The sequence below is a fragment of the Kitasatospora sp. NPDC098663 genome, assembly GCF_044760075.1.
In the GTDB taxonomy this organism is placed as follows: Bacteria; Actinomycetota; Actinomycetes; order Streptomycetales; family Streptomycetaceae; genus Kitasatospora.
Genome location: NZ_JBIWAP010000028.1, coordinates 56,697 through 107,564, shown reverse-complemented (window position 1 = coordinate 107,564; position 50,868 = coordinate 56,697). Strand labels below are relative to the sequence as shown.

Annotated in this window: 48 protein-coding genes and 1 pseudogene (1 of these 49 cut by a window edge); 28 read left to right on the top strand and 21 right to left on the bottom strand. The window is 72.9% G+C overall.

Translation table 11 applies throughout. The features are described 5' to 3' along the window. The first annotated feature begins 530 nt into the window (after nt 1-530). Both ACIQVZ_RS27735 and ACIQVZ_RS27730 read left to right on the top strand, forming a co-directional pair. A complete protein-coding gene (locus ACIQVZ_RS27735; protein ID WP_402453500.1) occupies nt 531-1,136 on the top strand; it encodes a DinB family protein in 606 nt (201 codons plus the stop codon). Nucleotides 1,137-1,381: 245 nt separating this feature from the next. After that, nucleotides 1,382-2,335, top strand: coding sequence for a hypothetical protein (locus tag ACIQVZ_RS27730; protein WP_402453499.1), 954 nt, complete (start codon nt 1,382-1,384; stop codon nt 2,333-2,335). Between the two features lie 663 nt (nt 2,336-2,998). Here the strand turns inward: ACIQVZ_RS27730 and ACIQVZ_RS27725 are convergent. Both ACIQVZ_RS27725 and ACIQVZ_RS27720 read right to left on the bottom strand, forming a co-directional pair. Further along, nucleotides 2,999-3,934, bottom strand: coding sequence for a LysR family transcriptional regulator (locus ACIQVZ_RS27725; RefSeq protein ID WP_402453497.1), 936 nt, complete (start codon nt 3,932-3,934; stop codon nt 2,999-3,001). 378 nt (nt 3,935-4,312) lie between these two features. Continuing rightward, nucleotides 4,313-5,119: a hypothetical protein gene (locus ACIQVZ_RS27720; protein WP_402453496.1), complete on the bottom strand. Its 807-nt coding sequence runs from the start codon at nt 5,117-5,119 to the stop codon at nt 4,313-4,315. 222 nt (nt 5,120-5,341) lie between these two features. On the opposite strand from ACIQVZ_RS27720, the gene ACIQVZ_RS27715 reads away from it, so the two are divergent. Next, nucleotides 5,342-5,692, top strand: a complete 351-nt coding sequence (locus ACIQVZ_RS27715; protein ID WP_402453495.1) for a hypothetical protein — start codon at nt 5,342-5,344, stop codon at nt 5,690-5,692. A gap of 85 nt (nt 5,693-5,777) precedes the next feature. Here ACIQVZ_RS27715 and ACIQVZ_RS27710 read toward each other — a convergent pair whose 3' ends face one another. The 4 genes from ACIQVZ_RS27710 to ACIQVZ_RS27695 form a co-directional block, all read right to left on the bottom strand. Then, nucleotides 5,778-6,503, bottom strand: coding sequence for a dienelactone hydrolase family protein (locus ACIQVZ_RS27710; protein ID WP_402453494.1), 726 nt, complete (start codon nt 6,501-6,503; stop codon nt 5,778-5,780). A 153-nt stretch (nt 6,504-6,656) separates the two neighbouring features. Beyond that, nucleotides 6,657-7,187, bottom strand: coding sequence for a hypothetical protein (locus ACIQVZ_RS27705; RefSeq protein WP_402453492.1), 531 nt, complete (start codon nt 7,185-7,187; stop codon nt 6,657-6,659). 165 nt (nt 7,188-7,352) lie between these two features. Next, a complete protein-coding gene (locus ACIQVZ_RS27700) occupies nt 7,353-7,865 on the bottom strand; it encodes a protein phosphatase (protein ID WP_402453491.1) in 513 nt (170 codons plus the stop codon). A 131-nt stretch (nt 7,866-7,996) separates the two neighbouring features. Next, a complete protein-coding gene (locus ACIQVZ_RS27695; protein ID WP_402453489.1) occupies nt 7,997-9,244 on the bottom strand; it encodes an AI-2E family transporter in 1,248 nt (415 codons plus the stop codon). A 426-nt stretch (nt 9,245-9,670) separates the two neighbouring features. Between ACIQVZ_RS27695 and ACIQVZ_RS27690 the strand changes: the two genes are divergently transcribed. Together ACIQVZ_RS27690 and ACIQVZ_RS27685 are read left to right on the top strand one after the other, a co-directional pair. After that, the gene (locus tag ACIQVZ_RS27690; protein ID WP_402453487.1) at nt 9,671-10,093 is read left to right on the top strand and encodes an STAS domain-containing protein; all 423 of its coding nucleotides are present in this window, start codon (nt 9,671-9,673) and stop codon (nt 10,091-10,093) included. Between the two features lie 12 nt (nt 10,094-10,105). Next, on the top strand, nt 10,106-10,612 hold the full coding sequence (locus tag ACIQVZ_RS27685; RefSeq protein WP_402453486.1) for an ATP-binding protein: 507 nt from the start codon (nt 10,106-10,108) through the stop codon (nt 10,610-10,612). Between the two features lie 44 nt (nt 10,613-10,656). Here ACIQVZ_RS27685 and ACIQVZ_RS27680 read toward each other — a convergent pair whose 3' ends face one another. Together ACIQVZ_RS27680 and ACIQVZ_RS27675 are read right to left on the bottom strand one after the other, a co-directional pair. Beyond that, nucleotides 10,657-10,929 carry a hypothetical protein gene (locus ACIQVZ_RS27680; protein ID WP_402453484.1) on the bottom strand — a complete coding sequence of 91 codons (273 nt, stop codon included), beginning with the start codon at nt 10,927-10,929 and terminating at the stop codon, nt 10,657-10,659. Nucleotides 10,930-10,939: 10 nt separating this feature from the next. Next, nucleotides 10,940-11,263 carry a plasmid stabilization protein gene (locus ACIQVZ_RS27675; RefSeq protein WP_402453482.1) on the bottom strand — a complete coding sequence of 108 codons (324 nt, stop codon included), beginning with the start codon at nt 11,261-11,263 and terminating at the stop codon, nt 10,940-10,942. A gap of 297 nt (nt 11,264-11,560) precedes the next feature. Between ACIQVZ_RS27675 and ACIQVZ_RS27670 the strand changes: the two genes are divergently transcribed. From ACIQVZ_RS27670 to ACIQVZ_RS27630, 9 genes are all read left to right on the top strand, one after another. After that, nucleotides 11,561-12,604, top strand: a complete 1,044-nt coding sequence (locus tag ACIQVZ_RS27670; RefSeq protein WP_402453481.1) for a SigB/SigF/SigG family RNA polymerase sigma factor — start codon at nt 11,561-11,563, stop codon at nt 12,602-12,604. 123 nt (nt 12,605-12,727) lie between these two features. After that, nucleotides 12,728-12,886 carry a hypothetical protein gene (locus tag ACIQVZ_RS27665; RefSeq protein ID WP_402453479.1) on the top strand — a complete coding sequence of 53 codons (159 nt, stop codon included), beginning with the start codon at nt 12,728-12,730 and terminating at the stop codon, nt 12,884-12,886. Continuing rightward, nucleotides 12,883-13,245, top strand: a complete 363-nt coding sequence (locus tag ACIQVZ_RS27660) for an STAS domain-containing protein (RefSeq protein ID WP_402453477.1) — start codon at nt 12,883-12,885, stop codon at nt 13,243-13,245. Before ACIQVZ_RS27665 ends, ACIQVZ_RS27660 begins: the two co-directional genes overlap by 4 nt. 190 nt (nt 13,246-13,435) lie before the next feature. Further along, on the top strand, nt 13,436-16,702 hold the full coding sequence (locus ACIQVZ_RS27655) for a HAMP domain-containing protein (protein ID WP_402453476.1): 3,267 nt from the start codon (nt 13,436-13,438) through the stop codon (nt 16,700-16,702). After that, nucleotides 16,699-19,035: a PP2C family protein-serine/threonine phosphatase gene (locus ACIQVZ_RS27650; RefSeq protein ID WP_402453474.1), complete on the top strand. Its 2,337-nt coding sequence runs from the start codon at nt 16,699-16,701 to the stop codon at nt 19,033-19,035. The genes ACIQVZ_RS27655 and ACIQVZ_RS27650 overlap by 4 nt, the downstream gene beginning before the upstream one ends. A 140-nt stretch (nt 19,036-19,175) precedes the next feature. Further along, nucleotides 19,176-19,604 carry a hypothetical protein gene (locus ACIQVZ_RS27645; protein ID WP_350878734.1) on the top strand — a complete coding sequence of 143 codons (429 nt, stop codon included), beginning with the start codon at nt 19,176-19,178 and terminating at the stop codon, nt 19,602-19,604. Nucleotides 19,605-19,721: 117 nt separating this feature from the next. Continuing rightward, on the top strand, nt 19,722-20,147 hold the full coding sequence (locus ACIQVZ_RS27640) for an ATP-binding protein (RefSeq protein WP_402453473.1): 426 nt from the start codon (nt 19,722-19,724) through the stop codon (nt 20,145-20,147). 232 nt (nt 20,148-20,379) lie between these two features. After that, nucleotides 20,380-21,240, top strand: coding sequence for a YhjD/YihY/BrkB family envelope integrity protein (locus ACIQVZ_RS27635; protein ID WP_350878728.1), 861 nt, complete (start codon nt 20,380-20,382; stop codon nt 21,238-21,240). Between the two features lie 121 nt (nt 21,241-21,361). After that, the gene (locus ACIQVZ_RS27630; protein ID WP_350878726.1) at nt 21,362-21,820 is read left to right on the top strand and encodes an SRPBCC family protein; all 459 of its coding nucleotides are present in this window, start codon (nt 21,362-21,364) and stop codon (nt 21,818-21,820) included. A gap of 96 nt (nt 21,821-21,916) precedes the next feature. Here the strand turns inward: ACIQVZ_RS27630 and ACIQVZ_RS27625 are convergent, their stop codons facing one another. After that, nucleotides 21,917-24,061 carry a catalase gene (locus ACIQVZ_RS27625; RefSeq protein WP_402453472.1) on the bottom strand — a complete coding sequence of 715 codons (2,145 nt, stop codon included), beginning with the start codon at nt 24,059-24,061 and terminating at the stop codon, nt 21,917-21,919. A gap of 266 nt (nt 24,062-24,327) precedes the next feature. Between ACIQVZ_RS27625 and ACIQVZ_RS27620 the strand changes: the two genes are divergently transcribed. The 3 genes from ACIQVZ_RS27620 to ACIQVZ_RS27610 all read left to right on the top strand — a co-directional run bounded on the left by ACIQVZ_RS27620 (nt 24,328) and on the right by ACIQVZ_RS27610 (nt 25,611). Beyond that, nucleotides 24,328-24,657, top strand: coding sequence for a helix-turn-helix domain-containing protein (locus ACIQVZ_RS27620; protein ID WP_350878721.1), 330 nt, complete (start codon nt 24,328-24,330; stop codon nt 24,655-24,657). A 155-nt stretch (nt 24,658-24,812) separates the two neighbouring features. Next, a complete protein-coding gene (locus tag ACIQVZ_RS27615) occupies nt 24,813-25,334 on the top strand; it encodes an STAS domain-containing protein (protein WP_402453471.1) in 522 nt (173 codons plus the stop codon). A 40-nt stretch (nt 25,335-25,374) separates the two neighbouring features. Then, nucleotides 25,375-25,611 (top strand): DUF6296 family protein, encoded by a 237-nt coding sequence (locus ACIQVZ_RS27610; RefSeq protein WP_402453469.1) that lies wholly within the window; start codon nt 25,375-25,377, stop codon nt 25,609-25,611. A 239-nt stretch (nt 25,612-25,850) separates the two neighbouring features. Here ACIQVZ_RS27610 and ACIQVZ_RS27605 read toward each other — a convergent pair whose 3' ends face one another. Beyond that, complete coding sequence (locus tag ACIQVZ_RS27605; RefSeq protein ID WP_402453468.1) at nt 25,851-27,338, bottom strand: FAD-dependent monooxygenase; 1,488 nt, start codon at nt 27,336-27,338, stop codon at nt 25,851-25,853. Nucleotides 27,339-27,406: 68 nt separating this feature from the next. Here ACIQVZ_RS27605 and ACIQVZ_RS27600 point away from each other — a divergent pair, with 68 nt between their 5' ends. After that, nucleotides 27,407-28,036, top strand: a complete 630-nt coding sequence (locus ACIQVZ_RS27600) for a TetR family transcriptional regulator (protein WP_402453466.1) — start codon at nt 27,407-27,409, stop codon at nt 28,034-28,036. Nucleotides 28,037-28,156: 120 nt separating this feature from the next. Here ACIQVZ_RS27600 and ACIQVZ_RS27595 read toward each other — a convergent pair whose 3' ends face one another. Continuing rightward, on the bottom strand, nt 28,157-28,372 hold the full coding sequence (locus tag ACIQVZ_RS27595; RefSeq protein WP_402453465.1) for a hypothetical protein: 216 nt from the start codon (nt 28,370-28,372) through the stop codon (nt 28,157-28,159). On the opposite strand from ACIQVZ_RS27595, the gene ACIQVZ_RS27590 reads away from it, so the two are divergent. Further along, complete coding sequence (locus ACIQVZ_RS27590) at nt 28,371-29,609, top strand: SMI1/KNR4 family protein (RefSeq protein ID WP_402453464.1); 1,239 nt, start codon at nt 28,371-28,373, stop codon at nt 29,607-29,609. The genes ACIQVZ_RS27595 and ACIQVZ_RS27590 overlap by 2 nt on opposite strands. A 59-nt stretch (nt 29,610-29,668) precedes the next feature. On the opposite strand, the gene ACIQVZ_RS27585 is transcribed toward ACIQVZ_RS27590, so the two are convergent. Continuing rightward, complete coding sequence (locus ACIQVZ_RS27585) at nt 29,669-30,574, bottom strand: LysR family transcriptional regulator (protein ID WP_402453463.1); 906 nt, start codon at nt 30,572-30,574, stop codon at nt 29,669-29,671. A gap of 138 nt (nt 30,575-30,712) precedes the next feature. Here ACIQVZ_RS27585 and ACIQVZ_RS27580 point away from each other — a divergent pair, with 138 nt between their 5' ends. Further along, on the top strand, nt 30,713-31,534 hold the full coding sequence (locus tag ACIQVZ_RS27580; RefSeq protein WP_402453504.1) for an EamA family transporter: 822 nt from the start codon (nt 30,713-30,715) through the stop codon (nt 31,532-31,534). A 142-nt stretch (nt 31,535-31,676) separates the two neighbouring features. Next, nucleotides 31,677-32,327, top strand: a complete 651-nt coding sequence (locus ACIQVZ_RS27575; RefSeq protein WP_402453462.1) for a dihydrofolate reductase family protein — start codon at nt 31,677-31,679, stop codon at nt 32,325-32,327. A 235-nt stretch (nt 32,328-32,562) separates the two neighbouring features. Here ACIQVZ_RS27575 and ACIQVZ_RS27570 read toward each other — a convergent pair whose 3' ends face one another. Next, nucleotides 32,563-33,123, bottom strand: a complete 561-nt coding sequence (locus tag ACIQVZ_RS27570) for a TetR family transcriptional regulator (protein ID WP_350878703.1) — start codon at nt 33,121-33,123, stop codon at nt 32,563-32,565. Nucleotides 33,124-33,320: 197 nt separating this feature from the next. On the opposite strand from ACIQVZ_RS27570, the gene ACIQVZ_RS27565 reads away from it, so the two are divergent. Beyond that, nucleotides 33,321-36,140: an AAA family ATPase gene (locus ACIQVZ_RS27565; RefSeq protein ID WP_402453503.1), complete on the top strand. Its 2,820-nt coding sequence runs from the start codon at nt 33,321-33,323 to the stop codon at nt 36,138-36,140. A gap of 204 nt (nt 36,141-36,344) precedes the next feature. Here the strand turns inward: ACIQVZ_RS27565 and ACIQVZ_RS27560 are convergent, their stop codons facing one another. Further along, nucleotides 36,345-37,043, bottom strand: a complete 699-nt coding sequence (locus ACIQVZ_RS27560; RefSeq protein ID WP_402453461.1) for a hypothetical protein — start codon at nt 37,041-37,043, stop codon at nt 36,345-36,347. Nucleotides 37,044-37,371: 328 nt separating this feature from the next. Between ACIQVZ_RS27560 and ACIQVZ_RS27555 the strand changes: the two genes are divergently transcribed. Continuing rightward, entirely contained in the window at nt 37,372-38,283 is a 912-nt protein-coding gene (locus tag ACIQVZ_RS27555; RefSeq protein WP_402453459.1) for an alpha/beta hydrolase, read from the top strand. A 16-nt stretch (nt 38,284-38,299) separates the two neighbouring features. On the opposite strand, the gene ACIQVZ_RS27550 is transcribed toward ACIQVZ_RS27555, so the two are convergent. Beyond that, the gene (locus ACIQVZ_RS27550; RefSeq protein ID WP_350878699.1) at nt 38,300-38,863 is read right to left on the bottom strand and encodes a hypothetical protein; all 564 of its coding nucleotides are present in this window, start codon (nt 38,861-38,863) and stop codon (nt 38,300-38,302) included. A 212-nt stretch (nt 38,864-39,075) separates the two neighbouring features. Then, nucleotides 39,076-39,357 (bottom strand): SDR family NAD(P)-dependent oxidoreductase, encoded by a 282-nt coding sequence (locus ACIQVZ_RS27545; RefSeq protein WP_402453502.1) that lies wholly within the window; start codon nt 39,355-39,357, stop codon nt 39,076-39,078. A gap of 34 nt (nt 39,358-39,391) precedes the next feature. Between ACIQVZ_RS27545 and ACIQVZ_RS27540 the strand changes: the two are divergent. Further along, nucleotides 39,392-39,556, top strand: a pseudogene (locus ACIQVZ_RS27540) (pirin family protein); the annotation flags it as partial. Nucleotides 39,557-39,788: 232 nt separating this feature from the next. Continuing rightward, the gene (locus ACIQVZ_RS27535; RefSeq protein WP_350878698.1) at nt 39,789-39,980 is read left to right on the top strand and encodes an HAD hydrolase-like protein; all 192 of its coding nucleotides are present in this window, start codon (nt 39,789-39,791) and stop codon (nt 39,978-39,980) included. Nucleotides 39,981-40,033: 53 nt separating this feature from the next. On the opposite strand, the gene ACIQVZ_RS27530 is transcribed toward ACIQVZ_RS27535, so the two are convergent. From ACIQVZ_RS27530 to ACIQVZ_RS27520, 3 genes are all read right to left on the bottom strand, one after another. After that, nucleotides 40,034-40,747: an SDR family NAD(P)-dependent oxidoreductase gene (locus ACIQVZ_RS27530; RefSeq protein WP_402453456.1), complete on the bottom strand. Its 714-nt coding sequence runs from the start codon at nt 40,745-40,747 to the stop codon at nt 40,034-40,036. Between the two features lie 167 nt (nt 40,748-40,914). Beyond that, nucleotides 40,915-42,360: an NADP-dependent phosphogluconate dehydrogenase gene (gene gndA / locus ACIQVZ_RS27525; protein WP_402453455.1), complete on the bottom strand. Its 1,446-nt coding sequence runs from the start codon at nt 42,358-42,360 to the stop codon at nt 40,915-40,917. Between the two features lie 83 nt (nt 42,361-42,443). Continuing rightward, nucleotides 42,444-42,707 carry a hypothetical protein gene (locus ACIQVZ_RS27520; RefSeq protein ID WP_350878693.1) on the bottom strand — a complete coding sequence of 88 codons (264 nt, stop codon included), beginning with the start codon at nt 42,705-42,707 and terminating at the stop codon, nt 42,444-42,446. A gap of 409 nt (nt 42,708-43,116) precedes the next feature. On the opposite strand from ACIQVZ_RS27520, the gene ACIQVZ_RS27515 reads away from it, so the two are divergent. Further along, nucleotides 43,117-43,686, top strand: coding sequence for a hypothetical protein (locus tag ACIQVZ_RS27515; protein WP_402453453.1), 570 nt, complete (start codon nt 43,117-43,119; stop codon nt 43,684-43,686). A 220-nt stretch (nt 43,687-43,906) separates the two neighbouring features. Here the strand turns inward: ACIQVZ_RS27515 and ACIQVZ_RS27510 are convergent, their stop codons facing one another. After that, complete coding sequence (locus ACIQVZ_RS27510; RefSeq protein WP_350878776.1) at nt 43,907-44,071, bottom strand: cold-shock protein; 165 nt, start codon at nt 44,069-44,071, stop codon at nt 43,907-43,909. Between the two features lie 967 nt (nt 44,072-45,038). Between ACIQVZ_RS27510 and ACIQVZ_RS27505 the strand changes: the two genes are divergently transcribed. Together ACIQVZ_RS27505 and ACIQVZ_RS27500 are read left to right on the top strand one after the other, a co-directional pair. Then, nucleotides 45,039-45,593, top strand: coding sequence for a hypothetical protein (locus ACIQVZ_RS27505; RefSeq protein ID WP_402453452.1), 555 nt, complete (start codon nt 45,039-45,041; stop codon nt 45,591-45,593). A gap of 260 nt (nt 45,594-45,853) precedes the next feature. Further along, a complete protein-coding gene (locus tag ACIQVZ_RS27500; RefSeq protein ID WP_402453450.1) occupies nt 45,854-46,201 on the top strand; it encodes a hypothetical protein in 348 nt (115 codons plus the stop codon). 124 nt (nt 46,202-46,325) lie between these two features. Here the strand turns inward: ACIQVZ_RS27500 and ACIQVZ_RS27495 are convergent, their stop codons facing one another. Further along, nucleotides 46,326-50,868: the 3' portion of a LamG-like jellyroll fold domain-containing protein gene (locus tag ACIQVZ_RS27495; RefSeq protein WP_402453449.1), read on the bottom strand. 2,381 nt of this gene lie beyond the right edge of the window; only the last 4,543 of its 6,924 coding nucleotides appear in the window; its start codon lies beyond the right edge, outside the window; it ends in the stop codon at nt 46,326-46,328.

The following is a 50,868-nucleotide window of genomic DNA, read 5'->3' as shown; positions in this document are numbered from 1 at the left end:
GGGCGTCTGCTCGGGGGGGGAGTGGGGCGGCTTTTCGGGGGGGGCGGGGGGGGGGGGGGCGCGGGGGGGGGGGGGGGGCGGGGGGGGGGGGGGGCGGCCCCCCCCCCCCCCCGACGGCGTACGTGGGAACCAACTTCGGTGCCGGGCTCGTGGTTGTGGCCGCTGTCCGTCGATCCGGCCGTGGTGAGCTTGAGCCTTGATGTTGGGATGATCCTTTCGGCTGCTGGCCTGAACATATGCTCAGACGGTGCAGTCGTTCTCCAACTCCCGTGACCTGTTGACAGCGGCGTTCCCAGCCGATCTCGCCGACGACGTCCAAGCAGTTCTGGCGGTCACGCCTGCGTCCCGCTACCGGCCGGTCGAGCACTGTGACTCCGATCGATAGATTGCGAATCCGAGCTGTAGTTTGCGAGCGGCGGTCCGGTCGCCGGTCGAGTCACGTTGAGTAGCGGTCATGTGCGGTCTCTGGCGGTCGCGGACCATGTACGGGATCTTGAGACCACGATCAGCCCATGGCAGGCTCATGCCGCATGATCGATGAATTCGCGAAGGACAACCTGCACGGGAGACTGCGGCGAGACCGCGAGGCGTTGCTCTGGAAACTTGACGGCTTGTCCGAATACGACGCCCGCCGGCCTCTGACAGCGACCGGGACCAACCTCCTCGGCCTGGTCAAACACGTGGCCACAGTCGAGGCCAGGTACTTCGGCGAGGTCTTCGACCGCCCTTCCCCGGAACCGCTGCCCCGGTGGCAGGAGTCCGACGGCAGCGATCAGTGGGCGACCGAGGACGAGGCTTGCGCTCAGATCATCGGGTTCTACCGGCGCACGTGGGAACACTCGGACGCGACGATCAACGAGCTTCCCCTCGATGCCCCCGGCCACGTGCCTTGGTGGCCGGAGCCCTATTCCAACACGAACCTGTTCGCCATCATGGTCCATGTCCTCGGGGAGTCCATCCGGCATGCCGGGCACGCCGACATCCTGCGCGAGGGCCTTGACGGCCGGACCGGGTTGCGCGCCGAACACGAGAAGCAGATCGACGAGGAAGCCCGCGCATCCTACCGCGCGAAGATCGAGCAAGTCGCCAGGTCGGCCGCACAATCAAGGCTTACTGACCTCGGCGCTTCGGGGTGATTGGCCTGTTACGCGCTCGGCACGCCGCAGGCGCGAACCCCGACCGACCAACCATCAAAGCCAGAGGCGGGTAGGGGTAACGGGGGTGAGGCAGGCTCGTTGAGCACAACATGATCACGAACTCATTGATGGAGCGTTCGCAGCCGGCCGGCCGTGGGCGCGTCGGCGGTGTCGCTCTGGCGTCTTTGGCGCTCGCGTGCCTGTCTTCGGTGACGCCCGCCGTCGCCGTGACGCCGGACTCCGCGGTGGCTGCCGCAGCGCACGGGCGGGAGGTGTTCACCGCCAAAAGGCAGTGGACTGTTCCGAAGGGGGTGCAGGCGTTCACCGTGTACTTGTGGGCCGGTGGTGGCGCGGGCGCGGGGGGCGGTGCTGGCGGTGGTGGCGGCGGCGGCCAGGCGTTCTCCCGCAAGTTCCCCCTCATCGACCAGGACGGCACCCCGGGGGTCAACGGCGGTGCGGGCGGCAGCGGTGCGGGAGGTGGTGGGGGTTCCGGCGGCGAGTTCGTGACCTGCGCCGTCACCCACGCGGTACCCGGCACGGTGTTCACCGCCGAGCCCGGGGAGATCTCCCGTGGCGGGGCTGCGGGCACGGCCGGTATCGGCGGGAGCGGCGGCACCGGAGCATCCGGCGCCCACGGCGGCGCCGGAACGCGGGGCGGGAACGGGAAGAGTGGAGAGGCTTCCTACAACGACGCGGCGCTGGTGAAGCCTGACGGTTACTCCGTGGGCTTCGCGGTCGGCGGGGCCCCGGGCGTCTTCGGGAGCGGTGGCGACGGTGGAGGCGGCTCCAGCGACCCAGTCGGCGGTGCCGGAGGCAGTGCCGGGGCTGGCGGGCACCTGGTGCCCGGCTTCGACGAGCCGGGCTGTACCCGCACCGCCGCCACGGCCGCCCAAGGCGGGGGTGCGGGCATCACAGGTGGCAGCGGTGCCGGCTTCCTCAACGGCCGGGCCCACCCGGGCGGCAAGGGCAGTGACGGCGGCGCGGCCGCCGACGTACCGCAGGTGACCCTGCCCGACGGCAGCGTCTACCAACGCCCCCAAGGTGTCGGCGCCGGCGGCCGTGGCGGCAACGGCGGACACGGTGGCAACGGTGGCGACGACAGCAACACCGGTGCGCGGCCGGGCGGCAACGGCGTGCCCGGCGACGACGCTACCGCGGGCACCGACGGTGGCCCGGGCCTGGTCCTCATCGCCTGGTAGTCACCAACTGAGACCGCACCCGGCCGACCGGGCACCTCCCGCCGCCATCGCGCGCCCACACAGCTCCGCCACCGCACTCCGGACCTGGTCGGAGTAGCAAGGGTGGAGTGAGACAGGCCGGTACCGCGGCTCGCGGGGTGCGCTACCTGGCTGGGTGGACCCCGGCGCGCCACACCCGGCCCCCGACCACATCACCTTGAAGCGCCCAAGTCAGTAGCTGTCCGCAAGGTGGTGGGAGACCGCTCGGTGTGACGATGCGTCACACCCCGATCAGACCCTTGCCAGCGGTCACTACTGCCGGACGGCACCTTGCAAAGTAACCCTCGGAATGGCTCGCAAACTACAAGTCGAAACCCAAGGTCACAGATGGCGGACTCGCAATCTATCCGTTGAAGTCACAAGCACATTTCGGTGGTGGTGCAGGGGCGGCGGGTTTTCATCCCGGGGCACATCTACAACGACGGGTACTGCTGAGGCATGGCCCCTTTGGCTCGCTTGTCCTTTCGCTGGGTCTGGCCTGCGTCCAGCTGAGGCGGGTGGTCGAGCGCCGTGACCACGGTGAACGACACGTCCTGCTACGGCAAGGCCGAGGTCCGTGTGTGGGAGCAAGCCGATCCCAGGCCAGAGGCTGAGGATCAAGCTGACTGCGGGTGCGGTGGCGTTTCAGCGGGGGCGTACCCAGTCCGGTGTCCAGGTGCCCGGGGCGTCGTGGCCCGGCGTGGTGGCGGCGAGGTGGGTGCGGAGGGTGGCGAGGGCTGGGTGGGGGTTGTCGCGGTGCCAGAGGAGTGAGTGGGGGTAGACGGGCGTCGGGTCGGTCACCGGGATGCGGCGCAGGCCGTGGTCTGCGGGCCAGACGAGGCGGGTGTGCTCGCCCATGAAGGTGGCCAGGGCCGGGGTGTCGGCGATGGTGTCGAGGAGCGCGTCGGAGCCGAAGTTGGGGCCGGTCGCCTCGATGGTGAGGCCGAACTCGGCGACGAGGTCGTCGTAGTAGGCGCCCCACTCGGTACCGGGGACGATGCCGGGCATCCAGATCCGGTGCCCGACGAGCTGGGCGACGGTCACCGACCGGGCGCTCGCCAGTGCGTGGGCGGGACCCGTGAGGAGCTGGAGCGGTTCGTCGATCACCCGGACGGACTCGATGTCCTCGGGAAGGGGCCGGCCGGGCGCGACGACGGCGCGGAAGGACGCGTCGATCGCGCCGGAGCGGATGGCGTTGATGGCCGTCTCGATCTCGAACAGCATCATCACGTCGAGGTCGATCTCGGGGTGCGCGCGGTGGAAGCCGCGCATCAGGCCCGACGCCGAGCCGCGAAAGTTGATCACGTCGACGCGCAGCGGACGGCGGCCCGGGCGCACGGACTCGACCGCGCGCTCGGCGGCGCGCAGCAGCTCGCGCGCGTGGGGCAGGAACGCCTGCCCGTCGATGGTGAGCTCGGCCCCGCGTGCGGTGCGGGTGAACAACCGCACGCCGAGGTTGCGCTCCAGCGCGGCGATGCGCTTGGAGACGGCCTGCTGGGTGACGGCCAGCTCGGCGGCGGCCTCCTGGAACTGCCCCGCGTCGGCGGCGGCGACGAAGGTCCGAACGGTGTCGAGGTCCATGGCGGCACCCTATAGGCACAACTGGTGGTTGTGGCTTGATGGTCGTTTGGTTGTTCGATCCCCGGGGATGAGGCGCGCTTTGATGCTTCCGATCGCTGATCGGTTGTGCAGAGGGAGTGGCCGTCGGTCCGCCGAACCGCTGGGTTCGTGCGGGTCACGGTCATGGGAGCTGGCGACAGGGGTGCCCCGTCGAGGTGGCCGCCGGGGCCGATCAGTACAGTCGGCGTCCTTCGTGAGACCTGGGAGGGGTGCATGGACATCAGCACGATACGTGCGGCGGTCGGGCCGGTGTCGGCGTACAGGTGAAAGTGCTCAGCCCGGTACACGTGCAAGTGCTCGCGCTTCGGGACTGGGCGCCGTGCGCGGGGCAGCTCGTCGTCAGGTCGCCCAGGGCAGCCGTATCGCCTCTATCTCGGTGTCGTTCACCAGCGCCTTGATGAGATCCGGCGGCCCGGCGACCTTGGTGGCCCACAGGTCGTAGTCGGTGCACAGGACCCATGAGCGGTCCTCGGCCCAGAGATTGGACGGGCTGAATTCAACCTCCGGATCGTCGTACAGGAGCGCGGCGTCACCGAGACGACCTGCGCGTACCCGGAGATTGTCGAAGTCGATGGCCCCGAGCAGCAGCGGGTTGTAGTAAGCCAGGCAGGAAGTGGCAGGGCCAGCGGGACTGTGCTCGGTGAGGATGGCGATCAGCCGGTTCCAGCTCTCACGGTCCAGGCTCCCCTCGGTGGGCGGATCGATGCCCAGCGGCCAGATGCCCTCCTTGCTGGCCGAGGGAAAACACCGGAACGAGGGCATGAGTCCGTCGGGCACGACGGGATCGCCGATCCGCCGGGCGAATTCCGCCCAGCGCAGCCGCCGCCACCCCGGACCGGGGTGCTTTGTGCGGCCCAAGCCGCCGCCAACCCCCGAGGTGAGGCCTACGGCCTCAAGGTCGATACCGCCGACGATACGGGGCAGAGGGCTCCCATTCGTCAAACGCGCCTGTTGATACTCGTGGTACGCCATCTCGGGCAGTTCCTGTTCGTGCTCGTGCATGGCATTGAGCACCCAGACGGCATCGGGCAGCGCAGGCGGCATGAACCCGGTCAGGCCATCACCGCACAGCTCCAGCAACCAGTCGGTCGCACTGGACGCCACGAACTGCCAAAGGTCTGACAGCGGGTCCGATTCTTCGGGCATGCGTTCATGATCTCAGGTGTGACACGGAACCCCCTACGAGCGGCCGGTCACCATGTCGCCGCTCCTGTCGCGTGGGCACGTTCCCGTGTACCTGGCCGGGCATCGAAAGGTGTACCTCGACCGCCGGAGAGTCCGGATGAGGTGACCGGATCGGGCATCTACGTCTGGGTGGACGCGGGGGCGGTCGGTCATCCGGTGTTGTACATCGGCAGGTCGGGCAGCGTGGCCAGGCGAACGAGGAACGAGAGGACCTGGACCGAGCAGTTCCGGGACGCGCGGCGTCGTGGAAACACCCTGTGGTACTCGGCCGGATGCGGGCTCTCCCCGGTCCTGGCGGCCGCCGCGGATCCGCAGGTGTCCATGTGGGCCCTCGGGATGGAGGACGCGAGCGCTACCGAGACGGCGCTGATCCGCTTGGCCGCGATGACCGGGGGCACGCCGCCCGCCCAGGGAGCCGGCTGGGGCTGGGGCCGTGGAGACCAGGCGGGGAGTGCGGACCCGGTTCACCAGCTGTTGAGCCGCTGGTTCGAGGGCGATCACCTGGTGCGTCAGATCGCAGAACCCGACGTATGACTCGCCTGACTCGCCTGACTTGCCGGGCAGGTCGGGCAGGTCGGGCAGGTCGGGCAGGTCGGGAAGGTCGGGTCCGCCGACCGGGTCACTCCGTTACGGGCAGGCACTCGGTGAGCAGGGCGACGATGTCGCGCCAGGCGCGCTGAGCGTGCCGGGGGTGGTGGCCGACGCCGGGGAGCACGGCGTGGCCGACCGTCGGGTGGTGGAAGGCGTGCAGGGCGCCGCCGTAGACCATGAGGCGCCAGTCGACGCCTGCGGCCTGCATCTCGGCGGCGAACGCGTCCCGTTGCGCGGGCGGCATGATCGGGTCCTCCGATCCGACCCCGGCCCACACCGGGCAGCGGATGCGCGCGGCCTCGCCCGGCCGGCCCGTGGTCAGGGCGTTGACCGTCCCGATCGCGCGCAGGTCGACGCCGTCGCGCCCGAGTTCCAGTGCGATCGCGCCGCCGGTGCCGTAGCCGATGGCGGCGATCCGGTCGGGGTCGGTCCGCGGTTCGGCGAGCAGCACGTCGAGCGCCGCGTGGCCGATGCCCCGCATCCGGTCGGGGTCGGCGAGTAGGGGAGTGATGCGCGCCAGCATCTCCTGCGGGTCGGTGAACCAGCGCCCGCCGTTGATGTCGAAGGCCATTGCCACGTAGCCGAGTTCGGCGAGGGCGTCGGCCCGGCGGCGCTGGAAGTCGTTCAGCCCCGGCCCCTCGGGCCCGACCAGGACCGCGGGTCGGCGGCCGGTACCGGCCGGGAGCGCGAGGTGCCCGATCATCGTGAGGCCGTCGGCCGGGTACTCGACCGTGCGCGTGGTAACCGTCGTCATGGGACCGGACTGTAGTGAGCGTCGAGCCCGGCCGGGCCGGTTTTTCGCCGGTGGCAGAACGGCGCGAGTGCGCATCGGACGATGCGGCGACGGCAGTGGTGGGACCGGCTCGGGAGCCGGTCCCACCACGGACGGCAGTCGCCGGGAGCCGGGTCAGTATCCGGCCGGGGCGTCCTCGATGTCCGAGATGAGCTTGGTGCTCAGGTCGCTCTGCACGGCCAGCCTGGTGTGCGTGGCGTTGGGGCCGGTGCCCCAGGTGAGCGTGACGGTGGTGAAGAGGTGGCCGGCTCCGGAGTCGTGGTACCGCACCTCCCAGTGGGTGGGCACGTCCTGGGCGCGGAGGACGCCGTCGGCGTGGTTGGCCTGCTCCCAGGCGGCCAGTCGCTGCTGGAGGTCCGCCGTGAGGTAGTGGGCGCGCAGGCCGTCCGACAGGTTGTCGGTGCCGTCGGAGACGGCGTCGATGTAGGCGCCGTAGAAGTCGGCGACCCGGTCGACCGCGGAGTCCGGGCTCCCGTCGCGGACCGGGTCCCCCGGCGCCACCCGCTGCCCGCCCGCCTGCTCGGTACTGGTGGTGGAGGTGGGGTGCTGCGGGCCGGCGGCCGTGGCCTGCGGCGCGGCCGCCGCCAGGATCAGGCCGACCGTGGCGGTCGCTGCCAGCAGTCCGCGTCGAACACTCAGCTTCATCGTCAGTCTCCCTCGTCATGCCGATTGGTCGAGCCCTGGGCGGGTCACCTGGCAATACGCGGACCGTCCGGGCCGGGTCGCATCGATCACCTGCTCAACGACGCCCGGGCAGGAAGGGAACGGGTCGCGTGCAACTCTGGCGCGAATCCGACCGTTCGGCGCCGGTCAGGTGTGGGTTTCGAGTCCGGCCAGGAGGTAGGCGACGTCCAATCCCGTGTTGAGGTACTGCTCGAAGGTCCGGTTGTTCAGGGCCCAGGGCGATCGCCTCTGCCGGATGAGGGCGACGGCGGTGACGGCGTCGTGGCCCAGCTCGATCAGGGTCTGAGCGACGACGAGGCCTGAGCGGTTGTAGCCGGAGTGGCAACGCACGAGAACGGTTCGGTCGTTCCGTACAGCCGCAGCGGCAGTGACGGCCAGCTGCCGGACCGAGTGGAGCTGCTCGGCCGTCAGTGGGCGGTCGGGGATCTCACTGATCAGATGGTCCACTCCGGGGCTCGGCCCGTGGCCTGCTCGGGTGAACAGGCTGATGACCAGGTCGAATTCGCTACCGACGACGGCGGTCTGCGCCTCGCCTTCAGGGCCGGCCCAGTAGTGTCCGCCCAACCACAGCCGCGGCCTGACCTCGTTCCACGGCGCCTGCGGTTCGGGGGTGTCGCGGTCCCTCTGGCGCGTCTTCATGAGCGCTCCTCTCCGGGTGGACCAACGACGCGGTCGGACGGACGCGTTCCCTGCTCATTCCGATGTGCCGGCGGCGACCCCGTAGGTGCACGGGGTGCCGAGGTGGCGGCGGTGTGGTGCGGTCCGGCCGGTCACCGGGTGTCGCGGCCGGGGGTGGGGCGGTGCGGGTGTCGGTGTTCGGCGGGGTGGTGGGGCGGTTGACCGTGGGGTGCCGTTGGAGGGTTGGTTCGTGGGCCCGGGCGGCGGGGTGGCGGGCCGTGGTCGCGGAGTTCGCAGATCACCGCCCAGGCGACCGACACCACCGGCACGGCCACCACCGCGCCGAGGACACCGGCCAGTACGGCGCCGCCGATCACCGACAGCGCGATCGCCACCGGGTGGATCCGGACGGACCAGCCCATGACCAGCGGGTGCAGCAGGTGGCCCTCGATCTGGCCGATGACCACGATCAGCCCGAGCACCAGCAGCGCGACCAGCGGGCCGCGGGCCGCCAGGGCGACCAGCGCGGCGACGGCCAGCGCGATGGGGGAGCCGATCAGCGGGACGAGCGCCGCGACGAACTCCAGCACGATCAGCGGCAGTACGAGCGGCACCCGCAGGACGGCCAGTGCGACGCCGACCAGCACCGCGTTGGTCGCCGCCACGATCAGCACACCCCGGGTGTAGCCGGCGAAGGTGCGCCACGCGGCGTGCCCCGCACGGTTCCAGGCGGGTCGTGACCGAGCCGGGAGCTGGTGCTGCGCCCAGCACCACATCCGGTCGCCGGAGTGGAGGAAGAACACCGAGCAGAACACCGCGAGTGCCAGGCCGGTGAGCATTTCGACGACCCGGCTCGCCCCGCTGAGCGCGGTGCTGAGCAGCGCCGAGCGGTGGGCGGTGATGAACTCGCTGAGCTTCGCCCGCAGGTCGGTGATGGTGCCGGCGCGCAGGTGGAAGGGGGCGCCGGTGAGCAGGTGGTCGATCCGTCCGAGGCCGCCGTGCAGTTCGGTGCCCAGCCGGCCCCACTCGCCGGCGACGGTCGTCCCCACCAGGGCCAGAACGCCGCCCACGACCACGATGGCGCACACGAGGGCCAGCAGGACGGCGATCGAGCGGGGCAGTGCCCGTGCCAGCAGGTCGACGAGCGGCCGCAGGACCGAGGTGATGACCAGCGCCAGGAACACGGCGATGACGGGCAACTGGAGTCGGCCGAGGACGGAGACGGCCAGGTAGGCGGCCACGCCGAGCAGGAGCAGCCGCCAGGTGTACCCGGCGGCGGTCCGCAGCCCGGCCGGCACGCGGCCCTCGGACCCGTCGGACACGACGGGGCGCGCCCGGGGCAGGACCACCCGGGTCGTCGGGTGGCGCCGCCGGGCCGGTCTCGCGCCGTTCACTCGCACGGGCGGCCTCCCTGGCGTCTGCCGGGCTTCGTCCGGCGTCGCGCGGCTACCCGGGCCGACGGGCCGGAAACGGGCGAGGGCACGAAAACGGTGAGGGTGAGGAAACGGGCGGCGGGCCGCGAGCGCTCGCGTTCACAGCCGCGCCGCGAGCGCGACCCGCAGCGCCGCGAGGCCCTGCGGCGCGGGCATGGTGATCGCCTCCTGCTCCCTCACACGTGTAGCCGCCGCGGCTGTGGGCACACGCGGGGCATGGACGAGGAGCGGGCGGTGAGCCCGGGTCTGCCCGGGGCGGCGGTCCTGCCCGGGGCGGTAGCTCTGCCCGGGGTGGCGGTCCGTCCGGCCCGGGCCGTCCGTGCGACCCGACCTGCCGCACGGGATGGTGGTCGCAACCACATGACGCCGCCGCGACCGGACCGGGAGCCCGCCGTGCCACGGCCAGCCGAGCAGCCCAGCGGGGGCGAGGGGGAGCAGCGATCCGGCGGCCTGCGCGTCGCGGTGCGCCGGGAGGGCCGCGCGCGGGTGGTCTCCGTCGAAGGTGAGCTGGACCACGGCAGCGCGAACGGTCTGTGGACGGCGCTCTCCCGGCCGGTGGCCGGGGGCGAGGAACGGATCGTCGTCGATCTCACCGGCCTGCGGTTCTGCGACTCCACGGGGCTGAACCTGCTGCTGCGCGCACGCCTGGACGTCGAGGCGGCCGGTCTGCGGCTGGAACTCGCAGGTCCGAGGCCCGTGGTGGCGAGGCTGTTCGCGATCACGGAGGCCGACACGGTGCTGCGCATCCACCCCGACCTCGACGCCGCTCTGAGGACCGCGGACCCGCCGCAGCGCGGCCGCGACGACGTGGAGTGAGGAGAACCCGGCATGAAGAGCCCCGGGGAAGGAGCGTTGCCGAAGGACTTCGGTCGGAGGAACACGGCTTCCGGCCCGGGGCGGAGCGGCTCCGACCGGACCAGGCGGCTCGTGCTGGCCGGCAGTGAGGGCGCGGTCCAGCGGTCCCGGGACTTCAGCCGTGCGGCGCTGCTCGCCTGGCACTGGCTGCCCGCGCCGGATGTCAGGCGGCTGGCGGCGGCGGAGGACGTCCTGCTGATGGTGTCGGAGCTGGTCACCAACGCGTGCCTGCACGCGCCCGGCGGTCCCCGGGAACTGCGGCTGGGCTGGGACGGCGAGCGGCTGCGGGTGGAGGTCTCGGACGCCAGCCCGGCCGCGCCGCAGCTGCGCCCGTTCGCGGATCCGGGCCGTCCCGGCGGCCACGGCCTGCGGGTGGTGGACCGGCTGGCGCGCGGTTGGGGCTGCCTGCCCGAGGGCGAGGGGAAGCTGGTCTGGCTGGAGGTCGCGGCCCCGGTGGACCCCGGCGCACGCCAGGGCTGAGCGGGGTCCCAGGGCCGAGCGGTGTCTCAGGGCATAGCGGGGTCTCAGGCCTGACCGGGGTGCGGGACCGGCGGCGGTGCCGGGTCGGGGTCGGAACCGGGGCCCGGGAACGGGTCGGGATCGGGGCCCGGGAACGGGTCGGGATCGGGGAAGGGCGGGATCGGCGGCGGTGCCGGGTCGGGGTCCTCACCCGGCTTCGGGGCGGGGTTCGGGTGGGGGACCGGTTCGGTGTCCGGGCCCGGGGGAGCCGGGACGGTCATCATCACCGGCGTGGTCGTCATCAGAGGTGTGGTCGTCCGCACCGGCGTCGTCCTCATGACACCCTCCTCAACGGCCCAGCGCATGTGACAGCTCGCTCTTGTTCATCTTCGAACGGCCCTTGACGCCGCGCTGCCTGGCCTCGTTGTAGAGCTGGCCGTAGGTCGGGCCCTGGGCCCCCGTGTGCGAGCGCTGCCCGCCGCGGCGGCCGGAGGAGATGTCGTGGATCGAGCTGCGGCTCGCGGTCTTCGACTCGCCGTGCCGGGCGCGTTCCTTGTTCACCGTGCGGGCGGCGATCTCCTCGGCCCGCTTCTCGCTCTCGCCCCGGTCGAGCGCGCTCTCCTTGATGTGCTCGTACTGGCGCTCCCGTTTGGGGCTGGATCCTCGGGGCATGGCGGCGCTCCTTTTCGCGGTGGGAGGGCGTTGCCCGAGCGCGTGTACCCGTGGACAAGGTAATAAACCACCCAAAACATGAATCGGAAGTCGTGTGTCGGGTAGAGAACGCATGACGCGGCCGTGGATCGCAGCCAGTCGCGTCCGCACCCCCGCCGGGTGCCACCGGGACCGTCGCCCGACCAAGCCGGGCTCAGGTCCTCCGGAAAGTCCTCCGGAAAGCAGCCCCGTCGCGTTCGGCGCGAGCCGCTCGCGGCGCCGGGCGTTCGCCCCGATGCCCCAGGAGAGAGAGCCACCGTGTCCACCACGCTGGAAACCGGTCGCCCCACCGACCGTACGGCCGCCCCGCCGTCCGGCCTGCCGCCCGACGTGCCACTGCGCCCGACGGACGCGCAACTGCGCGCGATGGGCAAGTACGAGGCACGCGAACTCAGCGACGCGCTGTTCGAGCGCCTGGCCGCACTCGCCCGCGAAACACACGCGTACAGCTACGTGCGCGGCACGATCATCGAACTCAACATGCCGCTGGTGCGCTTCATCGCCGCCCGCTTCCGGCATCGCGCCGAGGACATGGACGACATCCTCCAGGTCGGCACGATCGGCCTGATCAAGGCCGTCGACGGCTACGATCCGCATCGCGGCGTCGAGTTCGTCACCTACGCCATCCCCACCATCGCCGGTGAGATCAAGCGCTTCTTCCGCGACACCTCCTGGCCGGTCCGGGTCCCGCGCGGCATGCAGGAGCTGTACCTGACCGTCGCCCGCGGATCCGACCGGCTGGAGCAGGAACTCGGCCGCCTCCCGCACCCCGACGAGATCGCCGAGGACCTCCACATCACCGTCGAGGAGGCCACCGAGGGCCTGGTCGCCGGCCGCGTCTACCGGCCCGACTCGCTGGACGCGGCGCGCGAGCAGGACCTCGACGAGAGCGGCAGCGCCATGCTCGACCGCATGGGGGCCTGCGACCCCGGCATCGAACTCGCGGACTTCCGCACCGCCGTGCGCCCCCTGCTGGCCCGGTTGTCGTGCCGCGATCAGACGGTGCTCAAGCTGCGCTTCTGGGACGGCTGGACCCAGTCCCAGATCGCCGAGCGCATCGGCGTCTCCCAGATGCACGTCTCCCGCCTGCTCACCGCCACCCTCACCAGCCTGCGCGAGCAGTTGGAGGACCGCGACGCCCCCGGCTGGGCGGACGAACCCGCCGGTCCGGCCGAAGGCGGGGGAGCGGACGACGGCGCGGTGAACGACGGCGCGGTGAACGACGGCGCAGTGAACGACGGCGCAGTGAACGACGGCGCAGTGAACGACGAGGAAGCCGCCGCACCCGAGGCGCCGCGCTGATTCACCTCCCTCCCGGGCGTTTCCGGCCCCCCGCAGCGGATAGCCGCGCTGCGGGGGGCCGTCGTGGGCGAAGCGCGATGAAGCGCGATGAAGCGCGATGAAGCGCGATGAAGGAGGAGCACCGTGCTCGACGGCACCCTCGACCCGGCGGGTGGCACCGTCACCTCCGGCGCGGACGGCGCCCCCGGCCACGGGCCTGCGCCTCGCACCCGCGAGGGCGGACGCGTACCGCACGGCGTGAACCGCCCGACCGGCCGCCAACGGAAGGAGCCGACACCATGACCCGCCGACCACCGACCGGCCGTGTCCCGCAGACAGGCGGATTCACGGCACGGGCCCGGCCGTGGGCCGGCGGCACCGTCCTCGCGCTGGACGGCGAACTCGACCTCGACTCGGTCGGCGCCCTGCACACGGCCCTCGACGCGGCCCTGGCCGCGCCGCTGACCGTCATCGTGCTCGACTGCGCGGGCCTGGAGTTCTGCGACTCCACGGGGCTCAACGCGATGTTCCGGGCCCACGCCCGCGCGGCCGCCGAGGGCAGCCGGATCGAACTGGCCCGCCCCCGTCCGCTGGTCCTGCGGATGCTCGAACTGACCGGGGCCGTCGAGGTCTTCGTGCTGCGGGAGGCGCCACCGGAGTGAACGCGCGGACGGCGGTCGTGGACGGCCCCCCGGCCCCCTGGCCCCCCGGCCCGCCGGAGCGACACCTGTCCTGCCTGTCGCCCTTCGCCGTCCGGTGGCACAGTGGGAGCAGGGCGGCGGCCCGCCGCCCCGGGGTCGGGGAGCCCGGTCGGGCATCCCGCCCGTGCGGCGGACCCGGGCGGTGGGACGGATGGACGAGCGGCCGGTACCCGGCGCCGACCCGGCCGAGCAGGCCCTGCGGCACCTGCTCGCCGGGCTGACCGCCGTACGCGACGGGGACTTCGCCACCCGGCTCGCGCCCGAGCAGCCCGGCGTGCTCGGGGAGATCGCGATGGTCTTCAACACCATGGTCGACCAGCTGTCCGCGTTCGCCGGCGAGGTGACCAGGGTCGCCCGTGAGGTCGGCACCGCCGGCAACCTGGGCGGCCAGACCACCGTCAAGGGCGTCAGCGGAGCGTGGAAGGACCTCTCCGACAACGTCAACGTGATGACCTCCAACCTGACCGGCCAGGTCCGCTCGATGTCCGAGGTGGCGACGGCCGTCGCGCGTGGAGACCTGTCCCGGAAGATCACCGTGGAGGCGAAGGGCGAGGTCGCGGCCCTCGCCGACGCGATCAACACCATGGTGGACACCCTGTGCGTCTTCGCCGAAGAGGTGACCAGGGTCGCCCGGGAGGTCGGCACCGAGGGCATCCTCGGCGGCCAGGCCCGCGTCCCCAACGTCGCCGGGACGTGGAAGGACCTCACCGACAGCGTCAACTTCATGGCGCACAACCTCACCAGCCAGGTGCGCAACATCGCCCAGGTCACCACGGCCGTCGCCGGGGGCGACCTCACCCGCAAGATCGACGTGGACGCGCGCGGGGAGATCCTGGAGCTGAAGACGACCGTCAACACGATGGTCGACCAGCTGTCCTCCTTCGCTGCCGAGGTGACCAGGGTCGCCCGGGAGGTCGGCAGCGAAGGCCGGCTCGGCGGCCAGGCCCGGGTGGAGGGCGTCTCCGGCACCTGGAAGCGCCTCACCGAGAACGTCAACGAGCTGGCCGGCAACCTCACCCGGCAGGTCCGCGCGATCGCCGAGGTCACCAGCGCCGTCGCCGCCGGCGACCTCACCCGCTCGATCAGCGTGGACGCCTCCGGCGAGGTCGCCGACCTCAAGGACAACATCAACGCCATGGTCGGCTCCCTGCGCGAGACCACCCGCGCCAACCAGGAGCAGGACTGGCTCAAGACCAACCTCGCCCACTTCTCCGCCGCCATCCAGGGCAGGCGGGGCATCCGGGCCGTCGCCGAGATGATCACCGACGAACTGACACCCCTGGTCGGCGCCCAGTACGGCGCCTTCTACCTCGCCGAGGAGACCGCCGACGGCCCCGCACTCGCCCTGATCAGCGCCTACGGCCGCCCGGTCGGGGACACGCCGCCGCAGCGGCTGCGCCCGGGCGAATCCCTGCTCGGCCAGGCCGCCCGCACCCGGCGCACCATCGCCGTGGACGACCTGCCACCCGGCTACGCCGTCATCTCCTCCGGCTCCGGTGCCGCCGACGCCCGCTCGCTCGTGATCCTGCCGATCGCCCTGGAGGAGTGGCTGCTCGGCGTCCTGGAGTTCGCCTCCGTCCACCCGTTCACCCCGGTCCACCGCGACTTCCTGACGCGGTTCGCCGAGTCCTGCGGCGTCAACATCGGCACGCTGCTCGCCAACGCCCGCACCGACGAACTGCTCGCCGAGTCCCAGCACCTCACCGCCGAACTCCGGGCCCGCTCCGAAGAGCTCCAGGAAGGGCAGGAGGAACTACGGCACTCCAACGCGGAACTCGCGGAGAAGGCCGCCCTGCTCGTCCAGCGCAACCGCGACATCGAGGCCAAGAACCTGGAGATCGAACAGGCCCGCCAGGAACTGGAGGAGCGCGCCCGGCAGTTGAGCCTCAGCTCGATGTACAAGTCGGAGTTCCTGGCCAACATGAGCCACGAACTGCGCACCCCGCTCAACAGCCTGCTCATCCTGGCCCAACTGCTCGCCCAGAACTCCACCGGCAATCTGACCCCCAAACAGGTCGAGTACGCGGGCGTCATCCACTCCGCCGGCACCGACCTGCTCCAGCTCATCAACGACATCCTCGACCTCTCCAAGGTCGAGGCCGGGAAGATGGAGCTGGCCCCCGCGCCCTTCGCCGTCCGCGAGCTGCTGGAGTACGTCGAGTCGACCTTCAAACCGCTCGCCGACCAGAAGGGCCTCGCCTTCGAGGTCGAGGTCGACCACGCGGTGCCGCAGGAACTCGTCACCGACCAGGCCCGACTGCGCCAGGTCCTGCGCAACCTCCTCTCCAACGCCGTCAAGTTCACCGACGTCGGCCGGGTCGGGCTGCGGATCGAGCACGCCGAACGCCCCGACCTGCCGCCCGAGCTCGGCCGCGCGGCCGCAGCGGTGGCGTTCCACGTCGAGGACACCGGCATCGGCATCGACCCCGCCCACCTGGACAGCATCTTCGGCGCCTTCCAACAGGCCGACGGCACCACCAGCCGGCGCTACGGCGGCACCGGCCTCGGGCTGTCGATCAGCCGCGAACTCGCCCGGCTCCTCGGTGGCACCCTCACCGTCCGCTCCTCCGCCGGCCTGGGCAGCCGCTTCACCCTCCACCTGCCACTGGGGCACGTACCGCTGCCGCCGGCCGACCGCCCGCACGTCCTCGTCGTCGAACCCGACCCGCCGGGCCTGCTCACCCTGGTCACCCGCGACGCCACGGACGCGCCGGGCACACCGGAGCAGCCGGTCCGGCTCCACAGCGTCGGGGACGAGGCCGAACTGCGGGCCGCCCTCGGCGCCGGGCGCTACCGCTGCGTCGTCCTCGACCTCGCCCACTCCGGCGAACTGGCGCCCACCCTGCTCGACGTCCTGGCCGACGACACCCCCGTCCTCGGCTACCAGGGCGACGGCCCGAGCGGCCGCTCCGACCCCGCCATCGGCCGGGTCGACCTCATCCACGGCCTGGACGACCTGCGGGAACGCGTGATCCACCTGCTCGGCGGACCGCATCCGGCCGCGCCCGCCGCCGACCCGGACCCGCCCCCCGACGACACCCTCGCCGGGCGCACCGTCCTGATCGTCGACGACGACCTGCGCAACGTCTTCGCCCTGGCCGCCGCCCTCGAACAGCAGGGCCTGACCGTGCTGCACGCCCCCGACGGCCGCGCCGGGCTCGACCTGCTGCGCACCCACCCCGAGACCGACCTCGTGCTGATGGACGTGATGATGCCCGGCCTCGACGGCTACGCCGCGATCGCCGCCATCCGCGCCGACGAGCGCTTCGCCCGCCTGCCGGTCATCGCCGTCACCGCCAAGGCCATGCCGGGGGACCACGACAAGAGCCTCGCCGCCGGCGCCGACGACCACGTCACCAAACCCGTCGACACCCGACACCTGCTCGGCCGGATGCAGCACTGGCTGGACGCGCCATGACCACCGGGCAGGAGCCCCCGGACACCACGGCCCGGGCCCTCGCCGAGACCGTGCGCCGGCTCCAGAGCGCCGCCGCCCGGGTGCGGGCCGACGCCCGCGCCCGCGCCGTCGTCGACCTGGCCACCGGGATCCTGGCCGAGCGCCTCGGCCTGCTGCCCGCCGAAGCCGCCGCCCGCCTCGCCCGGCTGGCCCGGGAGGCCGCCGTGCCCGTGGCGGCCCTGGCCGCCGACATCGCCGGGGTCTCCGGCCAGGCACCCGGGGCGGCCGATTCTGCGCCGCCCGACCACGCGCCGCCCGACCACGCGCCGCCCGACCACGTGACGCCCGCGCTGGCCGCCGTCTCCGATCTGCAGGGCGTCGCCGAAGCCGTCCTGGAGCAGACGGCGGACGCGCTCGGCGCGCACGCCGTCGTGCTGTGGCTGCGGCTGCCGGGCGGCGCGCTCGCCCTCGCCGCGCACGCCGGGCTGCCCGCCGCCGAGGCCGACGCCTGGAGCCGGGTGCCACCCGGCGTCCCCACCCCGGCCCAGCGCGTGGTGGTCGGCGGCGCGGAGCTGTGGCCCGGTGACCCGGAGGCCGCAGGCCCGTCGGTGGGAGCCGGCTCGGCCCGGGCCGTCCTCCCGCTGATCGACGCAGGCCGCCGCCGGGGCGCGCTGGAGGTCCTGTGGCCCGCACCCGGCCCCGAACCCGCCCCCGTACCCGTGCTCGGCGGGCCCCAGCGCCGCCGGCTCCACGCCCTCGCCGACCTCTGCGCGACCCTCCTGGCCGACGCCGACACCGGTGCTTCCGTCCCCGCTCCCGTCCCTGCTCCCGCCCCCGTCCCGCCCGCCGACGACACCGCGCTCCTGGAGGGCCTGCCCACCCCCGCCCTGCTGCTGGAGCCGGTCGTCCGCCGAGGAGAGATCGCCGACTTCACGCTCCTGCGCACCAACACGCACTTCCGCGACCCGCTGGGCCGCCCCCGCGACACGCTGGAGGGTGCCTCGCTCCTGGAGGTCTACCCGGCCGCGTGCGCCGGCGGCCTCTTCGAACGGCTGCTCCGGGTGCACGAGACCGGGGCCCCGCTGGCCGGCGAGCGGATCCGGCTGGTCTTCCAGCAGGGCGGACTCGCGCTTCCCGCCACCGTCCTGCTCGCGGCGGCCCCCGTCGGCGGCCGCGTGCTGGTCGGCTGGCAGACGGAGACCGCGCGGGCCGGTGAGACCGAGCAGACCGCCCTGGTGCGCCAGGCCCAGCGGCTGGCCCGGGTGGCCGGGTTCGAGGAGTGCCCGGCCGACGGCCGGATCCGCTGGAGCGACGGCCTGCACGAGATCTACGGGCTGGCGCCCGACACCGACCCGGTACCGCTGGCCCAACTCGCCCGGCACGCCCACCCCGACGACGAGCCCGCGATCCGGCGCCTGCTGGACACCGTCCGGCGCCGGCACCGGACCGCCTCCGCCGTCGTCCGCCTGGTCCACCGGGACGGCACCCACCGGTACACCCGGGTGATCGCCGAACCCGTCCTCGACGACGACGGCCGGCTCACCGGTGTGCGCGGCGCCCTCCACGACGTGTCCGCCCAGCACCGTACGGAGGTCGCCCTCGGCGCCACCCGGGCACGCCTGGCCGACAGCGAGCAGGAGACCGCTGACCGCGAGCGACTGGCGCTGCGGCTCCAGCAGGCCATCCTGCCCGCCGCTCCGCCCCCGCTCGGCCCGGCCGGCCTGCGCGCCGCCGTCCGCTACCGCCCCGCCGCCCAGCACGACCGGGTCGGCGGCGACTGGTACGACGTGCTGCTGCTGCCCGACAAGCGGGTGCTGCTCACCGTCGGGGACGTCGCCGGGCACGGCGTCGGCGCGGCCACCGGCATGGTCGCCCTGCGGCACGCGCTGCGCGGCCTCGCCGTCACCGGCGCCGGCCCGGCCCGGATGCTGGAGTGGGCCAACACCGTCGCCCTGCGCGAACCCGGCCAGATCACCGCGACGGCCGTCTGCGTGCTCGTCGACCCGGCCGGCGGCGAACTGCGCTGGGCGCGGGCCGGGCATCTGCCCCCGATCCTGGTCGGAGCGGACGGTGCCCAGGTGCTGCCGCTGCCGCACGGAGTGCTCCTCGGCGCCCTGGACGACGCCCGGTACGAGGAGCACACCGCCCACCTGCCGCCGGGCGACGTCCTGGTCCTCTACACCGACGGCCTGGTCGAACGCCGGGACCGCCCGGTCGAGGAGTCCGTCGACCAGCTGATCCGCGACGCCGGAGCCCCCGGCCCAGACCTGGAGCGCTACCTCGATCGCCTGCTGGACCTCAGCCCCGCCGACACCGACGACGACACCTGCCTGATCGCCGTCCAGAGCCGGTAGCCCCCTCCCCGGTAACGCCCTCACAGTCACCTCGCCCCGAGCGGGAGCGGGCCTGCGAAGCGCGGCGTTAGGCGCGGGCCCGCCCGGGTAGGCGCGGCCCTGCGGGGGCGACCGGAACCGAACGACGGAGAGGACTCCCCATGTTGCTGCTAGGACTCGTGCTGATGGCGGCGGCCGGTGCGTTCGCCGGACTGCTGATCGCGGACAACCTCTCCGGCGGGCCCGACTACCAGGCGACGGTGCTGGGCATCCACCTGCCGGCGCTCGACAGCCTGGGCATCTTCCTCGCCGGGCTGGCCCTCGCCCTGCTCTTCTGCCTGGGCCTGGCCCTGATGGTGATGACGGCCCGGCGGTCCCGACGGCACGTCCGGCCGGGCGCGCACCGGGCGGTCCACCAGCGGTCCCAACCGGTGGTGCGGCCGGACCCGCCCGAGCGGTCCCTCCGGCCCGACGAGGGCGAGCAGCCCGCGCCGCCGGAGGAACGCGCCGCCCAGCAGGACGGCCGGGACGTCGGCCTGCCGGTCGAGCCCCCGCGCGGCGGCCGGCGCCGCCACCTGTTCGGCCACTGAGCTGTTCGGCCACTGAGGCTGTTCGGCCACTGAGGCGCCGGAGGCGCCGCGACGCCCCCGCAGCCGATCCCACGACGACCACGGGCCCCCACCGGGCCGGGGAAAGGACGCGACCGCATGACCGGACCACGGCCTTCCCTCGGACGCCCGTTCCCCACGAGGCCGTGGGCGCAGCGGCTGCCGCTCCGGGCCCACCCCGGAGCGGCCGCCGACGCCCGGGCCTTCACCGCCGAGTTCCTGGCCGACGTCGGTGACCCGCTGCTGGTCGCCGACGCCGTCCTGCTGGTCTCCGAACTCGTCGGCAACGCCCTGCGCCACGCCGGCGAGCCCGGGACGCTGCTCCTGATCCGCGCCACCGGCCGGCTGCGGATCGAGGTCAGCGACTCCAGCCCGCGCCCGCCGCTGCCCCGGGCCCCGCACCCCCCGGACGAGCCGGGAGGCCTCGGCCTGTTCCTGCTGAGCCGGCTCACCCTGCGCTGGGGCTGGCACCCGTCGGGGCCGGGCAAGACGGTGTGGTGTGACCTGCGGCTGCCCGTGGGCTGACGGCCTGTCCGGCACCTGGCGGGCGGGTGTTCCGCGTCCGGGAGGAGTGGTGTTCGCGCGCGACCAGCCGGCGGCACCGGGCGCCGGTCGCGCCGCCGGAGCGCCGGACGCGCCCCTCGCGGTGGCATCCTGACGGGGCAGGTCCGTCCGTGGGCGTCGAGCACAGCGAGGATCCAGTGGCCGTGAACCGACCGTCGCCGTCCCCGTCCCAGCCGTCTCCGCCGTCCCCGCCGTGGCGGTCCCCGTCGCCGCCGTCGCCGTGCGGCGTGCTGGGTTGAGCGGCGTGCGCCGCCACAGCCGGCTGGTGGAGATCGCCCGCAGCTGGTGGCAGGTCCTGCGGGCGGCCGTCGTCGGCGTGTGGGAACACGGCCGCACCATCGAACTGCTCCAGCGCTCGATGGCCTTCGCGGCGCTCTTCTTCGTGACCCTGGTGCCGCTGCTGATCGTCATCGCGGCGGCCTTCCCCGCGCGCGGCAGCGGGATCTCCGAGTGGATCACCGACGGCCTCGGCCTGAGCGGGCCCGGCGCCGACGCCGTCCACCGGCTCTTCGCCTCCCGGGGCCAGGTGCTCAGCACGACCACGGGCTTCGGCCTGGCCGCGCTGGCGGTCTTCGGGGTCTCGTTGATGGCGTCCGTCCAGGGCGTGTACGAGCGGGTGTGGGAACTCGACCGCGGCCCTTGGCACGCCGTCTGGCGCCAGACCCTCGGCCTGGCCGGGCTGATCGGGTACATCGTGCTGGCCGCCTCCAGCGGCATGCCCTGGCACCACTCGTCCGTCCAGCCCTCCTTCCGCATCGCCGTCTCGACCGTCGGCGGCCTCCTGCTGTTCTGGTGGCTCCAGCACCTGCTGCTGGCCGGACGCGTCCCGCCGAGGCAGCTGCTGCCCGGAGCCGTCGCGACCATGGTGGCGCTGGCGGGCCTGCGGCTCTTCTCCCGGCTGGTCTTCGCGCCGCTGCTGGTGTCCAACGCGGTCTCCTACGGGACGGTCGGGACGGTGCTGATCGTCCAGTCCTGGCTGATCGGCGTCGGCTACACCGTCTACGGCGGCGCGCTGGCCGGGCGCGCCGTGGTCCAGGCCCGCCGCACGTCGTAGCGCCGGCGCCGGGCGGGGCGGCCGGTGCCGCGGCGTGCGGGTGGGTTAGGGCGCGGCGCAGCGGGCAGGCGCGCGGGCGGCCGGGAAGGGCTCGGCCACCGCACACGTGAGGAGGCCCCAGATGAGCATGGTGAAGGAGACGGTCGACGTCGACGTGCCGCTGCACGCCGCGTACAACCAGTGGACCCAGTTCGAGGAGTTCCCGCGCTTCATGGAGGGCGTCGACGCGGTGACCCAGCTGGACGAGCGCCACAACCACTGGCGGACCAGCATCGGCGGCGTCACCCGCGAGTTCGACACCGAGATCATCGACCAGCTGCCCGACGAGCGGATCGCCTGGCGCACGACGGACGGCGACGTGCGGCAGAAGGGCGTCGTCACCTTCCAGGAACTGGACGACCGGCACACCCGGATCAACCTGGCCATCAACTTCCAGCCGGAGGGGATGGCCGAGAAGACCGGCGACATGCTGGGCATGGTCGACCGCAGGGTCAAGGGGGACCTCCGGCGCTTCAAGGACTTCATCGAGGACCAGGGCCGGGAGCAGGGCGCCTGGCGAGGCCGGATCACCCCCGGCTGAGCCTCGTCACCTGTTCGCGCCCCTGACCACACCCCCTGGCGGCGGCCCCGGCCCGGACGTTCGGGCCGGGGCCGCCGTTGCGGTGTCGGCGCGGTGTCAGCGCTCCGGGAAGCGGTGCTGCTCGACCAGCCGGGCGAAGCCGTCCCACAGGGCCGGATCCGTCGACTCCTGCGGGTCGTGGAGCGCGACGCCGGCCAGGCCCCCGGGCGCGTCGTGACCGCCCGCCCGGGCCAGTTCGACGCCGGAGCCGAGCAGAGCCGCCGGCTTGCCGTGGCGCAGCGCTTCGGCGAGGAAGCGGACGGCGTCCGGATCGGCGGCCAGCGCGGGCCCGACGCCGTCCGGAACCACCACCGCGTCGTACAGCACCGAGGCGGTGGTGGGCAGCGGGCGGTCCACCGGCAGCGGGTCACCGCCACGCGCGGCCACGTGACCGCCGTGCGCGGCCAGCGTCTCCACCACGGCGCCCTGCGCGCCCAGCCGCTCGTGCGCGGCCCGCACCTGGCCGCCGTCGACCCCGGGCGCGGCCAGCACGGCGACCTTGCGGGTACGGATGCCGCTGCCGCGCAGATTCTCCAGGCTGAGCGCGGGGGAGACCCGGGGGCCCGCCGCCTCGCCGCCCTTCGCCGCAGCCCGGTCCCCGGGCGTCGGCTCCGGCTCGGGCACGCCGATGCGCCGGGCGACCTCCGCCGCCAGGCCGGGGTCCACGCGCACCAGGTTGCCGACCATCCGGCGCCGCACCTCCTCGTCGCCCACCTTGCCGAGCTCGAACGCGAACGCGGCGGTGATGTGCCGTTGCTCCCAGCCCGCCATGCTGCGCCAGAACAGCGCGGCCTGGCTGTAGTGGTCGGCGAAACTGGGGCTGCGCCGCCGGATCGCCCTGCCGTTGACCCGTTCCTGGTAGTGCTGGAACACCCCCTCCGGCAGGTGGCCGCCGCCCATGGTGAACGGGCAGCCGCCGCCCACCGAGTTCGGTGCGTAACTCGTCCCCGAGTGGACGACCTGCTGGCCTGAGCCGTCGCGGTGGTTGGTCCGCACGTCGGCCAGCGGGCGGTTGACGGGCAGCTGGCCGAAGTTGGGGCCGCCCAGGCGGATCAGCTGGGTGTCCAGGTAGGAGAAGTTGCGGCCCTGGAGCAGCGGGTCGTTGGTGAAGTCGATCCCGGGCACCACGTTGGCGGTGTGGAAGGCCACCTGCTCGGTCTCGGCGAAGAAGTTCTGCGGGTTGCGGTCGAGGACCATCCGCCCCACCGGGCGCACCGGCACCAGTTCCTCCGGGATCAGTTTCGTGGGGTCCAGCAGGTCGAAGGGGAAGGCGAACTCGTCCTTCGCCGTGACCAGTTGGACACCGAGCTCCCACTCGGGGAAGTCCCCCGCGGCGATCGCCTCCCACAGGTCCCGGCGGTGGAAGTCCGGATCCCGCCCGGCGGTGATCTGGGCCTCGTCCCACACCTGGGAGCAGACGCCGAGCCGCGGCCGCCAGTGGAACTTGACGAACGTCCCGCGCCCGTCCCGGTTCACCAGGCGGAAGGTGTGCACACCGAAGCCCTGCATCATCCGGTAGCTGCGCGGGATGGCCCGGTCGGACATCACCCACATCAGCATGTGGGTGGACTCGGGCTGGAGCGAGCAGAAGTCCCAGAAGGTGTCGTGCGCGGAGGCGCCGGTGGGGATCTCGTTCTGCGGTTCGGGCTTCACCGCGTGGACGAAGTCCGGGAACTTGACGGCGTCCTGGATGAAGAACACCGGCATGTTGTTGCCCACCAGGTCGTAATTGCCGTGCCGGGTGTAGAACTTGGTGGCGAAGCCGCGGACGTCCCGTACGGTGTCGGCGGAGCCGCGCGGGCCCTGCACGGTCGAGAAACGTACGAACACCGGGGTGCGGCGCCCGGCCTCCTGGAGGAAGTCGGCGCAGGTGAACCCGGCGAGCGACTCGTACGGTTCGAAGAAGCCGTAGGCGCCGGCGCCGCGGGCGTGCACCACGCGTTCGGGGATGCGCTCGTGGTCGAAGTGGGTGAGCTTCTCGCGGAGGTGGAAGTCCTCCAGCAGGGTGGGGCCGCGGTCGCCGACGATGAGCGAGTTGTCGGTGTCGTCGACGCGCACACCCTGGTCGGTGGTGAGCGGGCCGTCCGGGTCGGGGGCGCGGAAGGCGTCGAGTGCGGCGTCCTTGGCGTCGGTGGTGTCCGTGGGGTCGGGTCCGGGGTCGGCGGGCGGCTCGGGCTGGGGGGTTTCGGGGTTGATGGGCATGTCGCGGTCTCCGTCCTGGGAACGGCGCGGGGCGGCCGGGCCGCCGGCCCCTGGCTCGTGTCGGCCGGGCGGCTGCCCGATGGGTGGCGCGGCAAACCGCGCGCGAGCGGCGGTCGGTGCCGCGGCAGGAGGTCAGCGGTGTCGGGCAGAGGCGTGCGACGTTTGCGCGCGGTGTTTGACGGAGGGATATCGGGGGACACGCCCGGGTCGGGACGGGAAGCCTCTGAGTGAGGAGAACAGCGGGAAGGAGCAGGCGAATTCCTCTCATGTCTCAGCCAACGCGACCGCCCTATCCTGAGGGCGTGGAAGAGCAGCAGGCCATCGGGCGCCAGTGGACGTTCCTGACCAATCACGCGCGCGTCCTGGTGCAGATCGCCCGGGACCCGGGCATCAGGGTGCGTGACATCGCGACCAGCTGCCTGCTGACCGAGCGAGCGGTCCAGCGGATCATCGTCGACCTCGAAGAGGCGGGCTACCTCAGCCACCGCCGGGTCGGGCGCTCCAACGTCTACCGCGTCATCGACGGCAAGCAGCTGCGCCACCCCGCCGACAGCGGCCCGACGCTGGCGGAACTGCTGGCCGTCCTGCTGCGCTGACCGCGCCGCCGGTGACATGCCGATGGCCCGCACGACCGAACCCGATTGCACGCATTGCCATTGACGAATTCCCGTTCACGTATCGGTTGACGTGAGAAGGGATTCGGCAGACGCTGGAGACGTCGTCCCGTGGCTCACAGGCAGGAGAAGAGACCATGCGCGGTAAGCCGCCCGTGGCGCGCCCCGCCGCCCCGACTCCTCCACCCCCCACGTCGCCCCCGGAGCCCCCGGCCGGCGGGATCGTGCCCGCGGACCTGCACGTCGCCGAGGGCCTGCTGGTCCGGCTCGCCGTGGAAGGGGACCGGGTCCGTGTGACGGTCCGCGGCGAGATCGACCTCGACGTCGTCGGCAGTCTGGACGAGACGCTCGAACGCGCGCTGCGAGCCAGCGGTACCGGGCTCGACGTCGACCTGTCCGCCGTCCCCTTCTGCGACAGCTCCGGCCTCAACCTCCTGCTGGGCCTGCGCAGCACCGCGCACCGCACCGGCCGCACCCTCGCGATCGCCGCGGCCAGCACCCAGGTCGAGCGCCTGCTCGCGATGACCGAGACGACCGGCCTCTTCACCCCCGTCGTCACCGAACGCCCCGCAGCCACCGAACGCCCGGCAGCCACCGAACGCCCAGCAGCCACCGAACGCCCCGCCGACCCCCCGCACACCGAGAACGCAGCTCCCTGACCGCACGCGGGCCACCCCGCACCACCGCAAGCCGAGAACCATGGACCCCGTCCGCCGCTACGCCATCGCCCTGCCCGGCGCGCCCGGCGCCCACGCCGCAGCGCATACCGTCATCGTGCACCTCACCGACCAACTGGGCCCCGCGCGCGAGCCCGTCTACGAGGACGCCACCGGCCTGTTCCGCGTCCAGATCCGGGGCACCACCGCGGAAGTCCTCGCCGCGCCGGCCGAGTACGGAACCATCCACCCCTGCCTGGAAGCCGTCCCCATGCCCTGACCGCACTCCGGGCCGTCGGCCATCCCGGAGGGCGTGGGGGCGTCCGTCGCGCCTGAAACCGTCCCGCCGCAGGCCGGTCCACCCGTGCCGCTGCCGCGCGCCGGGGCTGGGAGGACACGTTCTTCCAGGGGAAAACAAGAACAGTTCCATGGCGCGGCTCACCGCCGCCTCGGTGTCGAACAACGGCGGGTTCGTCGGTGCACCGTGAGCTACGGCGTACCGACGAACCCGCCGGGGCCTCAGCCGAACCAGCGGGCGAGGGCCGTGTCGAGCGGGGTGCCGTCGGTGTCGGTCCAGGCGAGGTAGCCGTCGGGGCGGACCAGGAGGGCGCCGGCGCCGTCCACGTCCTCGTCGGTCTTCGCCATGACGTGCTCGACCCGGTCGGACCGGTCGCCGACCGACCGCCGCTTGCCGTCGAGGGTGAGCAGCAGGCCCCGGCCGGAGTGCATCAGCCGGCTCGCCCGGGTCGGGCCGTCCTCGGTGGTCAGGTCCAGGTCGATCAGCCGGGGGCCGACGCCGGGGTACCGGAGGTCCAGGCCGGACATCATGCCCGAGACGTACCGGTTGGTGTCGGGCAGGCCCAGCAGCTCGGTCACGAGCTCGCGGACCGTGCCGAGCTCCTCGTCCCCGCCGGGATTCATGATCACGGCCTGGGCCCGGGTGTGGCGCAGCACGCGTGCGGCGACGGGGTGCCGCTCCTCGTGGTAGCTGTCGAGCAGACCCTCGGGCGCCCAGCCGCGGATCGTGCCGGCGAGCTTCCAGCCCAGGTTGACCGCGTCCTGAAGGCCCAGGTTCACGCCTTGGCCGCCGATCGGCATGTGGATGTGCGCCGCGTCCCCGGCGAAGAACACCCGGCCCTCGCGGTAGCGCTCGACCTGGCGGACGGCGTCGCCGAACCGGGAGGCGGCGCGCAGTTCGCCCAGTTCGGTGTCGGGGCCGTACACGGCGTGCAGCGCCTCGCGGACCTCGTCGGCCGAGACCGGCGTCTCGCGGTCCGGGCCCTGTCCGGAGAGCTTGCCGAACAGCATCCGGTACAGGTCCGGGCCGATGGGGTGCAGGATCGAGTGGAAGCCGCCGCCCACGCGGGTGTACTGGCTGAAGTGCTTGCGCTCGGTGGGGACCGCCTCGGACCGGGAGGCGAGGGTGAGGTCGGCCGCGACGGCGGACATCCGGCGCTCCCGGCCGGGGAAGGGGACGCCCAGCAGCCGGCGGACCGTGCTGTGCCCGCCGTCGCACGCGACGAGGTAGCGGCCGCGGATCTCACCGTCGCGGCCCTGAACCTCACCGTCGCCGGGGGCGCCGTCCGCGTGCCACGAGACCGTGACCCCCTCCGCGTCCTGCGTGACCGCCGCCACCTCGTGGCCGCGGAGCACGGGCACGCCCTGCTCGCCGAGGAACCGTTCGAGGTGGGCCTCCAGCCGGACCTGCGGAACGTTGACCGGGTGGGGGTACCGGGTGCGCCAGGGCCGGCAGTCCAGCTCGACCGGCAGGGTGGCGAAGTGCCCGCCGGTGGTCTTGTCCGACGGACCCTGTGCGAGCAGCGGCTCCAGCAGCCCGCGCAGGTCGAGCACTTCGGCGGTGCGCGGCTGGAGCCCGCCGGCCCGGGACTGGGTGTTGGGGGTGCGCTGCTTCTCGACGACGACGGCCGGCACCCCGGCCAGCGTCAGCTCGTAGGCCAGCATCAGCCCGGTCGGGCCCGCCCCCACCACGATGACCTCGGTTCGCACGATGACCTCCCGAAAGACGAAACTGAGTGCAAATCTGCACTCAGTCTACCACAAGGTAGACTGAGTGCATGAATCAGCAGATGGGCCTGCGGGAACGCAAGAAGGAACGCACTCGGGAGACGATCGCGGCGACGGCGATCCGCCTCTTCCTCGACCGGGGCTTCGACCAGGTCTCGATCACCGAGATCGCGGAGGCGGCGGAGGTCTCCCGGCGGACCCTCTTCGCGTACTTCCCGACGAAGGAAGACCTCGTACTCCAGCGGTTCGCCGACCACGAGAGCGAAGCGGCCCGGACGGTGCGCGCCCGGCCGGCCGGCCAGCCGCCGCTGGAGGCGCTGCGCGCGGCCGTGCTCGACGCCCTGGCGCGCCGCGACCCGAACACCGGCCTGTGCGACGACCCGGAGGTGATGGCCTTCCTCCGCATGATCGTCCAGACCGAGAGCCTGGCGGCACGGATCGTCCGCTACGCGGCACGCGGCAGCGACGAACTGGCCGAGGCACTGCTGGAGGCCGGCGTCGACCCGCTCGACGCCCGTCTCGTCGCCACCCAGGTGATCGTGGTGCAGCGGAAACTGGCGGTCATGAACCAGGAACGCCTGGCCGACGGCACGTCCGCCGACGACCACTACCCGGAGGCCGTCCGCGCCGCCGAGCGGGCCTTCGCCCTGCTGCGCGACGGACTGGGGCGGCAGGGGTAGGGCCTGCGTGCGGTGACCAGGCGCTTTCGGCGTCCGGCGTGGTCCGGCCGTTCCCGCCGACGGGGCCGGCCGGGCCGGGTGGGCTGTCGGCGGGGGGCGTCATAATCGCCACTGCCGTGATCACCGGATCTGCTGGAGGCTCTCGTTGCTCTCGTCGTCGTCGTCCTCGTCGTCCTCGCTGCACGACTTCGCGACCTGGGAGCCCCTGCTGCGGCTCCTGCGGACGGACCACGCGCAGGCGCTCGCCGTGCCGGGCGGCGAGGTGTCGGGGCTGATCGGTCGGCAGGGGTGGAGCGTGCCGGTGAGGATGCGGTTCCCGGGGCCCGGTCGCGCCATGCTGGTGTCCGACAACCAGGAGGCGCACGACGCGATCGACCGCGTCCGGGCCGCGCTCACCGAGGCCGGGATCGGCGATGTCGCCTTCGCCGCGGAGATCCCGCCGAGCGGGAAGGCGGTGCTCCACCTGTTCGACCATGGCCCGGCCGTCGACCCGGGCATCGGCAACGCCCACCCGGGCGCGCTCACTCTGATCGAGGGCGCGGTGCCCGAGCCGTGGCGGCGCCTGCCCGAGCCGGTGCCCGGGGCGAGGCCGGCCCCGTCCGTGGACCTGGAGGTGCTGGAGCGGACGCTGCGCGAGCGGACGCCCGACGAGACCGGCGCCACCGAGGAGGAGATCGCCGCCGCGGAGGCCCGCCTGGGTGTGGCACTGCCCGAGGAGATCAAGGTGCTCTACCGGGTGACCGCCGCGCGGTGGTGGGAGCACTCGGAGCACGACGACACCGTCGAGGAGCGCTTCCAGGCGTCGGAGCGCGTCGGCGACGCGCTCGGCTTCGACCTGAACTCCCTGGACGGGCTCGTCACCGCCGACCGCGCGCGCTCCTCGTTCCGTTGGGAGCACGCGGCGACGGAGGCGTGCGTCACCTCGCCCGACGCCGCCGTGCAGGACCTGGTCGGTTCGCCCGGGTGGGTCGTCATCGGTGACACCGGCGGCGGGGACCTGGTGGTCGTCGACCTGACCCCCGGCCCCGGCGGCCACCTCGGGCAGCTCATCGTCCTCGACCACGAGCGGAGCGTCGGCGCCTGCCTGTTCGCCGAGTCCCTCACCGACCTGGTGCGGGACCCGGACCGGACCTGGTACTCCGGCCGGGGCCGGGACCTGACGTCGGTGGTGGCGAGGCTCCACGGCGAGGTCCCCGACAGCGTCGAGGCGGCGGCCCACCCCGACCTGGAGGTACTGACCCTCGGAGGGTGGCGCGGCGAACCGGTCAGTCTGACCCCTCTCGTCGGGCTGCCCCGGCTCCGCACCCTCCGCGCCGGCCCCGGCGCGCTCGCCGACCCCCGGGAGGTCGCCCGGCTGACCGGACTGGAGTTCCTGGAGCTGACCCCGGAGGACTGGCGCTGCCTCCTCGACGCCGGCGCCGTCCCGCGCGGCCTGTCGGCCGCCGCCATCGAGGCCCCGAGCGACCACGACCTGTGCCCGATCATGGCCCTCGCGAACGAACTCCTCGCCCTCTGGGAGCGCCCCCTGATCACGGAGACCGTCATCGAGGGCGACCTCGGCCCCCTGCCGTAGCCGCGCCGCGGATCTCGTGTGCCCGGGAGAGCGAGGCGCCCCTGCTCGGATCGCCGCTGTCACTTCCGCGGGGGCGGCGGGGAGTCGGGCTTCTCGCGGTAGAGGTCGATGGCGAGGGCGACTGCGGCGTGGGTGGCGGGGTGGGGGTCCTGGCGGCGCCAGATGAGGTGGACGGGGACGGGGGCGGCGTTGCGCAGGGGGCGGTAGACGATGCCGTCGCGGCGGTACTGGGCGGCGGTGGCCTGGGGGGTGACACCGATGCAGCGGCTGGTGGCGATGGCGGCGAGCCAGTCGTCGATGTCGTGGGTGTAGATGACGGCGGGCCGCTGGTCCTCGGGCCACAGGTTCAGGGCGGTGGTGCCGGTCCGGCGGTCGATGGCGAGGGTGCGGGAGGGGATCTCGTCGAGGCGGATGCTGCGCCGGCGGGCCCACGGGTCGTCGGAGGCGAGCGCGACGATGCGGTGTTCGTGGCCGATCAGGGCGTGTGACCAGGGCTTCAGGTCGAGCGGGGCGCGGACGACGGCGAGATCGCACATGCCTTCGGCCAGTCCGCCGGTGGGGGAGTTGTGGCGGACGAGGCGGAGCTCGACCTCGGGGTGGCGCTCGTGCCAGCGGCGCTGGAAGTCGGTGGTGTGGCGGCCGAAGGCGGACCAGGCGTGGCCGAGGTGGAGCCGGGCGTGGCCGGCGGTCGCTTCCGCGACCAGGTCGTCGGCGCCGGCGAGCAGGACGCGGGCGCGGGCGAGGACCCGTACGCCGGCCGGCGTGGGTGCGATCGTGCGGCTGGTGCGGTGCAGCAGCCGCACCCCGAGGAACTGTTCCAGGGCGTGCAGGTTGCGGGAGACGGCGGCCTGGGAGAGGCCCAGCTCGGGGCCGGCGTCGGTGAAGCTGCCGGTGTCGATGATGGCGACCAGGCAGCGCAGGTGCTTCAGTTCCAGATCGGCGGGACTTTGCCGTCGCTCATCCATACGCCCAGCGTATCAATGGGCCGGTGAATGCATTTTGCGTATGGCTGCGCCGGCTCCACTGTGGAGGACATGGTGCTGAAGGGTTCTCATGACGGCGTCACCGCCCAGGGCGACGGGCGCCTGGCCGGGGTGGCGCTGATGCTGGGCTCCGGCCTGTCCAACCAGACCGGAGCCTCGATGGCGGCGCTCGCCTTCCCGGTGATCGGCCCCGCGGGTGTGGTGGCCGTCCGCCAGTGGGTGGCCGCCGGGGTGCTGTGGGCGGTCGGCAGGCCGCGGCCGCGGTCGTTCACGGCGGCGCAGTGGCGTCCGGTCCTCGGGCTCGCGGTGGTGTTCGCCGTGATGAACCTGTCCCTCTACACGGCCATCGACCGCATCGGGCTCGGGCTGGCCGTCACCCTGGAGTTCCTCGGCCCGCTCGCGGTGGCCCTGGCCGGCTCGCGCCGGCGCCTCGACGCGCTGTGCGCGGTGGCCGCCGCGGCCGCGGTGGTCGTCCTGGCCCGGCCCTCGCCCTCCACCGACTACCCGGGCATCGCCCTGGCCCTGCTCGCGGCGGTGTGCTGGGCCGGCTACATCCTGCTCAACCGGGTCGTCGGCCGCCGCCTGCCCGGACTGGAGGGCTCGGCCGCCGCCGCCGCGCTCTCGGGGGCGCTCTACGTTCCCGTGGGCATCGTGGTGCTGTGGCTCCGTCCCCCGACCGCCGCCGCCCTGGCCTGCGCGCTGGCCGCCGGCGTGCTGTCCTCGGCCGTGCCCTTCCTGGCCGACCTGCTGGCGCTGAGGCGGGTGCCCACGCAGTTCTTCGGCGTGTTCATGAGCGTCAACCCGGTCTTCGCCGCGCTGATCGGCCTCGTCGTGCTCGGCCAGCACCTCGACGCGGCGGCCTGGCTCGCCATTCTTGTGATCGTCGGAGCGAACGCGCTCGCCGTCACCACCGCCCCCACCGACCCCACCGACCCCGAGTGACGAGCAGGGCCCCGGAAAAAGACCGAGAAAAAGATTCGGGCCGATGTCGATTCGGCAGGGTCCGCTGCGACGTCATGATGTGCGGCGCCCTGCCGCGCCCTGCCGCGCGGTGACGCGACGACGAGACCTGACGAGGGAACACGTGGACCAACTGCTCAGAGTCATGAACTTCAACGTCTCCAGCGACGGCGTCGGCGCCGGTGCCAGTGAGCACCAGAGCTTCGAGCGGCCGTTCGGGTACGACCACCCCGAGAAGCTGTTCGCCTGGGCCGGGGCCACGGCGAGCTGGCCCATGCGGACGGCCCCCGGGGGGAGCCGGGGTCTCGACGACTACTTCACGCGGGACTTCGCGCGCAACATCGGCGCCGAGATCATGGGCCGCAACAAGTTCGGGCCCCAGCGCGGGCCCTGGCAGGACGACGAGTGGCGCGGCTGGTGGGGTGACGAACCCCCCTTCCACACGCCGGTGTTCGTCATGACCCACCACGAGCGTCCGTCGTTCACGCTCTCCGACACCACGTTCCACTTCGTCGACGGCGACCCGGCCACGGTCCTCGCCCGGGCACGGGAGGCCGCGGCGGGCAAGGACGTCAGGCTCGGCGGTGGGGTCGGCACCATCCGACAGTTCCTCGCCGCCGACCTCGTCGACACCCTGCACGTGGCGGTGTCGCCGGTGGAGCTCGGTCCCGGGCTACGGCTCTGGGAGTCCCCCGACGAGCTGCTGGACCGGTTCCACCTGGAGGTGGTGCCCAGTCCGAGCGGAGTGACGCACCACCTGTTCTGGCGGAGGTGACGTGAGGGCCCGCCCGGGCGTCGGTTTCTCAGGGCGGGCTCAGGAGTGGCTCAGGAATGGGCGCTCACGGTCGCGGTGAGGGGCGCGGGGCCGAGGGTGGCCGCCGCCGTCGGGCGGGGGCGGCTGCCCGGGACCGGGTCCACGTGCCCTCGCCACGCGCATGCTCCCGTGTTCGGACGAGCGGCGACCAGCGCCCTTTCCCCAACGGGCGGCAGGTCGAGCCGAGCCCTCCAGGTCAGTCCGTCAGCACGGCGACCACCCGGCGGACGGTCTCGCGGCGCTGCTCACGGTCGCCGACGTCCGCCACCACCAGAATCTCGGGGTTGCTCGCCGGCCACAGCGTGGCGAGGTGGACCATCAGGGCGAACAGGACCCGGGCCTCGAACCGGGCCGACACCGTGCCCCTGGCCTGGGCGTCGGCGATCGCGGCACTCCTGTTCCGGACCTCGGCGACCGCGAACTCGTCGGGCGGTTCGTCGCCGCGCTCCAGGCGCTGCCAGGTGATCAGCCGGGGAAGCTCGGGGTACTCGGCGTAGACGTCGCTCAGATGGGCCGCGAACCCGGGGAGGTCGTCCACGTCGAGCGGCACGTTTCCGACGATCTGCTCGACGACGCCGCTCCAGACCGCCTCGAACAGCCCCACCTTGCTCTTGAAGTAGTGGTAGATCTGCGCCTTGTTGCACTGCGCGGCGTCGGCGATCCGGTCGACGCGGGCGCCGTTCAGCCCGTAGGCGGCGAACTCGGCCCGCCCTGCCGCGATGAGTCGTTGCTTGGTGGCTTCCGCGTCGCGCTGCATTCCCCGAGCCTAGCGCACTGCTAACTAACCGTTTACTTGACACGATCCTTACTGACGGGTTGTAATCAACTAACCAGGTAGTTGAATGCGGCTTCGGCGCGTCACCCGGGTCCCGCTCCCCGTGACCCGCAGGGCTGCGACGGTCGTGAACCTGTGGGTCGGTGGGGAAGGAGCGGGTCGTGGAGTCCTCCATGGCGATGGTCGGCCGGGACGGTGAGCGCGCACAGCTGTCCGCGTTCGTACGGGCAGCGGAGGGGCAGCCCCTGGTCCTCAGAGGAGAGACCGGAGTCGGCAAGAGCGCACTGCTCGACTACGCGGCGGAGCTGGCGTCCAGGGAGGGCCACCTCGTGGTCCGGGCCACCGGAGTCGAAGCGGAGTCGCAGCTGCCCTACGCCGGGCTGCACCAGCTCCTCTGCCCGCTGCTCCCCGACGCGGCCGAACCGGACGGCGGCGCCCGCGCAATGCTCGACGCCGTGTTCGGCCAGGCCCAAGGCACGCCGCCGTCGGTCGTGGCCCTCGGCATCGCGGTGCTCGGCCTGCTGTCGTCGGCCGCCGCGAAGCAGCCGCTGCTCCTGGTCCTCGACGACGGCCAGTGGCTGGACGACTCCAGCGCGGCGGTCTGCGGATTCGTGGGCCGCCGACTGGCAGGCAGCCCGGTGAAGTTCCTGCTGGCGATCCGCGCCGACATCGCCTCGTGCTTCGACACCGCCGCGCTGCCGGAGGCGCCGGTCGAGGCCCTCGCGGACGAGGACGCCGCCCGCCTGCTGGACCGGCACCACCCGGCGCTGGGCGAACAGCTGCGCCGGCTCGTGCTGGAGCAGGCCCAGGGCAACCTGCTGGCCCTGCTGGAGCTGCCCGCCCACGCCGCGGCCCACGCCGGCGAGCGGACGCCGGACGACCTGTACGTCCCGCGCGGCGCGTCGCCGTCCCGGCGGCTCCAGTACGTCTACGGGGCCCGCATCGCCGACCTGGGCGACACCGTCCGGGCGGAGCTGCTCAAGGGCGCCCTCGACGGTGCGGCGGCCGGGCCCGGCGACGGCGCGGCCCTGACCGCGCGGTACCGGATGCGCGACGTCGACGAGGCGGTGGCCTGCGGCCTGCTGGTGGTCGAGCCGACCACCGGCGACTTCGCCTTCCGGCACCCGCTCGTCCGCTCCAGCGTCGTGCAGCTGGCCACGCCCAACCAGCGGCGCGCCGCCCACCAGGCACTGGCGCACATCCACCTGGGGAACCTCGAACGCCGCGCCACGCACCTGGCGGTGGCCACCATCGATCCCGACGAGGAGGTGGCCCGCGTCCTGGAGGCCGCGGCCGAGTCGGCGACCCGGCGCGGCGGCGCCCTCACGGCGGTGGCCTGGCTGACCCGCGCCGCCGAGCTGAGCGAGCACCACACCGACCGGTCCAGGCGGCTCGGCGACGCGGCGTTCGTCGCCGGGCACGCGGCCCGCCTCGGCCACGCGTGCCGGCTCGTGCTGGCCGACTCCACGCCGGGCTCCCACGAATCCCCGGCCTCCGTCCTGGCCGCCGGATACCAGGGGCTGTACCACGACGGCGACGTGCGCTCCACACACCGCCAGATCGCCGCGGCGGTCGAGAAGCTGCGCGACGGCGGGACCGACCGGTCCGGTGAGGTGCTCGACCGGCTGGTGGCCCTCCTGCTCGCCGTCAGCCAGTACGCTGCGGACCGCACCCTGTGGGAACGCGCCCACGCGCTGCTCGCCTCACTCGGCGACACCGTCAGCGAGCGGGCGCGCATCTACAGCGGCACCTGGAGCGACGTCGTGCGGCACGGCGCCGGCTGGTCCCGGCCGGTGGAGCGAGCGGCGACGGACCTGCGGGACCAGGAGCCCTGGGACGTCGCACGCCTGGCCGTGTCGGCCTACCACCTCGACGTCCTGAGCCCGCTGCGCCCCTACCTCCAGCGCGTCGTGACCCGTGAGCTGGAGACCGGCGCCGTGTCCACCGGCATGGTGATGCTGCACCTGATCATGCTCGACCAGATGGCGGTCGGGGAGTGGGAGGCCGCGGAGCGCACCGGGCAGCGCGCGATGCGCCGGACGGCCGAGCACGGGCACGAACTGTTCGCCCACCAGACGCAGGCCTACCTCGCCCAGCTCGCGGCGATGCGCGGACGGACGGACACCGCGCGCCAGCTCCAGGCGGTGGTCGACGCCTGGGCCCGCCCGCGCGGCATCGGGTTCCTGACCCAGCTCGCCGACTCGGCGGGGGCGACGGCCGCGCTCAGCGACGGCGACTACGAGACCGCGTACCTCCACGCCATCGGCATCACCTCCCCGGGAACCTTCCGGCCCTACGCCTACCAGGCCTCGCGAACCCTGCTCGACCTCGTCGAGGCGGCCCTGCACACCGGGCGCGCGGAACAGGCCCGGGCGCACGCGCTCGCCGCACGGGAGGCGGGCCTTCCCGACCTCTCCCCGCGGCTGGCCCTGATCACCCACGGGGTCCTGGCGATGACGGCCACCGACGAGCGGGAGGCCGCCGAGGCGTACGCGTGCGCGGAGTCCCAGCCGGCCGCGGCGCGGTTCCCGTTCGAGCTGGCGAGGATCCGGCTGGCGCACGGCATCCGGGTGCGACGCGCCCAGGGCGGTGCGATGGCCCGGCCGTTCCTCGCCCAGGCGGCAGACGTGTTCGACCGGCTCGGTGCGGTCGCGTGGGCCGAGCGGGCCCGGGCCGAGCTGAGGGCGGCCGGCGTCTCGTCCCGCGCGTCGACGCGCACCCTGGTCCCGCTGACGTGGCAGGAGCGCCGGATCGCCGGGCTGGCCGCGGGAGGCCTGACGAACAAGGAGATCGGCGAGCAGATGCGGCTGTCCCCGCGTACCGTCGGCGCCCACCTGTACCGCATCTTCCCCAAGCTGGGCATCACGACGCGGGTCGCCCTCAGGGACGCCCTGAACCGGCTGGAGGAGCATGCCCCTGCCGCGTCCGAGACGGCACGGGCGACGGGCGGGCAGCGTCCGCTCCGGCGCGAGGGGGCGGTGACGGCCGGTCCGCGATGAGGGCGGGGCGGCGGAGAGCGCCCGCCCCGGAGGCGCGGCTGGAGCGCCGTCCGTCCGGATCACTCACACGTATGACAGTCACGTGACCGCGTGGGCGAGACACGTGACTGTCATACGCGAGGCCGTTGGACACACCTACGCGTTCCTGGGCGTCGAACGAGGAGCCCGGGATCGGGGGCCTCCCGTACTCAACGGCATGTGAGGTCAAGGCTGTTGAGCGTCCTCCCGCGTCGCGAGCGCGTGCCGGCCGGACTCGGCGAGGGTGTACAGCACGGACCGCTGCTGCTTGTGGCGCTGGATGTTCCCCTTGGCCACGAGCGACTCCAGGGTGTTGCGCACGACCTGCGGGGTGGGGGCGCGGTCCGGGTGCTTCGCCAGCAGTTCCTCCCGCAGCTCCTTCGCCAGGCGCGGTTCGTCGTGACCGCTGAGCAGGGACAACAGGAGCTCTCCGAGCAGGGGTTGCCGCGACGTCCCGGCCGCGGCTGCCCGTGCCGGCTTCCCCGTCCGTTCCGTCCGTTCCGTTCGCTCCGTCCGTTCCGTTCGCGCCGTGGTCCCCGTCTTCCTCGTCTTCCCCGCCTTCCCCGCCTTCCCCGTCCGTGCCGGACGCGGCGAACGCGGCGAGCGCGGCGCGGGTGTGCGGGCGGGGGCCGAAGCGGACGCCCGGCGTCGCTTCGCCCCGGTGAGCACGGGCTCGTCCTGTGCCTGCTCGGGCAAGGGCGCGGGCTCCGACAGGCCCTCGTACCGTTCGGCGAGGCGGAGGATGTCGACCAGGAGGGCTTCCTCCTGCTTCAGCATCCTGACCTCCTCGGCCAGTTCCTGCTGACGCCGACGGTTCTCTTCCAGATCCGATGCGGCCTGATCGACGAGCCGCGTACGGAGCGTGCTGGCTGGTTGGCTGGTCACAACCGTTCACTCCCTAGTAGTGGATGACGTTGCGCATGGTACTCACGCCGGAGCTTCCATGGAGGAGGGTGCCGGCAGTGTGCGGCATTCCCCCGGGGCCGTGCAGTACCATTCCCGACCATCCCCCACGGTCGGACAGGGAGCGCCGACACGGCGGAGCGGCGCCGACAGGACATCGCGCGGCCGGCGACATGGCCGGGGGCATTGTTCGGTGATGTTAAGTCATTCGACTGTTCCGCCGTGGGCACCGATGGACGACCCTGGTCCCTTCCGCTCCCGCACACACCTGTGCCGGGTACCCGCCGACGCCCCGTGGAGGGACTGTTCCGTGACCCGAACCCCCGTCGTCCTCATCCACGGTGCCTGGTTGCACGCGTTGTCCTGGCAATCGTGGATCGACCGCTTCACCAGCCGGGGTTTCGACGTCGTCGCCCCGGGGTGGCCGGGAGAGCCTCCCACCGTCGGGGAGGCCCGCCGCCCCTCCGCGACCCCGCGGCGCCTCGGGCTCGACATGCTCACGGAGCACTACGCGCGGATCGTGCGGTCCTTCGACACCCCGCCCGTGATCATCGGCCACTCGGTCGGCGGGCTCGTCGCCCAGCACCTCCTGGGCACCGGGCTGGGCCGGGCCGCGGTCGCCATCGCTCCGGCGCCCATCGCGGGAGCCCCCGCCGCCCCGGCGCTCACCGAGCGGGCCGCGAGCTCCTCGCCGGCCGGCTCCCCGCAGGAGCGGGCGTCGGCCGTGTCACTGAGCGCCGAACAGTTCCGCGAGTGCTTCGCCAACACGGTTGCGGCGGAGGAGTCCTCGTGCCTGTTCCGGACCTACGCCGTCCCCTCCCCGCGTCACCTGCTGTCCGACCTGGGAGGCGCGGACGGCGCCGCTCACCCGCGCCGGAGGGTGGACACCGGGAACGCGCGGCGGGGCCCCCTGCTGCTCATCTCCGGCCAGGAGGACCGCATAGTGCCCGACAGCGTCACCCGCTCGGTGTACAAGCTGTACGGCGACTCGACGGCGACGAGCGACCTCAAGCACTTCCCCGACCGTGCGTACTCGCTGACCGTCGACAGCGGCTGGCGCTCCGTCGCCGACCACGTGCTGCGGTGGCTCGCGCTCCAGGACATCCACGGGCCCGACGCGTGGGCGCGGACGGCCGCCGGCCGGTACGCCGGTCGACCGTCACGGCACCGGCCCGCGCCGCTGCCGCCGTTCGGGCGGCGGGGGCACGGGCCGGTCGCGTGACCGTCCGGGGTGGGGGTCAGCTCGGGAAGGGCCAGGTCGGGCACCACGGCCAGGTGACCTGGCCCGGGTAGGGCGGGCCCCACGGCGGGCACTTGGGCAGGGTCGGCGTCGACGGGGCACTGGTCCACAGGATCTTGCCGTTCAGCTGGACGGCGATCGCGCCCTCGTTGTAGACCGCCAGTTCGGCGCCGGGGTTGCCGCCGGTGTTGCTGGCCCACAGCGGGGTGTTGGCGGCGGAGTACACGACGAGGTTGCCGTCGCCCTGCATGACCAGGACGTTGCCGTTGGGGATGGCCCCCTTGGCGACCCAGATCGGGGTGGTGTCGCGGTACAGGACGACGTTGCCGTCGCCCTGCATGGCCAGCATGATGTGGCCGTTCGGCGAGTACCAGGCCTGGTCGCGGTTCAGCAGGCTGTTCATCGGGATGTGGGTGGGCTCGGACGGCGCGGCGGTCACGGCGGCCGGAGCCGCGGCGGGGGCGGCGGCCTGGGCGGCGTCGGCGGTACCCGTGGTGAGGGCGCCGAACCCGATCGTGGCGAGGGCGGCCAGGGCGGCGACCCGGGAGCGGAGTCTGGACATAGGTGGGCTTGAAGTCCTTCCGGGGACAACGGAGTTGACGAGCCAGCGGGGGGTTCCTGCGGCGCCCGCCCCGCTGCGTCCGGCGCCGCACCGAACGTTAGGTCCGCGTCGCGCCGCCGAGCGGCAGATCCACCGGCAGCTTCCCGCCGGCCCGCCTGCCCGCCAGCCCGCCGGCTGGCCCCGGCTCTCTGGACAGGGCCCGCGCGGGGTGCTCAGAACGTCCCGCCGTCCAGTCGGAGGGTGCGGCCGGTCATGTAGGCGGCGTCGTCGGAGGCGAGGAAGGCGTAGCCCGCCGCCACCTCCTCGGGCCGGGCCAGCCGCCGCAGTGCGGTCAGCGTGCCGAGCAGCCGCGCCAGGTCCTGCGTGCCGGCCAGGCCGGGGTGCACGTAGCGCGGCGCGCTCTCGGCGGCCATGTCCGTGTCGGTCCCGCCCGGGGCGATGGCGTTGACGGTGATGCCCCGCGTGCCCAGCTCGGCGGACAGGTTCAGGACCATCGACTCCACGGCGGCCTTGCTGGCCGCGTACAGGGTGTGGTGGAACTTCATCGGCCGATCCGGTGAGGAGATCGTACAGGCACGAAGCGACTGGGAGAAGGGTTCCCGGTTCGGTGAAGTGCACGGCTGTGACGGCGCCCGCCTGCCCGCCCCGGAGTTGCCGTCGATCCCGTTGAAGTCGCGCGGACGGGTGCGCTGACCTGGTGAAACGTGCGGTTGGACGGGTTACTCTCCTGCTGGCGGCCGCCGTGCCGCGACGGCCGATCCGCTGTCGGTCCGATGCCCGTGGCCCGGGGGGATTGTCGAGCTCGGGGAGGGCCCGCCGAATCTCACCTTCGGGCGGGTGTGGCAGGGTTCAATCGGATCAATGCCGACCTCTTGCCGACTTTCCTGACGACATGTCAGTCGGGTCGCGCTGACTATTTCTACCGTTGTTCATCGGGGACTCGCTCGAAGATGTGCGGACCGAGGCGGAAGGCGGAGCCGCCGTGATCGCCGTCGCCTCCGGCACCACCACCGGCGACCAGCTCGCCGAAGCCGGCGCGGACCTCGTCCTCGACAGTCTGCGAGACCCGCAGGCGGTGCTCTACGCCGTCGCGGAACTCGCCACCCACCGGCAGTAGTTCGGCCGAGTCGACCACCACCTGGCTGATCGCCCGGCCACGCCGGGCGCTGCTCACCAGTCGAGCGGCTCACGTTCGTAGAAGAGGCCGCCGGTGGGGCCGTCATCGGGGAGGGTGGCGAGCCAGAACGGGGTGTCGGCCGCCTCCTCCGGAGTTCGGTCGGTCTCGCTGTAGGCCATGCGGGTGTTGGTACGGCCGGGGGATGCGGCGTTGACGAGGATGCCGGTGTCGGCGAGTTCGGCGGCGAGGATCTGGGTGAGAGCGTTGAGGCCGGCCTTGGAGACGCGGTAACTGACGTTGCCGGTGCCCATGTTGTTCCGGGAGCCGAGATGGCTGGTGATGTTGACGATCCGGCCGTAGCCGTTCTTGCGCATCTCCGGTAGGGCGGCGGCTGCGAGTCGCCAGGCGCCGAGCAGGTTGGTGTCGATGGTCGCGCGGACCCGTTCGAAGTCGGGAGCAGCGGCGCCTTGGCCGCGGTCGACGGCGACGGCAGCGTTGTTGACCAGGACGTCGAGGCGTCCGAACGGGGCGGCGGTGTCGGCGACGGCGCGGGCGACGCTCGCCGGGTCTGTGACGTCCAGCTGGTGGGAGTGGACGAAGAGCCCCTTGTCGGCAAGGGCGGTCTCCGCCTCGCGGCCGGCGAGGCGGTCGCGCACGCCGATGACGACGTGCATGCCGTGCTCGGCGAGCCGGGCGGCGATGGCGAGGCCGACGCCGCGGTTCGCACCTGATACGAGGGCGACGCGCTGTTCGGGGTGTGTGGTCATGCGGACAGTGTGGCGAGAAGCTGGTCGAGGCGCTCGGCTTTCGGGTCCTTCCTGTCCATCGGTAGCTCGGCTCGTGCCGCGAACGCTCGGGCCGTGTTGCGATGGGACGGGGCGATGGCAGCCAACTCGGCGGCAGTTTCCAGGAGATGGACGGCTTGGTCGGCGTTTCAGCGCTGTTCCTCCGGGCGGCCCTCGACCTCCCAGCGGGTGTGGAAGGTCCCGTCCCGGTCGACGCGGTGGTAGGTGTGCGCGCCGAAGAAGTCCCGTTGGCCCTGCACCAGGGCGGCCGGGAGGCGTCCGGCCCGCAGGCCGTCGTAGTAGGCGAGCGCGGTCGCGAAGCCGGGGGCGGGTACTCCCAGTTCGACCGCCGCCGAGACGACCCGTCGCCAGGCCGACTGCGCGGAGCCGAGCGCCTCCCGGAAGTGTGCGTCGGTCAGCAGGGTGGGACGCTCCCGGTCGGCCTCGTACGCGGCCCTGATCCGGTCCAGGAACCGGGCCCTGATGATGCAGCCGCCGCGCCAGATCGCGGCCATCTCACCGGGGTCGATCTGCCAGGAGTACTCCGCGCTGCCGGCCTGGATCTGGTTGAAGCCCTGGGCGTAGGCCACCATCTTGGAGGCGTACAGCGCCTGCTCGACGTCGTCCGCGAACCGGTCCGCCGCCGCGCTGTCGAGCCAGGTCTCGGTGGGGCCGGGCAACCCTCGTCCGGCCTGCCGGAGCGGCACGCTGCCGGACAGTGCCCGGGCGAAGACCGCCTCGGCGATCCCGCTCACGGGCACGCCGAGCTCCAGCGCGCTCTGGACCGTCCAGCGGCCGGTGCCCTTCTGTTCGGCCTGGTCCAGCACGACGTCGACGAAGGGCTTCCCGGTCGCCCCGTCGGTGTGGGCGAGGATCTCGGCGGTGATCTCGATCAGGTAGGACTCCAGGCGCCCGCCGTTCCAGGTCCGGAAGACCTCGGCGATCGCGTCGGGTTGCAGTCCGGCGCCGTGCCGCAGCAGGTCGTACGCCTCGGCGATGAGCTGCATGTCGGCGTACTCGATGCCGTTGTGGACCATCTTGACGAAGTGGCCGGCGCCGTCCGGTCCGACGTGGGTGCAGCAGGGCTTGCCGTCGACCTTGGCCGCGATGTCCTCCAGCAGCGGCCCCAGGACCCGGTAGGCCTCCGGGGTGCCGCCGGGCATGATGCTCGGCCCCTCCAGGGCGCCCTGCTCACCGCCGGAGATGCCGCTGCCCACGAAGTGCAGGCCGCGTTCGCGCAGGGCCGCCTCCCGTCTCCTGGTGTCGAGGAAGTGCGCGTTCCCGCCGTCCACCACCACGTCGCCCTCGTCGAGCAGCGGCACCAGCTCGTCGATGACCGCGTCGGTCGGCGCCCCGGCCTTGACCATGATCACGATCAGGCGGGGGCGTTCCAGGGCCGCGACGAACTTCTCCGTGGTCTCGGCGGCCACGAACTCGCCCTCGTGCCCGAACTCCTCCAGCAGTGCCGTGGTCCGCGCCAGCGTGCGGTTGTGCACGGCCACCCGGTAGCCGTGGCGGGCGAAGTTCCTGGCCAGGTTGCGGCCCATCACGGCCAATCCGGTGACGCCGATCCGGGCCGGTGCCTGCTCGGTCATGGCGGGAATCTCCAAGGGGTTTCAGGGTTTCGGGACTATCAGGACGATGAGGGCCGCCATCGGGGCTGCCAGGGCTGTCGGGGTTACTCCGCGGAGAGCGCGAGGATCTCGTCCTCGGGAAGCTCGACGTACTCCTCGCCCTCCACCCGGATCTCCGAACCGGAGAGCCGGTTGAAGAGGATCTTCTCGCCGACCTTGACGTCCACCGGGTGCGGCTTGCCGCTCCCCAGCTGCCGGCCGGGCCCCACCGCCACCACCTCGCCCGTCCACGTCTCCGGGTCCTGCGGGGTCGAGACCCCGAGCGGCTTGACGATCAGGTGGTCGTGCTTCGGGTGGAAGTCGGGCATGGCATGGTCCTCTCACGTGAGCGCGCCTGCGGGCGCAGCCGGGGCCGCCCCCCACATCGATTCTGCCGAGGTTCGGGGTTCCCGCACCCGAACGGAAGCGGGCGCGGGAGAACGGGAGCGGCCACGCGTCGCGGGCCAGGACGAGCGAGCCGGCGTGTCGATGCCGATCCGCGTCCGTGGCGCCGGTCGGGCGCCGCCGGTGGTGGGGCGGCAGAGCCGCCGGGCAGGGCGTACTCCGTTCGGGTCGCAGACGGGCCGGGGTCCGCCGGATGCCCGGTACCGAGTGCGGGGCCGAGGGTGAGGCCGCAGCGTGGCCGGTAGGCCCCTTCCCCTCGCCCCTGCATTCCCGCGACGGGTGCTTGCGGCCCAGTCCTTCCCGTACTCCTTCGCACACATCTGGAGCACCCGCATGACCACTGTCCTCACGCGCGTCCGGCGTCCGGCGCAGTACCTGGCCGCGGCGGCCCTGGCCGCCGCGGCCGTCACCGTCCCGGGCACCGCCCAGGCCGGCACCGCCAAGCCCGCCGCCGCACCCGCCGTGGACGCGTCCTGTCCCACCGGCAACGCCACCGTCGGCCTCAGCCCGGGAGCGACCCTGGAGCAGCGGCAGACCGCGATCTCGCTGCGGGGCAACGCAGGGCCCTGCATCTCCAGCGACCCCGCCATCACCGCGATCAGCTCCTTCAGCGGGACCGGGCAGGGGATGGTCAGCTGCGTCGACGCCGCCTACACCTTCACCGCCACCGTCGTGTGGAACACCGGCGAGGTCAGTACCGTCGCCGCCTCCTCGACGCTCAACCTGGGGCCGTTGGGCGACGCGGTCGCCGTCATCAGCGGACCGGTCACCTCCGGCAAGTTCGCCGGTGACACGGTCGAAGTGCAGATCGCGTTGCTGCCCGACAGCTTCGTCGGATGCGTCACCCCGCAGGGCGTCACGCAGCTCCAAGGCACCGTCATCGCCACCTTCGCCCACCTGTAGCCCACCCGGCCCGAGGAGTTCGAAGCGCTGACCGGCCCGCCCCGTCGGCCGCCGCCCCGTCGGCCGACCGCGGGCCGCTCCGTGCGCGGCGTGGGTGCGGCCATCGCCAACTCCGCGCTGACGGCCGACGCCGCCTTCGGCTGACCCCCGGTCGGGCGGGGGAGTCCTCCGGGCGAAGGGGGCGCGCGCAGGGTGTGCCGTCGCCGGGGGCCTCGACCCCTCAACGGGATCGTCCGGTCATGAAGGTCACCCTCTGATCGGCTAGCAGGCTGGTGTGGCCCGTTGCCGTGATGGCCTCGAAGTGGACGAAGACGTCGGCGGTCGAGTCGGGTGGGGTGATGAAGCCGAAGCCCTTCTCGTCGTGGAACCACTTCACGGTCCCGATGGCCGTCGGCTCCCGGAGGTGCTGTGCCTGGGGCTGGGCCTGGGGCTGGGCCTGTGCCCGTGCCTGGGACCCGGCGTCGGCGGTGAGGGTGGGGAAGACGGCCTGGGCGCCGGGTGCGGAGCAGGTGAGGGGCAGGGTGCCGGTCTCCAGGACCGGGCTCTGGAACGGGGCGCTCTCGTCGGCGGTGATGGTGCCGGTGCCGGCGGCGGGGCAGGCGAATCCGCCGGTCACCGCCAGGTTCCCGCCGCCCTGGTCCGGGGCCGCGCTGTCCAGGGTCACCTCGCCGACCCGGTCGTCGAGCAGCACGATCTGATCGCTGCCCAGGGAGTTGCCGAACAGGTCGGTCAGGGCCATGGTCACCGTGATGTCGTCGCCCCAACTGCCGCTCAGGCCCAGGAGCCCGTTGTCGACCTGCCCGCTGATCGGCTGACCGGCCGCACCGCCGAGGCAGACGAGGGGGAGGATCTCCGATCCGGTGCCGCCGGCGGTGTCCGTGGCGGTGACCGTGAGCTCGGCGCCGACCCTTGAGTCCTCGCATGAGTAACTGCCCGACCAGGACAGGAGACTGCCGGAGTAGCTCGCGGTGGCGATCTCCACCCCGTCGCTGGCCGGCTCCGCCGCGAAGGCCGGACCTGCCAGCGCCACCACCAGGGCAACCGCCCCGACCGGCACCACGGCACGCCGCACCAGCGGACGTGAGAACGCCGAACGTAGCGTCACGTAGCCGTAGTCGACCATCACGCCTCCATTCCTCTGCCTAGTTGATACGACCAGCGTCACAGCCGCTCACCCCCACTGCACCCTCCGCGCAGCAAACGGGCACCGTGCGTCGGCTCGGGCGGCAGACGCGCCGGGGGACGGTGGGACGGAAAGCGCCGGTCGTGCCGCTGCGCGCCGTCGCCCGGGGCAACGTTCCGTGTCATCGTGAGTGCACGAAGTAGATCGCAGCCACCCCTTCGGAGGTCCGATGAACACCGTGTGGTCCCGATTCCCGCTCTCCCGCCTGGCCGGTCCGGCCGGAGCCGTGGCGCTCGTCGGCGGGCTCGTCCTGGTCCCGGCGAGCGCACCGGCCCACGCCCAGGGCGTGGTTGACGTGCAGTGCGAGGGCACGTTCACCAGCGAGTTCACCCCCGCCCTGACCGACCAGCCGCAGAACATCAGCATCTCCAACCAGAACTCCTACGCGACGTGCGTGACGGGCCTTCCGGGGGCGAGCACGGTCACGAACAGCGAGACGGGCGAGAGCTGCGTCAACCTCCTCCACGTCCTCACCCCGTTCGACGAGACCATCACCTGGAGCGACCAGAGCACCAGCACCGTGCGGTGGACCAGCGTGGAGGACACCGGCGGCGCCGGAACCTTCACCGGCACCGTCACTGCCGGCCGGTACACGGGCGACACCGCTGTGAAGGTCTCGGAAGCCGTCGACATCACCGGGACCGACCCGGAACTGTGCCCGATCGGGGACGGCACCATCTCCAGCGCCAGCGGCCCCATCACCCTCACCTTCACCTCCGTGTGACCAGGCCGAAGCAGCCGTGAACCCGAACGGTCGTGAACCCGAACGGTCGTGAACCCGAACGACCCCGGCGACACCCGCCGCCGGGCCCCGACCCCGCCCCGATCCGCCGGCTGCCGTGCTCCACGGCCGGCCGGTACCGCCCCCGTGCGGTGGCGCGCGATGAATGCGGCGCCGATCCTGCGAACGGGATACGGGATTCCGTCGCCCTCCCGGGCGCCCTCGTCATTCCTCCCCCCGACCAACAGGCCAGGAGGCCCAGCATGTTCCCCTTCTCCGTCCACCGCCAGGCCCGGCGGGCCGTCGTCGTCACCGGGGCCGCCGTCGTGGCGGGCGCCGCGATGCTCTCCCTCGCCACCGCCCCTGCCCACGCCGCCACGCCCTCCTACACCTGCGACAACGTGACCGCCGTCGGCGGCCTGGGGACGGGGCAGCTCAACTGCGTCGCGTCCGGCGGGGCTCCCGCTTCCGGGCTCATCACCACGGCCTTCACCATCGTGCGCCGCTCCGACCAGGTCACCCTCTCCTGCGTCCCGGTCGCCGGCCTGGCGGGCGAGGCCGTCTCCTCCGACCTGATCACCGGCCTGTCCTGTACCGAGTCGCAGGGGTAGCCGCAGCCGTCGTCGACGCCGGCCGGACCGACGGTACGTCGGTCCGGCCAGCGTCTTGTCGTGCGGAAGGTGATCCGGCCTCCGGTGGTTCCGCGTGGAGGCGGATCTGTCCGTGCGGCTCAGCTCAGGGGTGAGGGGGTGAGGGGGTGAGGCTGGGGCGGGGACGGGGTGGATCAGGCGCCCCGGCGGCGTTGGGGTCGGAGCTCGCCAGCCACTGCGGGTCGACGACCTTGCCGTAGAAGTCCTCGAAGTTGGCCTTGTCGCTGTCGAGGTAGAAGGTCATGAAGCGGTAGGCGTCGACCCGGCCCGGCACCTCGACCGGGGTGCCGTCGTCGTTGAAGACCGGCTCGGACTGGTCGTTGTACTTCTGCATGTCGCCGGGTGTCTCGACGCGGACGTTGAGGCTGAAGGCCCGGGTCGACTCCTTCGACTTGGACCGGGAGTTGGAGAATCCGCCGCCGAGCGCGGCGTCCAGTTGGAAGCCGGCGCCGATGCCGAAGGCCTTGAACCCGAAGTCGATGCTGGCCGTGGCGGCGCCGTTGAAGCGGTAGGAGCCGGAGGTGGTCTCGGTCACCGTGTCGGTCGTCGCGGTGGTCTCGGCGAAGAAGCCGCCGTCGGCCGTCCAGACGTAGGTGTTGACGATGTCGCGGCGGGAGAAGCCCTCCGCGTCCTTCTGCTGGTCGCCGTTCTCCGGGCCGGGGCCGGGCACGGGCCCGGTGAAGCGGCTGACGAGTTCCTGCGCCCGGGCCTGGGCCGGGTGGGCGGCGGCGTCGTGGGTCTCGTTCGAGACGCCCGCGTAGAACGCCTGGCGGCGCTGCATGTCCTCGGTGATGCGGCGCTTGAGCGCGTAGGCCTCGGTCGGCTTGAAGTAGCTGTACTCGCCGTAGTCGCGGGCGTCCGGGTAGGCGGAGTCGGGGATCTTGCCCTTCGTCGGGGAGTAGCCGGCCATGCCGTCCAGCACACCCTGCTTGACGTAGCGCGGGTTGATGGCGAACGGCAGCAGGTTCCAGTCTCGCGGGATGTCCGGGTTGGGCAGCATCCGGTAGGCGACCACGGAGCCCGAGTGCGCGACCCGCAGGGCGAAGACGTCGGCGGTCTCGGACTGCACCAGTGCGTACCCGGTGTTGGCGGGCAGGAAGCGCCGCCCGCCCTCCGGGTTGACCTGCTGGTCCGCCTTCGTGCTCTCCCAGCCCCCGCTCAGTCCGACCGTGGTGGAGCGTGCGGTGTCCAGGGTCTCGGAGACGTCCGTCTGGTGGCCCCAGCCGTTGGAGTACTCCAGCGTCGTGCCGAGACCCGCGTTGACGTCGAAGTCGATGACGGGCTTGGCGATGCCGAAGCCGAGCGGCGCCGTGATCAGCAGGGTGTCGGCGTCGGCGTTGTTGGAGAACTGCATGGCCAGCGAGGCGTCCACGGTCTTCTCACCGCCCGAGGTCAGCGTCTGCACCACCTGGTCGGCCTGCTGGAACTCCACCGAGGTGGTGTTGATGTAGCTGAGCGAGCTGGGCCGCCGGGTCGCGATCAGGTTCTCGGCCGGGACCGGCGGCGCGCCCTCGATGTAGCCGACGAGCTGCGGCGCGAACTGCACCTGTCCGAGCCACTCGGTCGTCAGGTCCCCGAGCTTGTGCCCCGTGATCAGGTTCCAGCTGCCGTTCTGGAGGTAGGCGTAGGCCCGCTTGAGGACCCCTCGGGTCGAGCGGTCCCTCAGCCGCTGCAGATCGGCGTACTCGCTCACGGCCGGGGTACCCGCGATCGTCTGGACGAAGCGCGGCTGACCGGTGGCGAAGGCCGGCCGTACCTCGGGTGTCTCGGAGGAGATCGGCGCCGTGGACATCAGCGGCTGCGGGCGCGTGGCGGCGTCGGTGCCCAGCGGCAGGTGCAGGCGACGCGGGCCGTGGTCGCGCAGCTCGGTCGCGTCCGTCTCGGTCGACTCGTCGTCGAAGGTGTAGTACGCCAGCAGATCGATGCTGTCACCGGTCAGCCGACCGAACAGGTTGTCGAGGATCTGTTCCTCGCTGCGCGCCGAGCGCCAGACCCGCACCTCCTCCAGCACGCCCAGGTAGCCGTCCTCGGTCGGGATGTCGACGAGTTGCGGTACGTCGGGCAGGTCGGTCTTCGTCGGGGTGCCGCCGATCTGCGGCAGGCTGGGGAGGTCGATCACCGTCGGGGTGCCGATGCGGCCGCCCAGGGTGAACTGGGCCGATCCGTAGGCGCCTTGGGAGGGTGCCTGGGCCGCTTCGAGGGGTGTCGCCTGAGTGGTCCGCCCGTCGACGTACAGCCGGAAGCGGCTGCCCTTGGGGTCGGGGTTCTTGGTCCACCGTGCGCCGTGCAGCCGGGCCTGGTGGCTTCCCGACTCGTCCTGCGCCGCGTTGCCCGCGTTCTCCTCGAACCGCCAGTGGGCGACCAGGCCCTGTGGTGTGATCCGGGAGTCCACGCCGCCGTCCGCCGGGGCCTGGGCGGTGCCGGGCAGGTCGACACCGAGGTCGTCTGCCTGGCGGGCGGTGTTCCACACCCGCACCTCGCTGATGACGCCGGTGAACGAGTCCTCCGCCGCGCCGCGCTGGGCCCGGCCGATGTCCAGGGCTCCGGTGTGCCCGAGGTCGGGGGCGTCGGCGTAGCGGATGTTGCCCGACTCGGCACCGTCGATGTAGAAGGTGATGTCGGACCACTGGCGGATCACCAGGGACTCGATCGCGTTCACGATGAGTTGGGCGGGCTTGCCCTGGGCGTCCGTGACGGACAGCGTGCGCTGGCCCGTCTTCTCCTCGCGGGTGTCGCCGAGCTTGCGCACCACCGCGACCCGCTGGAACTTCCCGGCCTCGACCGCGCCCGTCGAGGTCAGCCGGACCTCCTTGCCGTCGCGGTCCTCGAAGGAGAAGACGAGCTTGCCGTCGGCGGCGATGCCGAGCTGGTACGGGACCCGGCGTCCGCGGCCGTCGTCGACACGGCCCTTGGAGAGCAGGCCCTGCGCGCTGCCGAGCGCGTCGGTCTGGAGGAAGACCTCCAGGGTGAGGTCACGGCCGATGTTGAGGTCGTCGGCGTGCGGGGCCTGCGCGTACACCCCGTTGGCGAAGCGCAGCGCCCACGACTGCTCGAAGGCGCCGGCCACATGCGTCCAGCGGTCGACCGGGATGGTCGCGCGGGAGGTGACGAAGCGGTTGCCGACGCCCATGACCAGCGGGCGTTCACCGCCGGCCCGCCGGTCGACGCTCGGGCCGAGCGCGAGCACGTACTGCGAATCGTCGGCCGCCGCACCGGTGTTGGCGTGCAGCACGCGCGGGGTACCGGTCGCGGTGGTGCCCGCGACCGGCTTCAGCCACGCCTCGATGGTCAGGTCGTCGGCGTGCCGCGCCGACGCCAGCCGCGCGCCCTCCAGGGTGGGAGCCGCGGTGGTGGCGGCGAAGGACAGCGCCCGGCCCGGCAGGTCGCCCCACCAACGCGGCGGGCGGGCCTGGCCGTTGACGGCGGCCTCGCCATCGGTGACGGACCCGGTGGTGGCCCCCGCCGTGCTGACGACGGACGCGCTCACGTACCGGGAGCCGTACACGGCGCTGGCGCCGGGCCGGGTGTGGGTGACCAGCCGCGGGTCGTACGACAGGCGCTCGACGGCGGTCCCGGCGGCGATCGCGGCCGAGGCCGGGCCGTACGTCAGCCGCAGCTCCGTGTCCTGCTCCTCGACGGCCTCGGCCAGCACGTAGACGCTGCCGCCGACGCCGACCAGCTCGCCCGCGGCGAGCGCCGCGGGCGCGCCCGGAGCGGCGAGGGTCAGCACGCCGTCCTTGAAGCCCGCGACCGAGCCCACGGGCAGGGGGGTGTCCCGCATCCCGTTGATCGAGGCGGCGAAGCCCTCGGCCTCGCGCGGCAGCAGCGCCCAGGTCTCGGTGTCGCCGTCCTGGAGGGCGAGGGTGAGGGTGCAGCGGTCGTCGGTGTCGCCGGTGCTCACCTTGATCGTGACGCCGGCCAGGTCGACGCCCGCGTCCCGGGCGGTGAGCAGGACCGTCGTCCCCTCGGAGGCGGCGACCGTCTTCGTCGACCGGTCGATGTTGGTGTTGTAGAACAGGCCCGTCAGCCGGTCCTGGTCATCGCGGTAGTAGAGCCCCAGATGGCCCGTGCCGCTCTCGGCGAGGTGGGGCGAGTCGCTGGTCACGGCGAAGTCGAGCAAGGCCCCCGACCAGCCCAGGCCCAGCCGGTCCTGGCCGATCCGGGCCATCGGCAGCGTGCGGTCGCTGCGCCCCGTGGTGTAGGCGGAGAGCCGGCCGAGTTCGTCCTCGTTCTTCTTGACGGCGGTGGTCAGGGAGGTGATCTGCGCGCTCCAGGCCCCGAACGCGGCATCGGCGTTGTTGACGGCATCGACCCGGGCGAGGGCCGCGGCGACCTCGGCGACGTTCTTGACCTGGTCGGCCCCGGCCGGACTGACCGGGATCGCGTAGAGGTAGAAGGCGCCCCTGAGTCGGCGGCGCCCCCACTTCAGCCGCCCGTTCGACCACGCCGCCACCAGGGGGATCTCCTGGTGCGGTGAGTGGCTGTACAGCAATGCCCCGCTCGGTCGTTTCTTCGCCGGCTTCGGCGGCTTCGGCGCGGAGTCCCTGAGGACCAGAGAGTTCGGCTGCGAGCTGGGGCGCGGCCACAGCCCTGCCCCGTCGCCCAGCACGATGTCCTTGTCCGGGCCC

Excerpts from the sequence above, each read along its gene's own strand:
- ACIQVZ_RS27680 (WP_402453484.1), bottom strand. The coding sequence starts at position 10,929 with ATGAGGACGACGCCGGTGCGGACGACCACACCTCTGATGACGACCACG.
- ACIQVZ_RS27675 (WP_402453482.1), bottom strand. The coding sequence starts at position 11,263 with ATGCCCCGAGGATCCAGCCCCAAACGGGAGCGCCAGTACGAGCACATC.
- ACIQVZ_RS27735 (WP_402453500.1), top strand. The coding sequence starts at position 531 with ATGATCGATGAATTCGCGAAGGACAACCTGCACGGGAGACTGCGGCGA.
- ACIQVZ_RS27620 (WP_350878721.1), top strand. The coding sequence starts at position 24,328 with ATGTCTCAGCCAACGCGACCGCCCTATCCTGAGGGCGTGGAAGAGCAG.
- ACIQVZ_RS27725 (WP_402453497.1), bottom strand. The coding sequence starts at position 3,934 with ATGGACCTCGACACCGTTCGGACCTTCGTCGCCGCCGCCGACGCGGGG.
- ACIQVZ_RS27590 (WP_402453464.1), top strand. The coding sequence starts at position 28,371 with ATGCTGGTGTCCGACAACCAGGAGGCGCACGACGCGATCGACCGCGTC.
- ACIQVZ_RS27700 (WP_402453491.1), bottom strand. The coding sequence starts at position 7,865 with ATGAAGACGCGCCAGAGGGACCGCGACACCCCCGAACCGCAGGCGCCG.
- ACIQVZ_RS27625 (WP_402453472.1), bottom strand. The coding sequence starts at position 24,061 with ATGCCCATCAACCCCGAAACCCCCCAGCCCGAGCCGCCCGCCGACCCC.
- ACIQVZ_RS27515 (WP_402453453.1), top strand. The coding sequence starts at position 43,117 with ATGACCACTGTCCTCACGCGCGTCCGGCGTCCGGCGCAGTACCTGGCC.
- ACIQVZ_RS27520 (WP_350878693.1), bottom strand. The coding sequence starts at position 42,707 with ATGCCCGACTTCCACCCGAAGCACGACCACCTGATCGTCAAGCCGCTC.
- ACIQVZ_RS27705 (WP_402453492.1), bottom strand. The coding sequence starts at position 7,187 with ATGAAGCTGAGTGTTCGACGCGGACTGCTGGCAGCGACCGCCACGGTC.
- ACIQVZ_RS27565 (WP_402453503.1), top strand. The coding sequence starts at position 33,321 with ATGGTCGGCCGGGACGGTGAGCGCGCACAGCTGTCCGCGTTCGTACGG.
- ACIQVZ_RS27580 (WP_402453504.1), top strand. The coding sequence starts at position 30,713 with ATGCTGGGCTCCGGCCTGTCCAACCAGACCGGAGCCTCGATGGCGGCG.
- ACIQVZ_RS27710 (WP_402453494.1), bottom strand. The coding sequence starts at position 6,503 with ATGACGACGGTTACCACGCGCACGGTCGAGTACCCGGCCGACGGCCTC.
- ACIQVZ_RS27685 (WP_402453486.1), top strand. The coding sequence starts at position 10,106 with ATGAAGAGCCCCGGGGAAGGAGCGTTGCCGAAGGACTTCGGTCGGAGG.
- ACIQVZ_RS27645 (WP_350878734.1), top strand. The coding sequence starts at position 19,176 with ATGTTGCTGCTAGGACTCGTGCTGATGGCGGCGGCCGGTGCGTTCGCC.
- ACIQVZ_RS27550 (WP_350878699.1), bottom strand. The coding sequence starts at position 38,863 with ATGTCCAGACTCCGCTCCCGGGTCGCCGCCCTGGCCGCCCTCGCCACG.
- ACIQVZ_RS27610 (WP_402453469.1), top strand. The coding sequence starts at position 25,375 with ATGGACCCCGTCCGCCGCTACGCCATCGCCCTGCCCGGCGCGCCCGGC.
- ACIQVZ_RS27720 (WP_402453496.1), bottom strand. The coding sequence starts at position 5,119 with ATGCCCGAAGAATCGGACCCGCTGTCAGACCTTTGGCAGTTCGTGGCG.
- ACIQVZ_RS27585 (WP_402453463.1), bottom strand. The coding sequence starts at position 30,574 with ATGGATGAGCGACGGCAAAGTCCCGCCGATCTGGAACTGAAGCACCTG.
- ACIQVZ_RS27615 (WP_402453471.1), top strand. The coding sequence starts at position 24,813 with ATGCGCGGTAAGCCGCCCGTGGCGCGCCCCGCCGCCCCGACTCCTCCA.
- ACIQVZ_RS27630 (WP_350878726.1), top strand. The coding sequence starts at position 21,362 with ATGAGCATGGTGAAGGAGACGGTCGACGTCGACGTGCCGCTGCACGCC.
- ACIQVZ_RS27595 (WP_402453465.1), bottom strand. The coding sequence starts at position 28,372 with ATGGCGCGACCGGGCCCCGGGAACCGCATCCTCACCGGCACGCTCCAC.
- ACIQVZ_RS27545 (WP_402453502.1), bottom strand. The coding sequence starts at position 39,357 with ATGGTCCTGAACCTGTCCGCCGAGCTGGGCACGCGGGGCATCACCGTC.
- ACIQVZ_RS27660 (WP_402453477.1), top strand. The coding sequence starts at position 12,883 with ATGACCCGCCGACCACCGACCGGCCGTGTCCCGCAGACAGGCGGATTC.
- ACIQVZ_RS27655 (WP_402453476.1), top strand. The coding sequence starts at position 13,436 with ATGGACGAGCGGCCGGTACCCGGCGCCGACCCGGCCGAGCAGGCCCTG.
- gndA (WP_402453455.1), bottom strand. The coding sequence starts at position 42,360 with ATGACCGAGCAGGCACCGGCCCGGATCGGCGTCACCGGATTGGCCGTG.
- ACIQVZ_RS27500 (WP_402453450.1), top strand. The coding sequence starts at position 45,854 with ATGTTCCCCTTCTCCGTCCACCGCCAGGCCCGGCGGGCCGTCGTCGTC.
- ACIQVZ_RS27650 (WP_402453474.1), top strand. The coding sequence starts at position 16,699 with ATGACCACCGGGCAGGAGCCCCCGGACACCACGGCCCGGGCCCTCGCC.
- ACIQVZ_RS27570 (WP_350878703.1), bottom strand. The coding sequence starts at position 33,123 with ATGCAGCGCGACGCGGAAGCCACCAAGCAACGACTCATCGCGGCAGGG.
- ACIQVZ_RS27530 (WP_402453456.1), bottom strand. The coding sequence starts at position 40,747 with ATGACCACACACCCCGAACAGCGCGTCGCCCTCGTATCAGGTGCGAAC.
- ACIQVZ_RS27600 (WP_402453466.1), top strand. The coding sequence starts at position 27,407 with ATGAATCAGCAGATGGGCCTGCGGGAACGCAAGAAGGAACGCACTCGG.
- ACIQVZ_RS27640 (WP_402453473.1), top strand. The coding sequence starts at position 19,722 with ATGACCGGACCACGGCCTTCCCTCGGACGCCCGTTCCCCACGAGGCCG.
- ACIQVZ_RS27505 (WP_402453452.1), top strand. The coding sequence starts at position 45,039 with ATGAACACCGTGTGGTCCCGATTCCCGCTCTCCCGCCTGGCCGGTCCG.